The following is a 57,671-nucleotide window of genomic DNA, read 5'->3' on the forward strand; positions in this document are numbered from 1 at the left end:
CCTAAATAATCCTAACCTTTATTATACAATTTAAAATAATTATTTGCTACATAAAAAATAAGAATCAGGAGTATTCCTCCCAATTCTTATTCTTTACAATAATTGCTTATAACTTTCATATAACTCTTCTATACATTTTTCCCAGCTGTAATTCCTTAAAACAAAGTTTTTAAGTTCACTGCTTTTCTTTTTTCTAAGCCCCTCATTTATTGATTCTAATATGCTGTTTTCCTCGTAAGGGTTAATATAAAGTGCCATATCCTTAAAATACTCCTTAGCGCTGCCCTCTTCGGTTGAAATAATACTGCATCCAGAAGCAGCCGCTTCTAAAGAAGAAAGCCCTGGTATTTCCACAAAGCTTGGAAGCACATGCATCTTACAGAATCTATAAGCATTATATATATGATAACTGTCTAAAAATCCAAGATAAAGTACATTTTTGTATTTTATACATTCTTCATAGTAAGCTCTGTCATTTATCCTTCCAATTAAGACAAGACCAATACCTATTTTTTCACAGGCTTTTGCTAAAGCAAGCTGGTTTTTTTGAGGAGTAATACGCGCTACACACAGTACATAGTTATTCAAATTATACCTTAACTTAAAATTGTAAAGAGGAGTTTCCTCATGTTCAATTTCTACTCCGTGGTGAACAATTTTAAAAGGTAAATTAGGACTAAAATCATTAGAAAGAAGCACTCTTTCAATATCACTATTTGGATATATCATTTTACAGCCTTTCAAAATCTCTTCTCTGTACAAGTTGCTTCTTTCTATAAGCTTTATATTTTCTGTTTCACTTTTGAAATAATAATACTTTTTAAGATTCCAATACATAGGAGTTACAACAATATTCTTTTTTTGTCTGTGTGCCTGCCTATAATATTTGTAGGTTTCACCCATCCTTGTTAAATTAAAAAGATGAATTATATCGTAATTTGAATAATCAGTAATATATCCGTCATTAATATCTACATCCACACCTAATTTTCTTAAATACTTTGCAATCATAATAACATTTTTCGAATCTCCTGCAAAGCTTCTCATATAGTCTCCTCTTGTGCAAAGCAATACCTTCATACATTATCCCCCTACAATTATGCGTTTATATAGATTTCAAGGTAAATCCATATAGTTCTCTTTGAAATATAACTATGCACATAATAATTTCAATATAACGATTTTTTATATTTATATAGAAAAAACCACATTTATGTTAATTAAATGTGATTTTTCCTATATAAATATAATTTTATTCTAAAGAAATCAATGGATTCTTCATCTTTTTTTCCTTTGCAAGATCAATCCCTTTTTCAATGAGTTTATTCTGCAAATCCATAGTCTTATATTTATAAGACTGAAGCTGAAACTTTAATTCCTTGTTTTCGGTTCTTAAAGCTTTTGCTTCTGCTAAATATTCTTTCGCACTTTCTTGTGTGAGCTGCAGCTCTTTATCCATTTTTTTAACTTCAATTTCTTTTGCTTTAATTGCATCTATCTCAGTTTCATTATTTAACTTTGTTTGAAGTTCTGAATTATAATCTTCTAAGTACTCTAACTGCTTCCTTAAAGTATTTAACTCTTCCTTTAAACTTTTTTCATTTTCAGATAGTTTATCCATCCTTTCTACAACTTCCTCATATGCTATATCATACTTAAACATTTCATCTGCTACATTAAGAGCTGTAAGGACAGCGGCTGATGCTACACTTAGTTTGGAGTTTCCCTCAATTATTGCTTTTAGCTTTTTATCAACATATCTTGCAACCTTGTGTAAATATTCTTCGCTTTCTTCGCCTCTTAAATTATATTCCATTCCATTTATATTTACATTAATTATATTCATGGGGCCACCCTCTTATTATTTTCATAGAATTTAAATTCATTTTAACATAAATTCACCCTATAGAGAACATTAATTTAACATTTTTTTGTATATTAATTTTATTTGTACCTGTTTAAGTATCACATAAACAAAAAATACTCCTAAAGCAAAGTCTTTGCTCTAGAAGTATTTTAAAATTATCTTAGCTGAGCCCCAAGCTGATGCTCTAAAGAACGTAATATTTTATCATGAACTTTATTAACTTCAACATCAGTTAAAGTTTTATTCTCAAGCCTGTAAGTCAATGAATACGCTATGCTTTTCTTGTCTTCAGGTATTTGACTTCCCTTATATACATCAAACAGTTTTATACTCTCAAGCATATTTGAGCCTTGTTTTCTTATTATATCTTCTATTTGCTGAACAAGTATACTTTCATCAACTAAAACAGCTAAATCCCTAGTCACAGCAGGATATTTAGGAAGAGCTTTATACCTTTTATCCATGCTGGTGAGTTTTACAAGCAAGTCTAAATCTAAAACTGCTACATAGCATCTTTCTTCAATTCCATAGTTATCATTAACATCAGGATGAATTTCTCCTAGAATCCCAATGTATTCCTTTTTGCTGTATATAGCAGCAGTTTTTCCTGGATGGAAAGTAGCATTATTACTTTCTCTTTGGAAAGATATATTGCTTATTCCTAAGATGCCGATTATATTTTCAACAATGCCCTTCAATTCATAATAATCAACTTTTCCGTACATTCCTAAAGTTATTATATTAGTTTCCTTTGGAAGCTTATTAGGATCTTCATTTGGAATATATACTTTTCCTATTTCAAAAAGCCTTGCTTCCTCATTGCTTCTTGAGTAATTTCTGCTTAAAGATTCCATCATTGATGGTATGGAAGTAGTTCTCATTATACTAAAATCTTCACCAAGAGGGTTTTTAATAGTAACAGTTTTTCTAAGCTCTGAATCTTGTGGTACAAGTATTTTATCAAACACTTTAGGACTTACAAAGGAATAACTTATGGACTGATTTAATCCGCTGCCTATTAATACTTCGATTATTTTGTCCTCAAGCTTTTGTTTCTTAGTTTTGCCGCCATTTAAAGAAACACCATTCATTACTGTAGTAGGTATATTATTATATCCGTATATTCTTGCAACCTCTTCTGCAACATCTTCCTTAATATTAATATCGCTTCTGAAAGTAGGCACTTTTACTACAAGAGTATCTCCATTTATGGTTGCACTCAGTTCTAATCTATCAAGGTATTCTTTCATTTTTTCTACTCTAATATCTGTACCTAAAAACTTATTCATCCATGAAGCACTTACTTCAAGAGTCTTCATCTCAATACGCTCAGGATAAATGTCTATAGTTCCCTGCATGACCTCTCCGGCACCTAATTGCTCTACAAGGCTGCAAGCTCTATTTATAGCTATTTCAGCTAAATTTGGATCGATATCTTTTTCGAATTTCGAGGAAGCTTCTGTTCTAATTCCTAAAGCCTTAGAAGAAACTCTTATATTAGTTCCATCAAAATTTGCACACTCAAATATTATTTCTTTAGTGTCTTCCTTAACCTCTGAATTAAGTCCTCCCATAATTCCAGCAAGACCTATTGTTCTGTTTCCATCTTTTATATTTAAAACTTCTGAATTAAGAGTTCTTTCAACTTCATCAAGGGTAGTAAATTTTTCGTTATTTTCTGCTCTTTCAACTACAATAGTATTAGAGGTTATTTCCCTTTTATCAAAAGCATGCATTGGCTGTCCTAGCTCAATCATAACAAAGTTAGTTATATCAACTATATTGTTTATAGGTCTAACTCCAGCCTGTATCAATCTTTCCTGCATCCATGCTGGTGACTGTTCTATCTTTATATTTTTTACTCCTCTTGCCATGTATCTTCTGCAAAGCTTACTATCTTTAACCTCAACCTTTAAAATATCAGTAATATTATCATTGTTTACCGCTTTATAGCTGGTTTCAGGCATAGTATATTTCACTCCCAGTGTAGCAGCAGTTTCTCTTGCTATACCGACTACGCTTAAGCAGTCAGGTCTGTTTGAAGTGATTTCAAAATCTATAACGGAATTATCTAAACCTAAAACATCCTTAATATCTTTTCCAACTGGAGTGTCGCTTGGGAGAATCATAAGTCCGTGAACTTCTTCTTCTCCTGCAATTCCAAGTTCTTCTTCAGAACACATCATTCCGTTAGATACGATACCTCTTAGCTTGCCCTTTTTTATTTTTAACCCGTTTGGCAGTGATGAACCATGAAGTGCAACAGGTACCACATCTCCAACCTTCATATTATTAGCACCTGTTACTATTTGAAGCTCTTCGCCTTGAGCCACATCCAACTGACAAATAACTAATTTTTCAGCATCTGGATGAGGTTCTATTTTAAGAAGCTTTCCTGTCACAACGTTTTGAATTTCATCTCCTGAAGTTATAACCTCTTCTACCTTTGAGCCTGAAAGAGTAAGTCTGTCAGCAAGCTCCTTAGGTGATATATCTATATTTACATAGTCTTTTAGCCATTTATAAGGTACTTTCATTATTTATTTCTCTCCTTCCTTTTTAAAACGCAATCTAGAACTGATTTAAGAATCTTACATCACTTTCATATAACTGTCTTATATCATCAATTCCATAATTCAGCATAACCATTCTATCTATTCCAAATCCAAAAGCAAAACCGCTGTAAACCTCAGGGTCAATACCACAGTTTCTTAGAACCTGTGGGTGAACCATTCCGCAGCCTAAAATTTCTATCCATCCGCTTCCTTTGCAAAGCTTGCAGCCTTCACCTTCACATACAAAACAGGTAGCATCCATTTCTGCTGAAGGCTCTGTGAATGGGAAATGATGTGGTCTGAATTTTGTTTTTAAGTTCTCTCCAAACATTTTTCTAGCAAACAAATCTAAAGTTCCTTTTAAGTCCGCAAATGTTATTCCCTTATCTATAACTAAGCCTTCCATCTGATAGAAAATTGGCGAATGAGAAGCATCTACTGCATCAGAACGATAAACCTTTCCTGGAGCTATTACCTTTATTGGAGGCTTTTGCTTTTCCATTGTTCTAATTTGAAGAGGTGAAGTCTGAGTTCTAAGAACGATATTGTCATTTATATAAAAAGTATCCTGTTCTCCTCTTGCAGGGTGGTTTTTAGGTATATTTAAAGCTTCAAAATTATAGTAGTCAAGCTCAACCTCTGGTCCTTCAACAATTGAAAATCCCATGGACAAAAATATATCCTGCATAGTTTCAAGAGTTTGTGCAAGAGGGTGTCTCTTACCTAAAACCTTTTTGTTTCCTGGCATTGATATGTCTATAACTTCCTTCTTTAATCTTAATTCTTTTTCTTTAGTTTTTATATTGCTTGATGCATCTTCAATAAAATTTTCCAATGCTTCTCTAACTTCATTAGCAACCTTTCCCACTATAGGTCTTTCGTCTGCTGTAAGAGCTCCCATACCCCTTAATATTTGAGTAAGTTCACCTTTTTTCCCTAGATACTTTACTCTTATATTTTCTAAATCGACCTTGCTGGCAGCTTCTTTTAATTCCTTTAAAGCGCTTTCTTTTATTGCTTCCAACTTTTCCTTCATACACATTTTCTCCCTTCATTGGCAATCTGCCTTCTAAAATTCTTTAACATGTTAACCTTATTTCAAATTTTAATGCATAAAAAAATCCGTCCCTATAGAAGGGACGGATGTATTCCGCGGTGCCACCCTAATTGACATAAAATGTCCTCTTAGATAAAGTTAATGGTTTTACCCACTGACGACTACTTAATTTCACCGTCAAAACTCCGAAGTGAACTTCAATATAATAATTAATAAAAAGGCTTTCAGTCAGCGGCCCTTTCTCCCTGAAAAAATCTTATATCTACTCTCTTCATCACAGTTTCTTATTTATTTTATAATATATTATAGTTTACCCTTATTCTATTGTCAACCTCTGTCTTACTGCTTCAAAAATCATAATTGAAGCTGCTGCTGCTGCATTTAATGATTCAGCATTACCCGGCATTGGTATCTTAACCTTCAAATCAGCCTTGGAATAGATTTCATCACTTATTCCGTTTCCTTCATTTCCAACAGCAATAATGAAATTTCCTGTTAAATCTGTCTCATAAAAGCACTTTGAATCTTCTAGTGAACTTACAACAAGCTTAAAACCTTTATTTCTTAATCTATCTAATACCATTAAATCTTCATCTTCTATAATAGCTATGTTGAAAATGGATCCCATTGTTGATCTTAATGTCTTATCATTATATACATCCACTGTACCCTTAGTCATGATAACTCCGCTTGCTCCTGCTGCGTGAGCACTTCTTATTATGGTACCTAGATTCCCAGGATCCTGTAATCTGTCCACAAGAATATAAAAACCTTTATCAGCTTCCATATTTATAGACTTCTTATTTACAACTGCTAAAATCCCCTGTGGTGTTTCGGTATTACATAAAGTATTAAATATGCTTTCCTTGACGATATATAATTTAAGTTTATCATTAAGCCTATTTTTATTCTGAAAATCTTGCAATTTTTCTTCAGCTTTCTCACTAATGAGAACTAAAGGCACATCAAATTGGGACTTTAAAGCTTCCTCTACAAATCTAAAGCCTTCAACTAAAAACTGTCCTTTTTCATTTCTGTACTTTTTTTCTTTAAGCTTTCTGACTTCTTTTACAATTGCGTTATCCTTGCTTTGAATTAATTCCAAATATTTTCACCTTATCTTCCAAACAAATTTTCAAATTTATTCAACTCTTTATTATCCCCAATTGCAATTACAACATCTTGTTCTCTTATAATATCATCAGCTTTGGGAGCAATATTTACATCATGATTTTTCTTTATAGCTATAACACTTAAGCCATAATTTAATCTAACATCAATCTCTTTTAAAGTTTTCCCATACCATTCTTCCGGCGCTGCAATCTCAGCAATATTATAATCAGGTGATAATTCTATATAATCTAATATATTAGATGCAAAAATATTATGTGCAACTCTTACACCCATATCTCTTTCTACAAAAACAACTCTATCAGCACCGATTTTATATAAAAGCTTGGCATGCCTTTCGTCATGAGCTTTACTTATTATATATTTAACACCGAGTTCCTTTACTATAAGCGTAGCCATTATACTCGCTTGAATATCCGATCCGATACCTATTACAGCTACATCAAAATTGCTTATACCTAATTCTTTAAGGCTTTTCTCATCAGAAGTATCTACCTGTGCTGCATGAGTAACATAGTCTGCTATTTCTCTGACAGCTGCTTCCTCTGAATCTACAGCTAAAACTTCATTTCCCAGTGAGTAAAGTGTTCTGGCTACAGAAGAACCAAAGTTTCCAAGTCCTATAACTACAAATTGCTTCTTTCTCATATAAAACCCTCCATCTTAACAATACTGTTATTATCCAACCAGTATTTTATCTTCTGGATATTTTATAGTATTGCTCTTTCCAGTACCCGAAATTGCTAAAGCTATTGTTAAAGGGCCTACTCTTCCGCAGTACATAGTGAAAATAATAATTCCTTTCCCTATAGCTGTTAGTTTGGTGGTGAGCCCTAAAGTAAGTCCAACTGTTCCAAAGGCAGAAGTTGCTTCATAAATGATATATTCCAATGAAGCACCAACCTCAGTAATTGATAGAACCATACTTACAACTACTACAAGAGTAATGCTTATTACTGAAATGGTAAGTGCCTTATATACTGTATCTCTTCCAATTCTCTTTTTAAAAATTTCGGTATCTTCCCTGCCCTTTATAACTGACACTATAGTCATAACTAAAAGTCCTGCTGTGGCAGTCTTTATTCCTCCTGCTGTAGAACCTGGCGATCCTCCAATAAACATAAGGATAATTGTTAGAAACCTTCCTGCAGGCGTCATATCTGCAGTAGAAATAGAATTAAAGCCTGCAGTTCTTGGAGTAATAGATGCAAAAATAGAAGATAGAAGCTTTCCTTTTAAGCTCATAGGCTGTATGGTAGAAGGATTATTAAATTCAAATAACATCATTAATAATGCACCGCCAAAAACTAAAATACCAGTAACTGTTAAAACCAGCTTAGCATGCAAAGATAACCTTCTCTTTATCTTATAATTAAACAATTCGTACCATACTGTAAAGCCTAAACCTCCAAAAACTATTAATGCTCCTATAGTTAATATTATTATTGAATTTTCAGCATAGAGCGTAAGACTTCTAAAATCTCCAATCAAATCAATTCCTGCATTACAAAAGGCTGATATTGAGTGAAATATACTATAATAAATCCCCTTGCCTAATCCAAATTCAGGAATAAATACAGTAGATAATAAAGCTGCCCCCAAGCCTTCTACTGTAAAGGTAAATATCAAAACATACTTTGCAAGCTTAACAAGTCCCTGTAAAGTAAAAGCATTCATAGCCTCCTGCATAACAAGCCTCTCTTGAAGAGTAATTCTCTTACCTATAACAAGAGAAATCAGTGTAGCAAAAGACATAAACCCTAAACCTCCTATTTGTATCAAGCACAAAATAACATTCTTACCAAAGTAGCTCCAATATGTACCTGTATCAACAGTTACTAATCCAGTAACACAGACGGAAGTTGTAGCTGTAAATAAACAGTCTATAAAAGGAGTACTTATTCCTTCACTAGATGCGATGGGCAGCTTCAATAAAAGAGCACCTGCTAAAATAACCGCCGCAAATCCAATAACTAAAATTTGCACCGGCTTAAACTTATAGTCTTTATATAAACTAAATTGCATATGTTCACCCCATGTAAAAATAATGCAATAAAATTCTTATATTAATGATGACACAAAACATCCAATCTTCAAGTATTTATGAAACATCATTAATGTATTAGAACTTTTGCATTGTATATATTAATATAACTATATTTATATGTATTAGCCATAATAATATTCTTATAAATAAGCTTTAAGGACCATACAAAATATGTATAAATCTATAATATAATTATACACAAATAGTACAATTTAACAATTGCTATAAAAAATAAAAAATGCAGCTTTAAACTGCATTTTTTATATTAAGCATTTAATTGCTTCTTAGCTACTTCAACTAAATCAGAAAATGCTTTTGGATCATTAATAGCTATTTCTGAAAGCATTTTTCTGTTTATATCTATACCAGCAAGCTTAATTCCATTCATAAATCTGGAATATGATAATCCGTTCATTCTTGTAGCTGCATTTATTCTTGCTATCCAAAGACTTCTAAAGTCTCTCTTCTTTAACTTTCTTCCAACATAAGCATTTCTTAATGCTCTAATAACTGTTTCATTAGCAGTTTTAAATAACTTGCTCTTTCCACCATAGTAGCCCTTCGCAAGCTTTAACACTTTTTTATGATATTTACGAGCATTCATAGCTCTTTTAACTCTTGCCATTTAAAAAACCTCCTTCTGTAACCTCAATATTATAGATATGGTAATAATTTCTTCATTGCTTTTTCTTGAGCAACTGACACATAACCAGTCTTTCTAAGGTTTCTCTTTCTCTTAGAGCTCTTCTTTGTTAGTATATGGCTCTTGAAAGCCTTAGCTCTCTTTAATTTTCCTGATCCTGTTTTCTTAAATCTTTTAGCTGCACCTCTATGTGTTTTCATTTTAGGCATAGTAAAATCCTCCTCTCAATTATGCTCTTTTAGGAGCCAGTATCAAAATCATGTTTCTTCCTTCTAATTTTGCTGGTTTTTCTATTACACATACATCTTCTAATCTGCTTGAAAATGAATTTAGTATTCCATGACCTACATGTGAATAGTCAGCTTCTCTACCTCTAAATCTTACTGTTACTTTTACCTTGTCGCCATCAATCAAGAATTTTCTAGCATTGTTTGCTTTAATTGTAACATCATGTTCCTCTATAGTAGGACTAAGTCTTACTTCCTTGATAGTTACAATCTTTTGATTCTTCCTAGCTTCTTTTTCTTTTTTTGACTGCTCATATAAGAACTTTCCATAGTCCATTATTTTGCAAACAGGTGGATTAGCAGTAGGAGCTATAAGAACTAAATCTAGTTCCTTTTCTTCAGCTATTCTTAGAGCTTCCTTGGTCAGAATTACGCCTAGTTGTTCATTTTCGCTGCCTATAACTCTGACTTCCTTTTCTCTTATTTCCTCATTTAAAAGAAAATCTTTACTAATAATTTTCACCTCCATACATCTTTTAAATGTATATAAAAAAGGACGGCAATGCCGTCCTTTAATAGTCAAATTAATAGTTGACCTATTGTAACCTCACTAGCAATGCTGTAAGGTGAGAAACGGCTGTTTCTTCTTAACAATAAGTATTCTACACGTTATTCTTTATTTTGTCAAATACTTTTTTAATTTTAAGTAAAAATCAATTATACTTTTACCCCTGTTCTAATCTTTTCACATAACTCACAACTGTTACAGAAGCTCACTCTGTCTCCAAAAACATTTTTTATAGTGTCTAATAGTTCTTTATTGCTGCAATTTTCAACTCCATGAATAGCTACAATGTTTGGAGCATTTGTAATCAAACCGCTTATAAGCATATCATCTATACTTACTGCACCGCTGTATTTTGCTTCTGACAGATCACTGAAGAGCACATCCATTATATCATTTCCATGCTCATCCTTAATATCATAGCTGCTGTCTGGTCTAATGATTATGTTCACCTTTTCCATTTTACTTTCCTGAATTTCAACAAAATATTTTAAAAGCTTTATAAATTCGCTGTACTCTTTTTCTACCATATAGCTTTCAACAACTTTATCTATTATGCTTTCCATATCATCAATGAGCTCTTTCATTCTAAAGGTAATAAAGCCTTTTATATTTATTTCTTTATTTTCCTCAATACATTCAATTATTTTCTGTATAATTGAATTTTTTCTATTCCGAAAATAAACCATATACTCATTAAGTATAGCTCCTTCACTTTTAAGAGCATCTAAACTTAATTTTTTAATCTCCTTTATTTCATCATACTTTAAGAAAAAATAAGTATCTGTCAAGAAACTCTGCATTTCTTTTTTATAAAATTCATCTATTACTATATCATAAAGTATATTAGCCGTATAAAGATTAAAAATATTATTGAATCTAGTATTAAAAGCATTGTCATCACAAAATATTTTTAAGAAGTGAGTATTGCTCTCAATGCTTTCCGAAAAGCCTACTATTATGTCTCTATCATGGAAATACTTTTTCATCTTGCTGAAGCTGTCAACTATGTCTTCCTTGCTGTTATCATATACTACGGTTAAAAGCAGCATATCTCACACTCCCTTCTAAAAATAGTATGTGTCTTAAGAAAATGTATATGCAAATTAAAATAAGCAATTATCGACAAATAAGTAACTTGAATTTATTATATTATTCCTGTATCATAGAAATATTATTTATGAAGGCTGGTGGAAATATGAAAGGAGTTATTGTTGATTATAGAATTGACACTGTTGAAAAGTTCAATTTAGAAAAACTTGGCTATGAAGTTATTATTGTTCCTCCGTCAAGAGTTTTATATGAAGCTGTAAGCGGACATCCTGATATGCTTTTACATATAGTAAATAAAGATACAATCATCATTCACAAGGATATGGAAGCTGTTTTTATAAAAAAGTTAGAAGCTTATAATTACTCTGTTCTAGTTTCAGATAATAAGCTTCAAAATAATTATCCTTTTGACATAATTTTAAATGCAGTAAACTTACCAAAAATTTTTATACATAATATAAAGTATACTGATAGTAAACTCCTGCACTTTTTAAAAGAAAAAAATCTTAAAAATGTAAAACAAGGCTATTCAAAATGTTCTACTGCTATTATAAGCAATGCTGCTATTATTACTAGCGATATCGGTATAGCCGAGAGTGCTGAGGAAGAAAATATTGATGTATTATTACTTCCACCAGGAGACATTTTGCTTCCTGGACTTAATTATGGGTTTATTGGAGGATGCTGTGGGCTTTTAGAAGATGATTTATTAGCCTTTTATGGTAGTTTAGATTATTATGCTTATGGTAAAGAAGTACTGGGTTTTTTAAAAAAACATAATGTTAAACCAGTATTTTTAAGAAATGGAAAACTTATAGACAGAGGAAGCATATTTAGAATATATAACTTATAACAATTTAAATAAAAAATAAAAAGCTGTACTTTTGTACAGCTTTTTATTTATGGAGGCGCCACCCAGATTTGAACTGGGGATAAAGGTTTTGCAGACCTCTGCCTTACCACTTGGCTATAGCGCCATATGGAGCGGAAAACGAGATTCGAACTCGCAACCTTCACCTTGGCAAGGTGACACTCTACCATTGAGTCATTTCCGCATATATTATGGTGGCCAGACCAGGAATCGAACCAGGGACACGAGGATTTTCAGTCCTCTGCTCTACCGACTGAGCTATCTGGCCATATTGAAAAGTGGCGACTCAGAAGGGGCTCGAACCCTCGACCTCCGGCGTGACAGGCCGGCACTCTAACCAACTGAGCTACTGAGCCATTTTGTGGTGGGCACAACAGGGATCGAACCTGTGACCCTCTGCTTGTAAGGCAGATGCTCTCCCAGCTGAGCTATGCGCCCACAAAAACTTCTCAACACATTTATGATTATATAATGATAAGTCATAATTGTCAATAACTTTTTACACAATTTATCCACTTTTATTTAAGAGTCTATTTGTCACTATTACAATTTTTCTAATAATTCTCCTATATCCTTATTGCTAAAAATATAAGATGTATTGCAAAAATGGCACTTTATTTCTTCTTCCTTGCCTTCTGAGTATATCTCTTCTAAGTCTTTTCTTCCTATGCTTATAAGTGCTTTTTCTACTCTTTCTCTAGAGCAGTCACATTCAAACTCCGGAACCAGGCTGTCTAGTATATTTAAATCCATATCTTCAAAAATGAATTCAAGTATTTCTTCAATAGACATTCCTTTCTCTATAAGCTCAGTAATAGAAGGTATTTCCTCTAATCTGTAGGTTATTAAATCAGCTGCAAGCTCACTTGCACCTGGCATGATTTGTATAATAAAGCCTCCTGCTGCACTAATGCTTAAATCCTTATCTACAAGAACTCCAAGACCTACTGCAGACGGAGTTTGTTCTGAAGTTGTGAAATAGTAAGCCAAATCATCCCCTATTTCTCCGGTATAAATAGGCACTTGGCCTACATAAGGCTCCTTAAGCCCCATATCTCTTATAACTAATAAGTTTCCATTTAAACCTACAGCGCCACCAACATCAAGCTTTCCTTTGTCGTTAGCAGGCAGATCAACCTCTGGGTTGCCTATGTAGCCTTTAACTTTTGCATTCGGGTAAGCTGTGACTACAATTCCTTTTGCCTCTCCCCCGCCTAATATTTGAAGGGTTAATGTATCCTTTTCAGCTTTAAGCATTGCTCCCATAAGACTTCCTGCTGTAAGCATCCTTCCTAGTGCTGCTGCTGCAGTAGCTGCACAATTATGTATCTTTACAGCTTCTCCTACAAGTTCGGTAGTTATAGCTCCGAATATTCTTACCATTCCATTTTGAGCGGTTGCTCTTATTAATTTATCCGACATTGTTTTCTCCTTTTCCCAAAACATAAACTAATCTCTCACAGTCTTTATCAATCAAAATACTTTCATAGTTGTTTAATTTTTCTATAACCCTAAAACCTGTTTCCTTAATAATTTTGTCTAAATACTCTTCCTTATATGCTTTCTCAGAGTGCTCTTCATCAAATCGTCTATAATTATTTTCTTCCTTAACAAAGAAGGTAAGATTCATGCTCACAATATCATCTTCTAAGAAGTTTTCCCATATATAAACTACTTCCTCATTATCAAAAGTAAAAGTATTATTGCCAAGCACTTCAGTCAGCTTATTGTAGGAATTAATATCAAATATAAATAATCCATTGTCCTTTAAGTGATCATATACACCTTTAAAATATAATTTAATATCTTCATCCTCTGTAATATAGTTTGTAGAGTCTAGGCAGCAAGTTATTAAATCAAACTTGCTATTAAGTTTTAGACTGCATATATCCTGGCAAATAAGCTTTGCTTTTATACCTGCTGCTCTTAGTTTTCCTTCAGCTTCTGTAAGCATCTGCTCCGATAAATCCACAGCCCAAGCTCTTTTGAAATTTTTTGCAATTTTAAGAGTAAGGTTTCCTGTGCCGCAGGCCAAATCAAGATAATCTGCTTCCTCAATATTATATTTATTACATATGTCCATAATTTTATCAGCCCAGGTATTATAATCTATATCCGAATTAATCAGTTCATCGTATATAACTGCGAACTCCTTATATTGACTCATTTAAGAACCCTCTTTCATAAGATTTTCCATACCCAAACTAATATTATATATTTTCATCGCATAAGTCAATATTTTAATTCTCTTTATCTTCTAATTCTATATAACCATTATTCATTATAATCTCTTTGTTTCTCGGAAGATTTAATTCTTTTTTTCTTTTAGTCATTATCCCACCTATTCTTCCGGTTTCTTCTGCGGTTAAGCCACTCCACCCATGTTTATCCACCTTATCTCTTAAACCGAGTTCCTCTGCTATTTCATATTTTATTTTTTCTCTAAGCTTTTCAATTTCTGTCAGTTCTCTGTTGGATTTTAATTTTGCTTTAATTACTTTTTTTAATGGTGTTTTTCCCATGAAAATCCCCTCCCTGTTTTGCTACTTATTAGTTTAACCTAGGAGATTTTCTTTATTCACTTTGCAAATGAAATTATTTGAAGATGTAAGAAAAAAGTTCAGAGGATAAATCCCCTGAACCTTAATTCAATAATTATTATTTAGCTGCAGCCTTTCCTTCTACATAAGCTCTGTCAAAATACATCATTCCAACAGGAGTCTTACGAACACCTTTAACATAAGGCTTACAAGCTACATTAGATACATAGAAAGCTACTGGAATCATTGCTGAATCTTCATCTATAAGTATCTTTTCAGCATCGTGAAGCATCTGCATTGACTTAATTGGATCCTTTTCTTTCTTAGCCCCTAAGATTAATGCATCGTACTTAGGATTGCTGTACTGAGGATGATTATTTCCGTCTTTAGTAACAAATATATCAAGCATTGTCATTGGGTGCATGTAGTCTCCTATCCATCCATCTCTAGCTATAAAGTAGTTACCTGCTCTTCTTTGTGGGGTAAATACCTTCCACTCAACTTCATTTAGTTTAACTTCGATTCCTAAATTCTTTTTCCACATATCTTGAACTGCTTGAGCAATCTTTTTATGAGTTTCATCATTATTATAAGCATATTCCACTTGCGGGAAGCCCTTTCCATCTGGGAATCCAGCTTCAGCTAAAAGTTGTTTAGCTTTTTCTACATCGCCCTTTGCAGGAAGCATATCTCCCCCAACATCTCTAAACTGCTTTGAGGAATCACTGTCTGGGAAACCATATGGCACAAATGATGTAGCTGGCTTACGTGGGTCCTGCCAAACCTTATCTATAAGCACTTGTCTGTCTATAGCTAAGGATAAAGCTTTTCTAACCTTTGGATTATCAAGTCCTGGTTTCTTATTATTTAAGCTTATATAATAAGTTCCTATATAAGGCAGACTAACAACCTTGCCTTCCTTAGTTAATCTAGGAACATCATTACTAGGTATTGAGTCAAGATAATCAACTTCACCTGTTTCAAAAGCTGATAATGCTGAAGACTGCTGAACTATCATAACAAACTTCATTTTATCCAATTTAACTTGAGCTTTATTCCAATAGTTGTCGTTCTTAACAAACTGCATTTCCTTATCAGGTGTATAAGCAGTTACTTTAAACGGTCCATTTCCTACATAAGTTTCAGGCTTTGTTGCCCACTTGTCTTTATCTTTTTCAACTATATCTTGTCTAACAGGCATAAGTGTTGCTAGAGTACATAGCTGTAAGAAGTATGGTGTTGGATTTTCAAGTTCAACTTCGAGAGTATTATCGTCCTTTGCCTTTACACCAACATCATCAATTTTAGCCTGCTTTCCATTAAAAGCCGCTCCATTTTTCAAATAATAAAGCTGAGTTGCATAGCCTGATGCTACAGCTGGGTCTAATACTCTTTTCCATGCATATTCATAATCTTTAGCTTTAACAGGCTGGCCATCTGACCACTTTGCATCTTTTCTAATATGAAATACATATTTAGTTGGATTATTAGAATCAAAATCCACTTTTTCTGCAGCTGCAAGTTCCGGCTGGTTTTTATCATTAAGTCTCATGAGTCCCTCAAACACCTGATTTACAACTGTAGCAGATCCAACTGTAGTTGCAAGACCCGGATCGTAGGTATCATTTTCTGCTCCAAGATTGTAAACAACTGATTGTTCATCTTTTGCAGCACTTGTACCCGGATTAGTATTAGCAGGAGCTGGCTTGCTGCAGCCTGCAAATATGGAAGTGGTCATAACTATAGTAGTCACGAGTATAAACAATTTTGAAAGCTTTTTCTTTACCATTAAATTTTCCCCCTTTATTTTTTCAATATTTATCTTAACAACCATAAATATTTTGAGGTTGTTAATTTACAAATTATTCAACTAGATGGCACGCTACTTGATGTCCGCCTCCAATATCTTTTAAAGATGGTGTTACTTCTTTGCATACTTCTTTTACAAATCTGCATCTTCCTCTAAACCTGCAGCCTGGAGGAGGGTCAATCGGACTTGGAACATCTCCCTCTAACACTATTCTTTTCCTTTGGGCAGCTTCATCTGGATCGGGTATTGGTATAGCAGACAATAACGCCGTTGTATACGGATGCACAGGATGAGTATAGAGTTCATTACTTTCCGCTATCTCAACTAAATTCCCCAAATACATAACACCTATTCTATTTGATATGTGCTTAACCATTGATAGGTCGTGAGCTATAAATAGATATGTTAATCCTAAAGAATCCTGCAAATCCTCCAGCATGTTAACTACTTGGGCTTGGATGGATACATCTAAAGCAGATATAGGTTCATCGCAGATTATAAATTCTGGTTCAACGGCTAGGGATCTTGCTATCCCGATTCTCTGTCTTTGTCCCCCTGAAAACTCATGAGGATATCTGTTCATATGTTCCGTATTTAATCCAACCATGTTAAGCAAATAATCTATTCTTTCTTTTCTTTCTTTGCCTTTCATAAGCTTATGTATATCAATAGATTCTCCAACAATATCTCCAACAGTCATTCTTGAGTCTAGAGAAGCGTAGGGATCCTGAAAAATAATCTGCATTTTTCTTCTATAGATAAGCATTTCTTTCTCTGATAATTTTTCAATATGCTGTCCATTATATATTATTTCACCACTGGTAGGCTCATAAAGCTTTATGAGAGTTCTTCCACAGGTAGTTTTTCCACATCCTGACTCACCAACAAGACCTAATGTCTCTCCTTTTTTTATATCAAAGGATACATCATCAACTGCCTTAACATTGCTCACAGATTTATTAAACAATCCTTTATTAATAGGAAAGTACTTTTTTAAATTTTTAACAGAAACCAAATACTCTTCATTCATTTCTATACCCCTCTCTTAGTTGACCTTTCTACTTTAGGAGCTAAAGGATGGTTTAACCAGCAGGCTGATCTTTGAGTATCACTTATTTTAAATTCCTCTGGCATCTTTTGAAGACATACTTCCATTGCAAACTTACAGCGTGGTGCAAAAGGACATCCTTTAGGAGGATTCAACAAATCCGGCGGCTGACCCTCTATAGGCTTAAGTCTCTCTTTCGTCAAGGTCTTTGGATTTGGCACACTGTCTAAAAGTCCCCATGTATATGGATGCTTAGAATTATTAAAAATATCTCTTGTAGTCCCTTTTTCAACTATGCAGCCTCCGTACATAACATTTACCTTGTCACAAATATCGGCTACTATTCCTAGGTCATGAGTAATCAAAATGATAGATGTATTTAATTTTTCTCTTAAATCATTTAAAATTTCAAGTATTTGCGCCTGAATAGTAACATCTAGAGCTGTTGTAGGTTCATCCGCTATTAAGAGCTTTGGCTGACAAGAAAGCGCCATAGCAATCATAACTCTTTGTCTCATACCGCCTGAGAATTCATGAGGATACTGTTTCATTCTTTTTTCAGGGCTTGGTATTCCAACAAGTCTAAGCATATCAACGGATACTTTTCTTGCTTCTTCCTTTCCAAGTCCTTTATGCAGTCTTAAAGCTTCAACCATTTGTGTTTCAATCCTTAGGACTGGATTTAATGAAGTCATAGGATCTTGAAATATCATACTAATATTATTTCCTCTGATTTCTTTCATCTCTTTTTCTTTTAAGGTAACTATATCTCTTCCATCAAAAACTACACTTCCATTTACTATTTTCCCTGTTTCGACTAAAAGTCTCATGACCGAAAACATAGTAACAGACTTACCGCTTCCAGACTCCCCTACTATTCCTATCGCCTCACCGCGTTTTAAGTCAAAGGATATATTTCTTACTGCTTTAACTTCACCCACATGAGTAAAGAAAGAGGTACTTAAATCTTTTATTTCAAGCAAATTATCCATAAAATACACCTACTTTCTCATCTTAGGGTCAAGAGCATCTCTTAGCCCATCACCGAATAAATTGAAGCCAATCATAGTTATACAAATTGCAATTGCTGGAATAAACAACTGATAAGGATGAGTTTTAAAAATTGAAAGAGCATCGTTGCAAAGTGTTCCCCAACTTGACATAGGAGCGGAAACTCCAAGTCCTATAAAGCTTAAAAAAGCTTCTGTAAATATTGCCCCGGGAATAGATAAAGTTAAAGTTACAATAATCTGTCCCATGCAGTTAGGTATAAGATGTCTTAAAATTATTCTGCTTTTTTTAGCTCCGGCTGCTTTAGCCGCCAATATAAATTCCTGTTCCTTTAGGGAAAGCACCTGACCTCTAACTATACGGGCCATATTTCCCCAATATACAATACCAAGGGTTATAAATACATTAGTCAGTCCTTTTCCTAGTACAACCATCAGCAAAATTACATAAAGCATCATTGGGATACTATAAATAACATCAACGATTCTCATCATTAGGTTATCTACTCTTCCGCCAAGATATCCGGAAATTCCACCATACAGTATGCCTATAGTTAAGTTTATAAAAGCTGCAACAAACCCAACAGACAAAGAAATTCTCGCCCCATACATAACTCTTACAAATAAATCTCTTCCAAGCTCATCGGTACCAAACCAATGAACTTTATCAGGATATTGATTAGAATTAATAAGATCATTACTTGAATAATCAAATTTACTAATGTAAGGTCCCACAATAGCTAAAATTACTATAACAAATATAGTCACCATAGAAATCATAGCTACTTTATTTTCCTTAAGCCTTCTCCAAGCATCCTGCCAGTAGCTTACACTTGGTCTTATAGATTCTTGTGCAGCCTTTTTTTCTTTATCAACAAATTCAAAATTAAGCTTCTCGTAAGAACTTTCCATACTGCTCACTACCCTTCCAGTTTAATTCTTGGATCAATAAAGGCATAAACTAAGTCAACAAACAGATTACATAATACTAAGAACAAGCTATAAAACACCGTTACACCTAATATAGCTGTATAGTCACGATTTCCTATACTATCAACAAAAGATCTGCCAAGACCTGGTATTGTAAAAATCTTTTCTATAACAAAGCTTCCTGTCAAAACACCTGCCACAAGGGGTCCCAGATAAGTTACAACTGGAAGCATAGCATTTTTAAGTGCATGCTTAATAATTATAGAAGTTTCAGATAAACCTTTTGCCTTCGCTGTTCTAATGTAATCCTGCCTTATTACATCTAAAAGACTTGATCTAACAAGCCTTGAGATAAACGCCATTGAGTATCCGCCTAATGCTATTGCAGGCAATACATAATGTCTTGGGGTATCTAATCCATATACCGGAAACCATCTCAATTTTTCAGCGAAGAAATATATAAACAGTGTTGCAATAACAAAGGCTGGTATGGTTACTCCAAGAGTGCTTATAAACATAGTCACCCTATCAGGCCATCTCCCCTGCTTAAGAGCAGCTATTATACCTAATATCAATCCAAATATAACCGCTAAACTGACAGCTGCAACACCCAACTTTGCAGAAACAGGAAATCCTCTGCTTATAATTTCATTTATAGAAACTCCTTTTTGCTTAAACGACGGCCCTAAATCCAGTTTAACCAAATTCTTTAAATAATCCACGTATTGAATATACACAGGCTCATTTAATTTATACCTCTCCTCAAGGTTTTTTCTTACTTCTATTGGTGTATCCTTCTCTGAATCAAACGGTCCACCCGGTATTACCCTTGATAAGGTAAAGGTTAGGGTTACTACAACCCATAAGGTTATAATGCTTGAGAATATTCTTTTTAGTACATATCTGCCCACAACAACTCCCCCTAATTAAATTTATTAATATTTTCTTTGGTTTTAAATATATAAAATACAATAAAGTTTCTACATTAATGATGTCATATAATATCTAATCTTTAAGGATATTTAGTAGATCATTAATGTATTGAAGCTTTTGCTTTGTATATAAATATTTCGATGATATAAATATATATTCAGTCATTTAATTAAATATTCTTGAAATTCAAACTTTAGTAATACCTTTTTAATAAATAATTAATAAATAACTATGCATAAAATACTTGTTATGTGAATACTCATGAAGAATTCAAGCAGAAATTATAATGAAAAAATTTATGAAATGTACAGAGTTGTTTTTAAGAAAAAATATTTATAATGAAATGATTAGGTTAATAATACTAATAAGTAATAATATGGAAGTATGTATTTAAAAATGATGAGGGAGATTGCTCCCCCTCATCTTAAAAGAGATGACAAGCCACAAAATGATCCTTTTCAATTTCTTTAAACTCAGGCTGTGCCTCACTGCAGATTGGTTTTGCATATCTGCATCTAGCCGCAAATCTGCAACCTGGTTTTGGGTTGATAGGGCTTGGCACTTCGCCTTCAAGCATAATTCTTTGTCTATTCCTTTCGGTTTCTGGGTCAGGAATAGGAATTGCTGAAAGCAGCGCCTGAGTGTAAGGGTGTAAAGGTTTTTCATATAAAGTGTGGCTGCTTGCTAACTCAACCATAGTGCCCAAATACATAACACCTACTCTGTCGGATATATGCTTAACCATTGATAGGTCATGGGCAATGAATAAATAAGTAAGACCTAGCTCTTTTTGAAGTTTAATAAGCAGGTTTACTATTTGCGCCTGTATAGAAACGTCAAGCGCTGAAATAGGTTCGTCACAAACTATAAAATCTGGTTCTATAGCAAGTGCTCTTGCAATACCTATTCTTTGTCTTTGTCCTCCTGAAAACTCATGAGGAAATCTTGAAGCATGCTCTTTATTTAATCCTACAAGCTCTAAGAGTTTATAAATTCTATTTGTTCTCTCTTGTCCTGTATGAAGATTATGAATATCAATACCTTCTCCAATAATATCCCCTACTGTCATTCTTGGGTTCAAGGATGCATAAGGGTCTTGGAATATTATCTGTGCTCTTCTACTAAATTCCTTTTTATCTTTTTTATTTAAACCTTGGATATTTACACCATCAAATAAAACTTCTCCAGCTGTAGCTGAATATAAACCCATAACAGTTCTTCCGCAGGTAGTCTTGCCGCAGCCGGACTCTCCTACTAGTCCTAAGGTTTCACCTTTTTTAATAACAAAGCTTACATCATCTACCGCTTTTAGTGTAGCATCCTTGCCTACTTTAAAATATTTTTTAAGATTTTTAACTTCGATTAAATTTTCTGCTGCCATTATTTTGCACCTCCTGCTAAGCTTTTTTCTACTTTTGGTGCTAAAGGATGCTTAAGCCAGCAAGATACTTCGTGGTTCTCTGTCATCTTAGTAATCTCAGGCATAGCCTCTTTACATATAGGCATAGCATACTCGCATCTTGATGCAAAAGGACATCCTACTGGAGGCTTTAAAAGATCCGGAGGTGTTCCTTTTATGGAGTATAAGCTGTCCTTATGTCCAGTATCTAATCTTGGAACAGATTGTAAAAGCGCCCAAGTATATGGATGCTGAGGATTATAGAATATTTCATCTGTAGTTCCTCTTTCAATTATCTTTCCTGCATACATAACCTGTATTCTGTGAGCAGAGTCAGCTACTACACCAAGGTCGTGAGTTATAAGTATAACTGCTGTTCCAAGCTTGTTTTGAAGATCTCCTATAAGATCCATTATCTGAGCTTGAATTGTAACGTCAAGAGCAGTAGTAGGCTCGTCAGCTATAAGAATTTTAGGATTGCAGGCAAGCGCTATAGCAATCATAGCTCTTTGTCTCATACCGCCTGAAAATTCATGCGGATACTGCTTAACTCTTTTTTCTGCATTTGGAATATTAACAAGCTTCAACATTTTTGCAGCCTCAGCTAAAGCCTCATGCTTGCTCATACCTCTATGAATAATTAAACTTTCAGCAATTTGCTTTCCAATCGTCATTGTAGGATTTAATGAAGTCATTGGGTCCTGGAAAATCATGCTTATCTCGGAACCTCTAATTTCTCTTAATTCCTTTTCTGAAAGCTTAGCTAAATCTTTCCCATCAAATAATATTTCTGAATCCTGTTTTATTTCACCAGGTGTTTGAATAAGCCTCATTATAGACTTTGCTGTAACAGACTTACCGCAGCCTGATTCACCAACAACAGCTAAGGTTTCACCTTTATTTAAATAGAAATCAACACCTCTTACTGATTGAACTTCACCAGCATAGGTATGATAAGATACTTTTAAGTTTTTAACATCTAATATTCTTTCCATCGCTATTTCTCCCCCTATTGACGTAATCTTGGATCCAGAGCATCTCTTAATCCATCACCGAGTAAATTAAATGAAAGCATCGTTAAACTGATAAATAACGATGGGAAAAATAACTGTGTAGGATAGAACATCAAGTTCTGCTGTCCTGATGATGCTAATGCACCCCAGCTTGTATTAGGTGATTTTATTCCTAATCCTATAAAACTTAGAAAAGCTTCAGCAAATATAAAGCTAGGTATATCAAAAGTTATAGAAACTATCATAACACCAACAGTGTTAGGAATTAAGTGTCTTAATATTATTCTGTTTGCATTAGCTCCAAGGGCCTGCGCTGCAAGAACATATTCCTGCTCTTTTATCTGCAAAATTTGTCCTCTTACAAGCCTGGCCATACCAACCCAACCCGTAAAGCATAAAGCAACTATTATAGGAAGAATTCCACCCTCTGTTAATACAAGAGAAATAAGTATAACAACTATTAAATAAGGAATACTCCCTAATATTTCGATAATTCTCATCATTATATCATCAACAATACCGCCGAAATATCCAGCAACACCACCATATAGCACACCAACAACAGTATCAATAATCGCTCCAACAAGAGCTATAATCATAGATACTCTTCCGCCTATTGAAACTCTTGCAAATAAATCTCTTCCTAGAACATCTGTACCAAATAAGTGAACAAGATTAGGTCTTTGATTTATTATATCTGTATTAGTTTCTTCAAATTTAAAATGAGTCATCATAGGACCAAATATTGTAAATAAAGATATTAATAACAAAACAATCAAAGAAACTATAGCTACTTTATTTTGCTTAAGTCTTCTCCAAGCGTCTTGAAAGTATGTCATATTAGGTCTTAATATTTCGTCAGCATCGGCATTCTCACAACCAACTATTCGAAACTTATCTTTGCTTAATTCAGCCATGTTTTGCCCTCCTATCTCTTTTCACCTGTTATTCTTATTCTTGGATCTACAAGTCCATATACTATATCAACTGCAACTAGAGATACAATATAAAGTGCAGCTACGAAAATAGTTTGACCCATAATCATAGTAAAGTCCTTGTCTGTTATACTTGAAACGAAGTAATTACCAAGACCAGGGATGGAGAACATAGTTTCGATAACAAAAGTACCAGTAATCATTCCAGCTATTTCAGGTCCAAGTATTGTTATTGCAGGAAGTATTGCATTTCTAACTACGTGCTTCCAAACTAATGCAAACTTGGATACTCCTTTTGCTCTAGCTGTTAATATATAGTCTTGTCCAATAACGTCAAGAGCATTAGCTCTCATATATCTTGCATAAACTGCTATAGCACCAAAACTTAATGCTATTGAAGGCAACACTGTATGCTTAAAGCTTCCCCATCCTGTTGTCGGGAACCACATAAGCTTAACAGTAAATGCATACTGCAATAACGCACCTATTACAAAGCTTGGTACGGAAATACCTAATAGTGCAATAAATATAACCAAATAATCTGGCCATTTTCCTCTATTGAAGGCTGCTACAAGTCCTAAAGCACATCCAATGGTAAATCCTAAAAATATTGACTGAACCGCAAGTCTTGCTGATCTTGGGGTTTGTTCTTTAATAATCTGTTTTACATCTCTTCCAGGATAAACAAGAGATTCTCCCAAATCACCCTTAACTATATTTTTAATATATGCAAAGTACTGCTCAGGAACTGATTTATCCAAACCATATTTTGCTCTAAAATTAGCCTGAACTGCTGCAGGCAATTTCTTTGCTCCTGTTGACAATGGATCACCAGGCATAAGATGCATAAGCATAAAGGTAATTGTTGTAATAATCCATAAGGTGACTATCATATAACCTAAACGCTTTGCTATAAATTTTAGCATTTGTCATCCCTCCATTAAATAAAATTGGTTGCTGCAGGTAACCACTCTGCAGCAACTTTATATATCTTTTATGCCTTTAAAGAACTATTTATTATTTTCCTCTTCCTTGAGTATATGCATACTTAAGTTCTGGTTCTCCAAAGTTTACAAGCATTAAATTCTGAACATACTTAGCTCTGAATGTTTGATATTTTCTGTAAGTAACAGGAGCTGCAGTAGCTTCATCAACTACAAGCATTTGCTCAGCTTGTTTGAATAAGTCTAATCTTTCTTTACTGTCTTTAGCTGTTCTTGTCTTGTTAACTAAATCATCGTACTTAGCATTTTTCCAGCCAGTTTGAACTTGGTTAGCATTGCTTAACCACATATCCATAAATGTCATTGGGTCATTGTAGTCTTCGCCCCATGCCATACCAGCTAAATCATATTCAAATGCATCTAATTTCTTTTGGAAAGTATCCCATTCCATGTATTGAATGTCGATCTTTACGCCAAGAGCTTTTTGATAAGCTTGTTGATAGTACTCAGCAAATTCCTTTGATTGTGCATCTGTACCAGATTCTAACATCTTAATTGTAACTTTGCTTGGATCTTCGCCAAGACCTAATTCTTTCATACCTTCAATAAATAAAGCTTTAGGATCTTTATTCTTTTCAGCAGCAGCCTTTAAAGGCTCAACTCCAACAGCTTTTCTGTATTCTTCAGTTCCAATTTGAATTCCATATGGTATCCATCCATAAGCAGGAGTTCCAAGACCTTTGTAAAGTGTCTTAACTATATCTTCTCTGTTTAGAGCAAGGTTCATAGCAAGTCTAGTTTTAGCATTGCTGAATATTTTAGATTTTTGATTGTAAAATTGGTAAACTATAGATCCATCATATCCGCCTATCTGGTTATACTTTCCTGCTTGAGTAAATTTATCTACCCATTCTTGCTTTCTAACGCCTGATGAATCTAATGAACCATTAAGAAGTTCATTCATTCTAGCATTTTCATCTTTTATTATTTTATAGTTAACTTTGCTTAATTTAACTTTGTCTTTATCCCAGTATTTATCGTTCTTTTCAAGAGTAACTTTGTTTTGGTGTACCCATTCAGTTATTTTGAAAGGACCGCTTACTGGTAATGTTTCAAGTTCAGTACCGTACTTGTCGCCGTACTTCTTAACAAAGTCTTCTCTTTGAGGTAAGAAAGTTTTGTAGTTAGTTAATAATAGGAAGTATGGTGTTGGTTGGTTCAATGTAAATTCAAGAGTCTTGTCATCTACAGCTTTAACTCCAACATCTTCTTTCTTTCCTTTACCAGCATTGTAAGCTTCTGCTCCCTTTATTGGGAATAAGAAGTAAGCATATTGTGATGCTGTGTTTGCATCAAGAGTTCTAAGTAAGCTGTATACATAATCTGAAGCTTTAACCTTTTGACCATCAGCCCAGCTGTAATCTCTTAATGTGAATGTCCACTTTAATCCGTCTGGAGATGTAACCCATTTTTCTGCTCCTGCTGGTGCAGCAAACTCTTTTCCATCCTTGTCAGTTTCCATTCTGGTTAAGCCTTCTGTAATTTCCTTAAGTACTTGAGTTGAATAAAGGTCTGTAGCTTTTGATATGTCCATTGTCTTAGGTTCAGCTGCAAGAACTAGATTTAAATACTGATCCTTGTCAATGTCTGCAGTATTTCCTCCTGTTGGAGTTGGCGCTGGTTTTGATGAACATCCAGCTAACACTGAAGTTAAAACTGTGGTAGCCATTACAACTGCCGCTAATTTTTTACTTTTCAATTGAATTCCCCCTTTTTATTTATATATAATAAGTATTGCTACTTATCACAAACAATTTATTGTATTTATATATATTCAACTAAAAATTTAAATTTCCTTCTTAAATTTACTGAAAATATAAAATTTTTTATTTAATCTGCCACTTTATTCTTATTCCGCAAAAATATAGACAAAATAGTTGTAAATTTGAATGAAGGTTATTTGAATTTTTCATTTTCAATATCGTAGCATACAATTTTAGGCTTGTCAACCTGATATAATTCTATTTTTCATCATATAATTTAAGGAAATATGTTTATAATTTTCAGTCTTATGAATTGCTTCCTTCTTTTTTGGATTATTTTGATGTTGATGAATTAACTGCCTTATAATTTAGTTTTTTCCTCCATATTACATTTTTATTTTAATATTGAAATAATATTCCTATTTCAAAGGCATTATTACCTTTAAAATTTTTATTTTATTATAGTAAACTATATGATTTTTTCTTTATATTTTATATAATATAGTATACTGTTTTTAGGAGGTTTTATCATGAATTATAACGTAGCAATTGTAGGAGCCACTGGTATGGTTGGAAGAAAGTTTCTTCAAGTACTAGAGGAAAGGAACTTCCCCGTAGAAAAACTTTACTTATTTGCTTCTAAAAAATCAGCAGGTTCACTAGTTATCTTCAAAGGAAAAGAACTATTAGTAGAAGAACTTAGTGAGGAAAACATAAAAGGCAAATCTATAGACTTTGCTCTGTTTTCAGCAGGCGGTGATGTGAGCCTAAAATTTGCTCCAATCTTTGCAAAATATAACGCTACTGTCATTGATAACAGCAGCGCCTGGAGAATGAATCCTGAGGTTCCTTTGGTAGTACCTGAGGTTAATCCGGAAGACATCAAATGGAACAAAGGAATTATAGCAAATCCTAATTGTTCTACAATTCAAGCTGTGGTAGCTTTAAAGCCGCTTTACAATAGATATGGAATCAAAAGAATAGTTTATTCTACTTATCAAGCTGTATCAGGCGCAGGAATGGGTGGTTTTTCTGACTTAGAAGAAGGTCTTAAAGGAAAAACACCTGAAAAATTCTCATACCCGATAGCAAATAATATACTTCCTCATATAGATGTATTTACTGAAAATGGATATACAAAAGAAGAAATTAAAATGATTAACGAGACACAAAAAATACTGCATGATTCATCTTTAAAGATTACTGCAACTACAGTAAGAGTTCCTGTGTACTATGGTCACAGTGAAAGTATAAATGTAGAGCTGAAAAACGAATTTAATCTTGAAGATATATTTGAGCTTTATAAAACATCAGAAGGTATTATATTAAAAGATGATGTGAAGAATTTAGTTTATCCAATGCCAATTGATGCTGAAGGCCATGATGAAGTATATGTTGGAAGAATCAGAAGAGACTTTAGCCTGGAAAACGGACTTAATCTCTGGGTTGTAGCAGACAATATAAGAAAAGGCGCTGCATCAAATGCAGTACAAATTGCAGAATGCATAATAAGTGAAGGCAAATAAATAAAATTACTACAATTTAGTTAATTTGAATCTTGAAGTCCTAAATGGACTTCAACGGGCAGCCTGTGAGCGGAAGCTAACAAGCTCAGGCTGCCCAGTGTTTCGAGTAAAAGGAGGAATTTAATAATGAGTATTTTTAAAGGCTCTGCTGTAGCAATTGTAACACCTTTTAATGAATCTGGTGTAGACTTTGAAAAACTAAAAGAACTTTTAGAATGGCATATTGAAAACGGAACTGATGCTATTGTAGCATGCGGAACCACAGGTGAAGCTTCTACTATGAGTGAAGCTGAAAGAAAAGAAACTATAAAATTCACTGTAGATACTGTAAATAAAAGAATACCTGTTATTGCAGGTACAGGAACAAACAATACAGAAGCTTCTATTAAAATGAGTCAGTGGGCTGAAAGTATTGGTGTTGACGGACTGTTAGTTATAACACCTTATTACAATAAAACTACACAAAAAGGCCTTATTGCACACTTTGGAGCTATTTCAAAAAGTGTCAATAAACCTATAATTTTATATAATGTACCATCAAGAACCGGAATGAATATAGAACCAAAAACTCTTCTTGCACTTTGTGAATTTAAAAACATTGTTGCTATAAAAGAGGCCAGCGGTAATATAAGTCAAATTGCAAAAATGAAGGCTCTGTGCAAAGACAGAATTGACATATACTCCGGAAATGACGACCAGACTATTGCTATTATGTCAGTTGGAGGCATTGGTGTTATATCAGTTCTTGCTAATATAATACCAAGTGATATGCACAATATGTGCAAGTTATATTTTGAAGGAAAGCATGAAGAAGCCTTAAAGCTCCAGTTAAATGCTTTGGCATTAAATGATGCTGTATTTATTGAAACCAATCCAATACCTGTAAAAACAGCAATGAATCTTATGAACATGAATGTAGGTCACCTCAGACTACCTTTATGTGATATGAATGACGGAAATCTTGAAGTTTTAAAAAGAGAACTTAAAGCCTACGGTTTAATATAACAGGGTGGTGTTAATTAAATGATAAATATTTTATTAAATGGATGCTCTGGGAAAATGGGAACAACAATTTCTTCCCTTTGCAAGAATTATCCGAATTTAAAAATTGCAGCAGGTGTTGATAAATTTATATCAAAGTCTGATTATCCTGTTTATTCTAATATTTTTGATTGTAAAGAAGTTATTGATGTTATACTTGATTTTTCCAGACCTGATTCCTTAGATAGTATTTTAGAATATTCAAAAGAAAAAAATCTTCCTATAGTATTATGCACAACGGGTTATACCTCGGAGCAGCTTTCAAAGATCGAACAATACAGTAAGGTGATACCAGTATTTCGATCAGCAAATATGTCTTTAGGTGTAAATATAGTTAATAATATACTTAAGAAAGTAAGTGCTCTTTTATATAAAGATTATGATATAGAAATAGTTGAAAAACATCACAATCAAAAGGTAGATTCTCCTAGCGGAACAGCACTTCTTCTCGCAAACACTATTAAAGCTGCTATTCCTGAGAAAACAGATTATGTTTATGGAAGAGAAGGCTCAGGCAAAAGACAGCATAGTGATATAGGGATACATGCCGTACGAGGAGGAAGCATAGTTGGTGAACATGATATTATTTTTGCCGGACAGGGAGAAACCATAGAAATAAAACACTCAGCAATGTCAAGAGATGTATTTGCGGTTGGAGCTTTAAAAGCATGCGAGTACATGGGAGGAAAACCTATTGGTTTTTACTCAATGGACAATGTGCTTGAAAATTCAATATAGATAAAGATGGGACACTCTATTTTAGAGTGTCCCATCTTTATCTATATATCTTCTTATCTATATATCTTCTTATCTATTTATCTTCTTATCTATATATCTTCTTAAAAATCTTCATTAACCCATTTCTCCATTCTGTCCAAAGCCTCTTTTAGGGTTTTTATATCATAGGAATAAGAAATTCTTATATAGCCTTCACCACCTATTCCGAAGGCTGAGCCAGGTACTGCAGCAACTTTTGCTTCACGTAAAAGTCTTTCGCAAAATTTTTCGCTGTCTAAATTAAATTTCTTTATTGAAGGAAATATATAAAAAGCTCCCTTTGGAAGATTACTTTCCATTCCCATACTAATTAACCTATTATAGACATAATCCCTTCTTTCTATAAATTCATTTTTCATTTTTTCTACATCCTCAAGACAGTTTCTGAGACCTTCATGAGCTCCCCACTGCACTATGGATGGAGCGCAAGAAACATTATACTGATGAACCTTTATAATTTGATCTATAATTTTCTTATCCGCACAAACATATCCTAGTCTAAGTCCAGTCATTGAAAACATCTTTGAAAATCCGCTTACTAAGATAATCTTTGATTTTATATCTTTACACTGTGCAATAGAATAATATTTTTCCTCATAACAAAGTGCACTGTATATCTCATCTGATATCACTATTATATTTTTATCTTTTAATAATTCAAAGAGCTTATTCCTATCCTTTTCAGTCAGTACGGCTCCTGTAGGATTTGAGGGATAGGATAGAACCATTAGCTTAGGCTTTTGTTCATCAATAAGATTTTGTAAGTTATTAAAATCAATTGAAAAGTCCTGCTTTAAATCATAGTTTATAACTTGAGCTCCTAAAAGCTTAACACAACTTTCATAAGCCGGATATGCAGGATTGGGTATTAAAACCTTATCTTCAGGGTTTAGAAGCGCTGCAAAGGTTGATAGAAGCGCCTCACTTCCTCCGATAGTTATGCATATCTCATCACTTCCATAACTTATATTAAAACCTTCAAGATATCTTGATATTTCATTTCTTAGTTCCTCTATGCCAGCATTTGAGGTATACCCTGTTTTATTTTTTTCAATAGCTTCAATCATTGCCGACTTTATCTTTTCAGGGACATTAAAATCCGGCTGACCAAGAGTTAATGATACTGCCTCTGGAAATTGTGTTACTTTGTTAAAAAATTTTCTAATACCAGAAATTTCTATACTTTTTACGTTTCTTGAAATCATATTATTTTCACCTTTTCTTTAAACATTTATTTTAAAATTATATACTCTTTTAAATATATTTAAAAGATTTTATTTTAAAATATACAGTACCCCTTTAATTTATGTATATTTTTTTATATAATCTATTGTATATACATATATTTAAAAATCTGGGCAGCTAAAGAAAGGAAGAATATTTATGGAATATAATTTTACGGACCCTTACGAAATTGCAAGATTTATTAAAGAATCCAAAAAAATAACTCCTGTAAAAGCATATATTTCTGGTGATTTAAACAATTGTGATTTTGGAAAAATAGATTATTACGGTACTGGCACTTTCTATGTTTTATTTGGTGAAGCCAGTGAAGTTTCTGATTTTATTGTAAGAAACAAAGAAAACATAGTCAAATTCAAACTGGAGCATGATAGAAGAAATTCAGCAATACCTCTTATGGATATATTAAATGTTGATGCTAGAATTGAACCAGGTGCAATTATTAGAGATAAAGTTGTTATAGGAAAAAATGCTGTGGTTATGATGGGAGCAGTAATAAATATTGGTGCCGAAATTGGAGAAGGTGCCATGATTGATATGAATGCTGTAGTAGGCGCAAGAGGAAAAATAGGAAAAAGAGTTCATTTGGGCGCAGGAGCAGTAGTTGCAGGTGTTCTTGAACCGCCTAGCAAATCCCCTTGTGAAATAGAGGATGACGTACTGATAGGTGCAAATGCCGTTATTCTAGAAGGCGTAAAAGTAGGGAAAGGCTCTGTTGTTGCTGCAGGTTCAGTCGTTGTTGAAGATGTACCTGAAGGTGTAGTTGTTGCTGGCACTCCTGCTAAAATTATCAAAACAGTTGATGATAAAACTAAAGAAAAAACTAAAATACTTGAAGATTTAAGAAAATAAAAAATTAGCAGAGGGAAACCTCTGCTAATTTTTATAAAATAATATTATTCCTCATTTTTTTCCATTATAACTTCTTCTGTAGTTTCTTCATTATTAGAATCCTTAGTAACTCTTTCCATCTTAGAAATGGATACTTCATATGCAACTTTTTTAATGCTTTCAGTATCAGAAATCTTCTTTTCATATTCTCTGCTTTGAAGTCTTCCCCAAACTCTTATATTATCTCCTACTTCAAGACCCTGACAGAATCTTGAGTTTCTTCCCCAAGCTATTGTAGGTATATAATCTGATTTGTTGTATGAACGGTTTACTGCCAAAAGCATATCAGCAATCTCTCTTCCAAAAGGAGTTGTCCTGTATACTGGCATTTTGCATATATATCCATCAAGGAATATTTGATTAGGGTTCTTACTTTTTTCTATGCAGAACTCAACATTCCTTGCAAAAACCGAAAGTATAAGTCTATTTGAGCCATCCACAAACTTATTATAAGACCTGAGTTGTCCTTCTACGATTACATCACTGCCTTCTTTTAGTTCCATTCCTCCTATAAGTCTTTCTGAAACAGTAACGCTCAAAATATCCTTAGCGTCACTCAATCTTGGTACTTCAAGATTAAAGGTATAAAAACCTTCTCCGTACATTTCGTGGCTAAATTGGAGTTCTGATACTATCCTGCCCTCCAAATAAATTTTATTGTTCAACATTAAATTGTCCATCGTAACCCCTCTTTCCCTTAGTTTTGAATTACCTACACAAAATATAAATATTCAAAACGTATATAAAATATAACCATTTTTATTTTAAAACTAAAATTTTTTCACTTAATTTTTTCTCTATAAAACTTGCTGAAAGTCCCTCTAAAAGACCTATAGTAATAGCTGCCATTATAGCATAAAGTTCATTATCATTTTTATAATTTGAATACACAGGAAGTTCCTGCGGCTCTATAACTTTAGAATTATTTAAGCCTATATATCTTTGAAGGCAATAGACAAAACTTGCTCCATCAATACTTGAAACAGTTACCGTATTTTTGCCGCTTAGTCCAAAAGTTATCATATTTCCAAATAAATTAATACTGCTTTCCAAGCTGTTGTCTGTATTAACCAAACAGTAAGCAGCTTTAAAATCTCCCTTTATATAACTGTTGAGACCATTTATTATTGTATAATCTGTTTCATAAGTACCAACGCAATTCACAGCTTGCAAACTATATTCAATACCTAGCACATTAAGATTATGAATTAAACTTGTTCTAAAACTCTCATCCTTTATACTTTCAATAATGAGTATATCTACCATAAAATCATCTCCTTGTTTATGAATAACTTTAACTTATTTTAAACAGGAGCCATTATTTTATACTTTTCCGATATACTTTTCCATTATAATACATTTTTATTATATGTTTCAATAACATTATTTCTTGATTTGTTTTCCTGAGGCATCAATATAGTAATTATCCTTATAAATCAAATCAGATACCTTAACAAAGTTATATCCATCCTTCTTAAGTTTTTCGATTATTCTAGGCAGGGTTTCCGTAGTATACTTTGCATTATTGTGAAACAGCAAAATGGATCCCGGCTTGGTATTTTTAATTACTCTGTTATATTCAATTTCTGGACCATTTTCCTTCCAATCAATGCTGTCCACATCCCACTGGATTGCATAGCGCCCGCTTTGTTCAACGGTTTTCACTACCATATCATTGTATGAACCTTCTGGAAATCTAAATAATTTTGTTCCCTGTCCAGTAAGAGAAATTATTTTAGAATCACAAGTCATTATTTCTTGAATTAACTTTTCTTTAGATATAGTACTCATATTTGGATGCTTGTTAGTATGATTTCCAAGCTCATGTCCTCTTTTAACAATTTCTTTCACTGTTGCTTCATTACCATCAATCCAGCCTCCCACTAAAAAGAAAGTGCATTTAATATTATATTTATCTAGTATGTCCAAGAGCTTTATAGTATTGTCTTCCCCCCAACTTACATCAAATGTAATTGCAGCATTTTTCTCCTTTGTATCTACTGAATATATTGGAAGACTTTTATGTACTAATCTAAAAACACCTAAGCTTTTATAATTTACCCCTATTGATGCTATAGCACTTATAAACAGTAATCCAAAGGCTAAAACAGCTTTCCTTGTTATAGAATTTTTTTTATACCAATTTTTCATACATCTCCCTCTTCAAATTTACTTTCCCTATAATTTTATTCCTAATAAAAAATTATATTACTCTGTTTTTAGGTGGAAAGTGAAGGAATAAATCCCTGTAATCACACAGTATATAGACCACCTTATGGCATAAACTATTATTAACATTAAATTGAAAGGAGATTTTCTTATGGCACTTGGTCAGTCTGGAGGTAAAAGAAATCAATTAGTACCAGAAGCACATAAAATTTTAGACAGCATGAAGTATGAAATAGCTGAAGAACTTGACCTTGGAGTACATCAAGGTTCAGAAGATTATTGGGGTTCAGTAAGCTCTAAAAACTGCGGGCATGTAGGCGGTGAAATGGTTAAGAGACTTATAAGTTTAGCAGAAAAGGAACTCTTGAATGGAAACAAATAATAAAATACATATAATAAAATATAAAAGCACCGATTTATTTCGGTGCTTTTTATGTTATAATATACTTGAAAATCACGATAAGGGGGTAGACTATGTTTGGAGATACTTCAGATTTAGCAGAAAATAAATTATTGCTGCTTTATATATTTGATAAACTAAAGCTTCCAATTTCAAATATACAAATAACTCAAATAGTTTTAGAAAATAATTTTATAAATTACTTTACTCTTCACCAATACATATCAGAGTTAATATCCTCTGGGTTTTTGGAGTATACAGCTGAAGAGTCTAAACATAGATTAGTTATAGCAAATAAAGGCTCCAGAGTTTTATCCATGTTTGCAGAGAGGTTACCAAAGGACAAGATTGAAACACTTGATAATTATTTAAAAAAGCATATGGATAAAATTAAGAAGGAAGTTAGTATTACTGCAGACTATACTATAGAAAAAGACAACAACTATATCGTTAATTTGAAAGCAACTGAAAACGACATAATTCTTATAGATTTAAAAATAAGCGTCCCTTCAAACAAGCAGGCAAGAGAGCTTTGCAGCAAATGGAAAAATAATTCAGCTGAAATTTACAGCAGTATTCTTAAGACACTAATAGATTAGCATAAGGTCATTCCTGTAGGTTCACCGCCTATAGTTATGACTTTTTTACTTTCTTTTATAAGATCTACTTGTACTAAAACATTATTATAATTATCCCCTGCATATATATATTTACCACTTTTAACTATTCCTCTAGGCATGCCACCTATTTTTATTCTTTTTTCTTCTTTTCTATTATTAATATCTATAATGCTTAATGTACCATCAGCGAAATTTGATACATAGCAGTATTCTTCATCCAGAAAAATATCTACTGGAGAGCTGCCAGCTTCGATTCTTTTTAAACTTTCAAGAGTTTTTAAATCTATTATGTTTAACGTTCCTTTTTTATTTAATCCCATCTTGCTTTCGCATACCAATATATACCTTCCATCTTCTGAAAAGATTGCTTTTGTTGGGTACGATTGTACTTTTATATTCTTTATACATTCCTTGCTACTTAAATCAATTAAAGTTATACTTTCACTGTGCATATTTGCTACTACTGCCAAATTGTTTTTTTCACATATGCTTATGCTATGCGGAAAAATTCCACAAGGTATTTCCTCAATTATTTTCTTCTTAGCCATACTAAAAAGAAAAAGACTATTTGTTTCTCCACATATAACGTAAGCATTATCCTGCCATATTTTAACCCCATTGCAGTGCATTCCTATGAAATAATTCTCAGTTTCTTTATCTTCATTAAGACTAATAAAAGATAAACTGCTGCTGTACATGTTTGCAGACAAAAGCATATCGTTATAAACGCACAAATCGTGCGGACCAATTTTGTTTATCTTGTCCATTCCTAAGGGTATCTTGATTTCTTCTTTAAATGAGGCTAGATTAATTTTTGAAATGTTATCACTTGAAGTATTGCATACATACAAAAAGCTCACTATAATCACCCCCGTTATACTATTATATAATATGTAGATGGGCCTAAACTGTTAATAAATATAATAAAAAAGACAGGTAAAACCTGCCTTTTCTATTTATATTTATTAATTATCTTTCTCATATCTCCAATCATATAAAGCGAGCCAGATATAAGAAGCATATCTTCTTTATTGCAATAACTTAAGGCCTTATTGTATGCTTCTTTATAATCTTCAATTACCTCTACATTTGGATTTACTTTTTTTACTTCCTTTGAAAGCTCTTCGGCTAGTTCAGCTCTCTCAGAATTAGGCGTTACTGCAATAACTTTTTTTGCTTTAGGTGCTATAATGTTGATCATTGCCTCTACCTGCTTGTCTGCTAGTATGCCTAAAATTAAAATAATGTTATTGTAATTAAAACAAGTATCAATACTTTCTGAAAGCTTTTTTATTCCATCTATATTGTGTGCACCATCTAATATCACTAAAGGATTATTTCTCATAACCTCTAATCTGCCGGGCCACTTGACTTTTCTTAAGCCATTAATTATATCAGTTTCACTTATAGAAGCTCCAAGCCTCTTTAATTCCTCTACCGCATGTAAAACTACTGCACAATTTAAAAGCTGATGCTTCCCTAAGAGAGATAACTCCACTTCATAATTTTTTTCATCAGTATTGATTTCTATCTTTTGAAGAAATTTTTGATTATCATTAATTACATCAACAAACCTAGCACAATGTTCTTTAACCTCTATGAGCCATGAATTTCTTTCTTCGCATATCTTTTCTATAACTTTATAACTTTCCTCCACTTGCGGATACAACACTAAAGGAATTCCTTCCTTAATTATACCTGCCTTTTCGTAAGCAATTTCGGCTAAAGTATCACCAAGAATTTTCATATGGTCATAGCTTACTGAAGTTATAATACTTAAAATAGGCGTAATAACATTTGTTGAATCTAGCCTTCCTCCAAGTCCAACTTCAACAACAGCATAATCCACCTTTTGATTATAAAAATATAAAAACATAGCACAAGTTATAATTTCAAACTCAGTTGGGTGCTCGTAGCCAAGCTGCATAACCCTATCAACTGCTGCTGATACAGCTGTTACAACATCACTCAAATGATCTTTAGGTATATTAACTCCATTAATTTGAATTCTCTCTTCAAATTCTTCAAGAAATGGTGATGTGTACATTCCAACCTTGTAGCCAGCTTCCTTTAGAATTTCAGAAAGCATTGCAGTTGTAGAACCTTTGCCATTTGTGCCGGCTATATGTATACATTTTAACTTTTTATGAGGATTTCCCAAAGATTCAAGTATCTTTTCAGTTCTTTCAAGACCATAATTACTGCCAAACTTTGCAGTGTTTTGAATGTATTGCATAGCTTCAGTGTAATTCAAAGTATCACCTCCAACACAATATCGCTAACAAAAGCTAATGTAGAATTTAAAATTTAGAATGTAGAATCAAAAATTCTACATTCTTCATTCTTCATTTACATAAGGCTTTCTATTCTCTGCAATACTGCTTCAAGCATTTCCTTATACTTTTCACCTTTTGCTCTCTCTTCTTCTACAACCTCTGCTGGAGCTTTACTTACAAATCTTTCATTAGAAAGCTTCTTTTCAACTCTGTCAATTTCTCCTAAAAGCTTTGTTTTTTCCTTATTAAGTCTTTCGAGCTCTTTTTCTCTATCAACAAGATCAAGAAGAGGTATATATATTTCCGCTCCTGTAGTTACAACTGAAACTGAATTTTCAGGTATTCCTTCCTTTGAAGCAAGTATATTAAGTTCTGAAGCTGAAGCAAGCTTTTCAAAGTAAATATCTCCAGCTTTGAAAGCATTTAAAGCTTCGCTGCTTACATAAGCCATAAGCTTTGCCTTTCTTGAAGGAGGTACGTTCATTTCTGCCCTTACATTTCTAATGCTTCTTATTGCATCAATTACAAAATTCATATCTTCTTCTGCTTCTTTGTTGCTTAGTTTTTCATCATACTCAGGCCACTTTGAAATGGTTATTGATTCATATTCAGGTTCTAAATGAGTATAAATTTCTTCAGTTATAAATGGCATAATTGGATGAAGAAGCTGCAGACTTGTAGTTAATACCTTATAAAGTACATTAAAGGCAATACCCTTTTGTCTTTCATCATTTCCGTAGAAAACTGGTTTAACAAGCTCTATATACCAATCGCAAAGTTCTGTCCAAATAAAGTCGTATATCTTTTGTGAGGCTATTCCAAACTCAAACTTTTCTATATTATCAGTAACTTCAGATACTACTGTATTTAATCTCGATAATATCCATTTGTCTGCTAGAGTATATTCTTTTTCATTTTTATACTTTTCCATTACACCTTTATCAAGATTCATCATAACAAATCTTGAAGCATTCCAAATCTTATTTGCAAAGTTTCTAGCAGCTTCAACCTTCTCCATCTGGAATCTGATATCGCTTCCCATTGAGTTTCCTGTTATAAGCATGAATCTAAGTGCATCTGCTCCGTATTCATCTATAACATCAAGGGGATCAATTCCGTTGCCTAAGGACTTAGACATTTTTTTGCCTTCAGCATCTCTAATTATTCCATGCATTAATACAGTGTCAAAAGGAATTTCCTTCATATTATGAATTCCTGAGAAAATCATTCTTGCAACCCAGAAAAATATTATATCATAGCCTGTTACAAGAGTATTTGTTGGGTAGAAATACTTTAGATCCTCACTTTCATTCGGCCAGCCTAAAGTTGAGAACGGCCATAAAGCTGAACTGAACCAAGTATCTAGAACATCAGTATCCTGCTCTAGGTTACTGCTGCTGCATTTGCTGCAGGAAGTTGGAGTGTCCATGGAAACTATCATTTCACCACAGTCCTTGCAGTACCAAACAGGAATTCTATGTCCCCACCAAAGCTGTCTTGATATACACCAATCCTGAATATTTTCCATCCAGTTATAATATATTTTTTCAAATCTTTCAGGAACAAATTTGATTTTCTTTTCTCTTACTACTTCTATAGCTGGCTTTGCAAGAGTTTCCATCTTAACATACCACTGCTTTGAAATCATCGGTTCAACAGTAGTCCTGCATCTATCATGGCAGCCTACATTGTGAGTATGCTCTTTTACCTTTACTAGATACCCTTGCTCTTCAAGGTCTTTTACTATAGCCTTTCTAGCTTCGTATCTATCCATACCGGCATACTTTCCGCCAACATAATTTATTGTTCCATCATCATTCATCATTTTTATTTCAGGAAGATTATGTCTCTTTCCTACCTGATAATCATTAGGATCATGAGCTGGTGTTATTTTTACCGCCCCTGTTCCGAACTCTAAATCAACATAATCATCAGCTATTATAGGAATTTCTCTATCCACTAAAGGAAGATTTAAAGTTTTGCCTACAAGATGAGAATACCTTTCATCCTTTGGATTTACAGCTACTGCTGTATCTCCCAGCATTGTTTCAGGACGAGTTGTTGCAATTTCTAAAAACTCGCTGCTGCCTACTACAGGATATTTAATATGCCAAAAGTGTCCAGCCTGTTCGCTGTATTCTATTTCTGCATCAGACAATGCAGTTTTACATTTAGGACACCAATTAGTTATTCTATTACCTTGATAGATAAGTCCTTCGTTATACAGCTTAACAAAAACTGTTCTAACCGCTTTGTTTAAATTTTCATCCATAGTAAAAGCTTCTCTTGTAAAATCTGCAGAAGCTCCAAGCTTTTTAAGCTGCTGTCTTATTCTTTCTCTATATTCATCAGTCCATTCCCAAACCTTGTCAAGGAATGCTTCTCTTCCCATTTCCTTTTTCTTTAATCCCTGCTTTAAAAGCTCATTTTCTACTTTTACTTCTGTTGCTATACTTGCATGATCTTCTCCTGGAAGCCAAAGAGCACTATAACCCTGCATTCTTTTAACTCTGATTAAAAAGTCTTGCAAAGTATTGTCTAAAGCATGACCTAAATGAAGCTTTCCTGTTATATTTGGAGGAGGCATAATAATTGTATAAGGCTTTTTATTTTTATCCACCTTTGGAGTAAAGTACTTCTTATCTTCCCAATTCTTATAAATTCTTTCTTCAAATTCTTTTGGATTGTACGTTGTAGCTAAGTTTTTTGATTCTTCCATTTATCTCATCTCCTAAATATTATTTTTTACAAATAAAAAAGTCTTCATCCATAAAAGGACGAAGACATAATACTCGCGGTACCACCTTTTTTCCTACAGGCCATAGCCTTATAGGCTCTTAATACTTTAACGGTTCAGAAAAACCGTCTTTGCCTACTAAATTCAGCAAAGAAGCTCCAAAGCTACCTTCAAGATCACTTGTATAGAAGGTCTTACAGCCGCTGAACCTTCCTCTCTTAATACTCCTTAACCTTTACTCCTCTTTATCAAAGCTTATTTTGTAATTATTATGCTTTTATTACTAATTATTATACTATTATTTTACATACTGTCAACTATATATTAAAAATTAATTATAAACCTGCTTCTTTAAACTTATGCTCCATAAATTCAGTTATCTTATGGAAAGGCTTTTTAAATATAACCATAATTAAGAATATAAAAGCAAAAATGAGCAGGGCATTTATATTTGCATATACATTTTTCCAGATAGGGCCTGCAATCGCTTCTCTAAATCCATTTATGGCATAAGTAAAGGGCCATAAAGGCTGCAGTACTCCAAATATTTCCGGATTAGTCTGTATAGGATAGATTCCACCAGAACCGGCAATTTGAAACACCATTATAATAACTGCTATTGCTTTGCCTACATTTCCAAAAATGGACACCAAGGTGAAAATTATAGTCGTAAAAACAATTCCTGTCAGTAATCCGAATAAAAGCATTAACTTAAAGTTCTCTGGATTTACACCTAAAATATATTTATCACCAAAGATTATAATGGTTGACTGAATAAGAGACAGTGATAAAAATAAAAGCATTTTCCCAAAGTGCTGCTGCTTAAGCGTAAGCTTTTCTCCATCATCAAAATTCTTACATTCTACAGACAATAAAGCACAAGCTAATAATGAACCTACCCATATAGCAAGTACTGAATAGAAAGGCGTAAGACCTACACCAAATATTCCAGATCCATATATATCTGTTTCATTTACATCTATTGGAGATGATAGAAAGCTTGCTATATCGTTCGGATTCATTTCCAATAATTTTATAATTTGATTTAAATTCTTTTCATTTAAATCTTTCATCTTGCTGCTTAATTCATTTAATTGCTGTTGTATTGAAGAAAGTTTTGAGCTAAGTTCATTTGCCTGTTCTACAGAGAGTTTACTGCTGGCTATTCCAAAATTAGCAAGAGCATCTAACTGCGGCACAATTACCTTAGTGCTTTCCAAAATCAAATTAAGATTATCAAGGCTAACTACCAGTCCATCAGAAATACTGTTTAGAACTGGAAGTGCACCAGTATAAAAAATATTTGATGCTGTACTAGCTTGACTAGTAAGCTGATTATTAGTTGCAGAAAGAGAATCTAATGATGAATCAACATTATCCTTTGAAGAATTAGCTGTATACATTTTTTTTGTTTCATTTATTTTTCCAGCTTGGGCATCTGTTACCTTCTTCAAATCTGTCAATGAATTTATCAGATTCTTTAAATTATTGTTAGGTTTTACAGAGTCAATAGAATTAAGATAGTTTATATCATTAATAGCAATTTTGCTTAAAGACTCATTTAAATTAGTTAACTGATTTAATAAACTAGTTATTGTATTACTATCTGAACTGCTGCTTCCTGACCTTAAACTATCAACTACATTTTGAAACTGCTGAGTTGTTGATTGTATCTGTATTAAGTCACTGCTAAGATTGCTTGCGGTGTTATTAACAGTCTGTTTAGTTGATAGCACTAATTCCTTGCTGGCTTCAGTTGATTTTTGAAGACTGTTTATCTGCTCAGTCAATTTAGGAAGACTAGTCTTAAATTTGTTTAAATAATTCTGCAGATTTTCAGAGTTTGAGTTCGCATCACTAATGACCTTTTTAATGCTGTCAATATTATTATTAGCCTCCGCTGCCGTATCTCTTAGCTGAAGTATTTTTGATTTATCTACATTTAATTTCCCGCCAATATCGTTTAGTGTTTTAAAAGCTTCATTATTTACAGTAGCAATAAAATTACTTTTAACGTTATCTGCCAACTGATTTTTAGCTGCATTTGTTATCTTAGCTGCAATGGCATTTAATTTTTGATTAACTCTGTAGGTTATATAAGGCTTAGTTGGACTAACGCTGGTTAGGCTTGTAAGTTCCTTTGAAAAACTATTTGGGATTTCTATTAGAGCATAATATTTTCCTTCATTTAACCCATAATTAGCCTGCCATTCATCCACAAACTGCCAACCGATATTTTTATTGTTTTTTAATTGTTTAATAATTTCATTACCAACATTTATATTCTTACCATTAAAAACAGAACCCTCATCTTTATTTATAACAGCTACTGGGAGATTTCCAGTATTTGCATACGGATCCCAGCAGGCCGCGATATTTATCCATGCGTATAGTGAAGGCAATATGCTAAGTCCTATCATAATTACAATAGCTGCTGGATTTCTAGCAATAGTTTTTAAATCCCTAATATAAATTTTAAAGATTTTTCTCATATAGTACCTCCTTTAGCAACATACCTCTTATTCCCCTATTCCTGATTCTTTAAATTTAGTTTCAAATCTATGAACTAATTTATGAAGAGGTTCTTTAAAGTAATAACCCACTAAGATGAATACTGCCGCGAATAAGATTAATGCTGCAAAATCCCATACAACTTTTGATATTATAGGCCCTGCTACAGCTTCCCTAAAGCCTCCTATACTATAGGTAAAAGGAAACAAAGGCTGAAGTATTCTAAATATAAGAGGATCAACCTGTATTGGGTAGGTTCCCCCGCTACCAGCCAGCTGAATAATCATATAAACAATATTTAAAGCTTTGCCGAAGTTTCCAAGAATAGATACCATAGTAAATGTTATTATAGAAAAAGTAAATGATGAAACCATTGCAAAGATAATCATAAGTACTGTATATTGGCTATATACTCCTAAGAGCAGCTTATCACCTACCGAAACAATAAAAGCTTGTATTACAGCAAGTGTAATAAATGTAAGCATTTTGCCAAAATGCTGTTCTCTAAGGCTTATATTTTCAATTCCATCAAAATAAGAAACCTCTGTTTTAAGTATAGAAGTTAAAATAAGGCATCCAACCCAGAGAGCCAAAACTGTATATACTGGAGACATTGCAGATCCATAGTTTGGTATACCATATATAGATTCTTCTCTTAATTCAAATGGAGAAGATATAAAATTACCCATAAATTGCGGATTGCTTTGAAGTATCGTTATTATTTGAATTAAATCATTATTATTAACCTGTTGAAATTTATCGCTTAACTGACTAATAATATCCTTAAATTGATAAAGTCTGCGGTTTAAATCTCCAGAAACCTTATAGGAAACATTTGTACCTTCAATGGAGGTATTTATAATATTATCAATTTGTGAAGACATCCCTGAAGCAGATTTTAAAAGATCAGAAGCATCATTGGTTGCCGTAATTAAGCTATTAAATATTTTGTTAAGTGATGCTTTTGTACTGCTGTTATATTGCTTAGAGGAATTTATCAGATTTGTATTCGCCTTTAAAATACTATCATTTAAAGAATTCAAAAGATTTTTATTTAACTCATTTGATTTATTAAATTGCTGCTGCAAATTAGTGCCTTTATCTTTAGCATCATTTAATGAAGTCTGTGTGCATTTTAAAGAAGCAATAAGATTTGCTGTTTCTGCATTTGGACTGGCAGCATTCAATGTTTCAAGATATTTAATAATTGGGGTAATTCCATTTATCATTGCATCAATTTGAGCATTAATAGTATAAATTGTTGAGTTTACAGCTGAGCTATTTGTCGCTGCAATTCCATTGTTAAGACTTTGAATCAAATCATGAGTTTTATTTACTGAAGCCTCTGCACTGTTTAGACTCAGCTGAATATTGTCTAAAGAAGCATTTAATGTTTTTTGAGTTGAATTAATTAAATCCTTTTTACTTTGATTATTTTGCTGTAAAGTATTAATGCCGCCGCTTACTGAAGGCATAGTTGTCTTTAGTTCTAATAATAATGTATTTAAATTTTTAGAATTACCATTAATATTTTCAAGAACACTTGTTATAGCATCCATGTTTTTATCTATTTGTATAATATTATCTTTTAAATTTATCAAATTCTGTTTATTCTTTTCTGCGTTTTCTCCAACCTCATTTAATTTTGAAAATGCAGTTTCATTAACTGTAGCAATAAAACTTGAAGTTATTTGCCCTACTAACGCACTTTTTGCTGATCCTGTTATTTTTGTAGCAATTGGATTTGATTTTGTATCTACCTTATAATTTATTCTTGGCTTCTTAGCATTGTCTGTAAGTATGCTTGTAAATCTTGCTGAAAAGTCTTCAGGGATTTCAATTACTGCATAATATGTACCATCCATTACCCCTAATTCAGCCTCTTTGTCACCAACAAATTTCCAACCGATATTATGGTTCTTTTTAAGATTCTCTACAACTTCATTTCCAACATTAATATCCTTTTCTTTAAAGGATGTACCTTTATCCTTATTAACAACAGCTATAGGAATATTATTTGTCTTTTCATAAGGATCCCAGCAGGCCTTAATATTTACCCAGGCGTATAATGAAGGTATAACGCAAACACCAATTATGATAATCAGAGCCACAGGATTCTTTATAACATTTTTCAAATCTCTTTTATATATTTTTAAAATACTCTTCATTATTTCACCTCTTGAGAATATCATCTTTCAAAACGATATTATTCGACATGCATTTGGATTATAAGACATTTTGATCCAAATTACAAGCTTAATTCCAGCTTAAGTCTTAATAGTATTATTCACATTGGTTTTTAAAAATATAAATCTAATTTTATATTTATAATTTCACATATTTATGAGTTTATGGTAAAATGGTTGAAAAATAAATGTATACTTTCTATAAATTAATTAATATAATAGCGTACATCAAGGAGGTAAAAATGAAAGTAATAATAGACAGATTTGAAGAAAATTTTGCAGTTTGCGAAAAAGAAAGCGGAGAAATGATTAATATAGAAGTGATTAAACTACCCATTCATGCCAAAGAAGGAGATATTCTTATAATTGAAGGCAATGCAATTTCAATTGACGAAAAGTGCACAAAAGCCAGGAAAGAAAAGATTAAGAAATTAGCTGAGGATTTATGGGAGTAAGAATACCTATATAGCTAAAAAGCTATTGAAATCTCATTCCTACCCCTATATTCCCCATATGGTATATTCATAATAGATAAATTCAAATCAATTTCTTAGTAAATAATCTTTTACTTCTGATAAATTACTGTATATTTTATCAGAAAGTCTTCTCATTTCCTCATCAGGTTCTTTTAAATCAGTAACATTAATACTTATCATTTCACCATTACATGCAGCCTTTATTCCTGCAGGTGAATCTTCTATAACAACGCAATTTTGAGGAGCTGCTTTCATACCTTCCGCAGCCTTCAGAAATATTTCAGGATCAGGCTTTGAATTTACTACATCATCACCACAAATTATAACTGAGAATCTATCTTTTATTCCCACCATCTTCAGCAGACTAATTGCCCTTTCTCTGCTTGTGGATGTTGCTAAAGCTATTTTATACCTGTTTTCCACTAGGAAATCTAACAGTTCAAATGCCCCTTCTTTTACAGGAACACCTTTTTCCTCTATAAATTTATGCATGTCCACTTCTTTTTCATCACGAATTTTTTCTACCGGAAAATCTTCTCCATATAATTTAAAAAGAATTTTATTAACATCACTTCGTTTTCTGCCCATTAAAGATACGTATGCTTCTTTACTCATACTATACCCATGTTTTTTCATAACCTCTTGCCAAATTTTAAAGGATACTCTTTCTGTATCAAGTAATGTTCCATCCATATCAAAAATAATACCTTCTATTTTTTTCATAAGTCCCTCCATCTATATCCTAATATATATCTATTTTACACAAAAACATGTTAAAAGTAAAAAATCATAATGCCTCGCATTTTCAATTTTAATGCGAAACATTATGATTTAGTATACTTTATTGTTTTAAAGCCTGCTTACAAATTCCTTTCCATATTCACGACATCTTTTAAGTCCTTCTTCATCAGGTCTCCACTTCTCTTTTATTCCATCGTTTATTATTTCAAAACCGCCTTCTTTTAATTCTTCAGTAATCATTTTTACACTTTCACCGCCCCATCCAAAGCTTCCAAAAGCGGCTGCCTTTTTATCTTTAAATCTAAGCCCTCTCATCATCTCTAAAATAGCCGCTGTTGAAGAAAGAATCCCATTATTGATAGTACAAGAACCTACAAGTATAGCTTTTGACTTAAATACTTCCGTTATAATATCATTTTTATCTGATTTTCCTGAATTATATATCTTAACAACAACATCTTTATTCGATTCTTTGATACCTTCAGCAATAGCTTCAGCCATTCTTCTTGTGCTGTTCCACATACTGTCATAGATTAAAGTTATCTGATTTTCCTTATAGTTTTGAGCCCACTCCATATATTTATTTATTATTTGACTTGGATTATCTCTCCAAATAATTCCGTGGCTGGTGCATATCATATCCACTGGGAGGTTAAAACTTAATACCTCCTGAATTTTCTTTACTACAAAAGAGCTGTATGGAGTTAATATGTTTGCATAATATTTTATTGCTTCCTGCATAAGTTCATCATAATCCGCCTTATCATTAAACATTAACTCGGAAGCATAATGCTGACCGAATGCATCATTACTAAATAGTATATTTTCACCGTTGTAGTATGTAAACATAGTATCAGGCCAGTGAAGCATTCTAGCTTCTATAAAAGTTAATTTATTTTTTCCAATATCCAAAGTGTCTCCTGTTTTTACAGTTACAAAGTTCCAATCCTCATGGCAATGACCTTTTATTATATCTTTGCCATTTTTAGTACAGTATATTGGAGTATCCGGTATTTCCTTCATAAGATCAATTAAAGCTCCGCTGTGATCAGGTTCAGCATGATTCATTATTATATAGTCTATTTTCTTTAAGTCAATTTCATTTTTTAAATTAGAAACAAACTCCTTTGAAAATGGGACCCATACAGTATCCATTAGAACTGTTTTTTCATCTCTTATTAAATACGAGTTATAAGAGCTTCCCCTATGTGTAGAATATTCTTCTCCATGAAAACTTCTTAATTCCCAATCAATTTTCCCTACCCATGTAACCGTGTTGGTAATTTTAAAACTCATAATACTTCCTCCATTAAATTAATATAAATCATATTATTTTTCATACTAATTATCATTTGTCAAATGCAGCATTTATATTACTCAGAAACAACTACAACTATTAATTTATACTGCAGCCGCGGATTTTACTGACCTTTCCTTCTTTGCTAATGCAAGCAATAGTCCAAGAGCAATTGATAAGAATGCTGATACAAGAACTCTATACTGTGACGGAAGTAAAAATACTATTGTATGAGCAGGTATCCAGAAAAATGGGCATGTTTTTAGCCATGTAAATTCGACTAAGGAGTTCCAGTCGTTTTTATCAATAAGCGCTTTTAATGATACACTGCCGCCGTTTTTTTCATACCTTGTATCAACATACATATCCGTAAATCTATGAAATACCATCATCATAGGCCCAAATGTAACATTCATAACAGCACTGCCAAAGAATGCCTGAGCTATAGCTGAACCCTTAAACGGAAGCTTTCCTGACACTTGTGCAGCTGCTGTTCCTCCCATATATATAGTAAACATAAGAGTTACCATTATTCCTATAATTCCCCATACAGCTGCCTTATAAAAAAGTCCCTTAGGAATAGTCCACTCGCCTTTCAAGATTCTAATTCCAAGTAAATCACCCATACTTGCTAATATTGCAAACTTTATGAAACCTCCCTGGTATGGATACACCTCTGTAAACCTAATAAACATAACTCGAGAAGCCGGCACTACTAAAATAAGTATCCATAAAAGCAAAGCCGCTCCCCATAATAAATCCCCCTTTTTCATCCTTACACCCCTTTATTTAACTTAATTTGCTTAACATCTTATAGCAATAAATTACTACAACAAATTGTACATTAACGATAATTAATTATATCATATATTTTACTTTTTTGATTATCATAACCAAATGTATCCAAAATATGTTACTAAACCCATTATATTTTCTTTAGTCCCTACTAATTTATGACTTTAGTCCCTAGAAAAATATTATGAAATCATTTAAAATATATTTTATATGACATTTTGAAGAATTATTTTTATCAGGAGAAAAATGAGATGAATGACGTGCTTACAAAAGATATAATATCATTGAGAATCACAATTATTAAAGAAAAAAAAGACTATTACATTGGAAAAGATTTTAACGGTAGTAAGTATAAGTTACTAAAAAATGAAGACTGTAAACACCTAAAGGTTGGAGATGATAGATATCATTATGTAGAAAAGTTAGGGAGCACCATATTTTTTAAAGATGTATTACGTCTACTTAGTAAGGATGAGGAATACGAATTGTCAAAAAGCAATAGAATTTCTTCACTATCTGAACTTGGTATAAGTATGAGTAATTTATAGCAAGCGGCATCAAACACCGCTTGTTTCTATTTCTCTTCATTTAAAATCCGCTTCATCCTACTTTATCTATATTCCCTGTTTTCAAATTCAATAAATTTATCTTCAAGATAGGGATCAAAATAGCTGCACGTTCCTTTTACACATCAAAATATCTATCTTTTAGTTTATTAGACAAAGTTTCTACTATATTATTAGCTTCCTCCTCAGATAAATTTTCTATTAAAATAACAAATTCACCACCTCCGAGTCTCCCTGCTATACCATTATATTTACTTAAAAGTTCTTTTAAAGTATTTGATATTTGGACTAAAATCTGGTTTCCTGTTAAATTATCAGTAACACCAATATGCTTGTACACATCTCCTTGAAAACTTATCTTCTTACAAATTTTCTGTATCTTTTTTCTTAAATTATAGTATGAAAGTAGGCATCCTTAAATTAGCTAAGGATGCCTACTTTATTTAATAATTATATTCACTCAGGTTTAAGATAAATTATTTTAGATTACTTTCGTAAGCTTCAACCATTTTCTTAACCATTTGTCCGCCTACTGATCCAGCTTCTCTTGAAGTTAAATCTCCGTTGTAACCTTCCTTAAGACTAACCCCAACTTCACTAGCTGCTTCCATTTTAAATCTATTTAAACCTTCCTTAGCTTGTGGTACTAAAACTCTGTTGCTTCTGTTTGACATATTGAATTCCTCCTTCATAATAATTATTATTTAAATATAATTATGTGCAATTACACTCTTTTTACACTATAAAACTACTGCCATAGCTCCCACATTAAACCACTACAAGATTTATACAATATATAATTTAATTAAAAAATAAACTATTAACACAATATCTTAATAAATCATACTATGAAGTATATTACAATTTTATACGGAGGTATATGTATGAAGAGAAAATACTTAACTTTATTTTAATTGGTGAAACCTTTATCGGTTGCAAGAATGTAATGAAAAAAACAGGAATAAATACCTTGTTTTTTATATAAATAGGCCTTCTGGAGAAAAACTATTGCTTTTACACTTAATGATAATATAGAAAATGTTCTTTACTCATCCAATTAAAACATAAGTAATACAATTATTAATAAAGCTGAAATGCAATCTGCTATAAAAATATTGAATTCAGCATTCAATATTTTCTATCCTATACTGCTAAAATTTAAAAAGCTGCAGATTGATTTAAATATACTTAAATCAATCTACAGCTTTCAACTCTTTACCATATATTTGTTCAACTGTACCCTAAACTTATTAATATATAACTATTAATTCTAATATTCAATTAAACACTAAATTCTTAACCTATTTTTCAGGGAATACTTTTATTAATCCTTTTATTAAAAGGTATATCATAATAAGTACTACAAATATACCTCCCATTCCGAAAACTAACACCTTTAAAGATTCATTGAAAGTTGCAATTGCTAAACTATCCATCTATATCACCCGCCTAAAATTTGATAAGGTTTAATATTAATCCACCAGCTATAACAGAAGCTATCTGACCTGCTACGTTAGCTCCTACAGCATGCATTAATAAAAAGTTTTGATTATCTTCCTTTTGAGCCATCTTTTGAATTACTCTCGCAGACATAGGAAAGGCAGAAATTCCAGCAGCTCCAACCATTGGATTTACCTTATTCTTTAGGAATAGGTTTAGGAATTTAGCAAATAGTACTCCGCCTATAGTATCAAAAATAAATGCTACTAGTCCAAGCCCAATTACCATAGCAGTTCTTAAGCTAACAAAATCTTCTGCTCTCATAGAAGAAGCAATTGTAATTCCAAGAAGTAAGGTTATTATATTTACAAGTTCGTTCTGTGCAGTTTTTGATAGTCTTTCAAGCACTCCACATTCTCTTATGAGGTTACCAAACATTAAGAAGCCTATTAATGAAACTGAAGTTGGCGCTATAAGTCCTGCAACAACAGTAACTAATATAGGAAATAGTATTTTTGTTTTCTTTGATATGTTAGAAGCCTTATAAGGCATTCTAATCATTCTTTCCTTCTTCGTAGTAACTAGCCTTATAGCAGCCGGCTGTATAACTGGTACAAGTGACATATAAGAATAAGCCGCCACTGTAATTGGTGCTATAAGACTGCTCTTGAAGTAATTAGCAACAAATATTGAAGTTGGACCGTCTGCAGCTCCAATTATACCTATTGAAGCCGCATCCTTTAAGCTAAATCCTAGTAGTGCTGCTGCACAGATAGTAAAGAATATACCAAACTGAGCTGCTGCTCCAAATAATAACATGAAAGGGTTTGAAAGAAGTGGTCCGAAGTCTATCATTGCTCCTATGCCTATAAATAATAATAGAGGGAACATTTCTGTGGAAATTCCGCCATTGAAAAGAAAATCTAGTATTCCATCCACCTTAGTTCCGTTAATCATCTGATTTATGGCTCCGGAGAAAGGTATATTAACTAATATAGCTCCAAAGCCCATTGGTAAAAGTAGTGCTGGTTCAAAATCTTTTGCAATAGCTAAGTAAATCAAAAGACCTCCTATACACCACATTATGATTTGCTGATAAGTAATAGCTTGTATACCATCAAGTAAAAATCCCATTGTATGTTATCCTCCTATATTCCTTTGAATCACATAAGGATTATTAAACCTTATTTCTCCTATTTATGAATTAATTATCCAATTTGAACAAGTAAATCTCCAGGATTTACTGCATCTCCTTTTGCAACTCCAACCGAAAGTATCTTACCATCTACTGGAGAAACTATTTCATTTTCCATTTTCATAGCTTCTAACACTAGAAGTAGTTGTCCCTTTTTTATCGTATCTCCAACAGCGACTGATACACTTACAATGCTTCCTGGCATAGGAGCTTCAATTTTTTGTCCTCCTGATACTGGTACAGTGCTTGGAGCCGAAGTCTTAGGCGCAGCTTTAGCCGCTTCAGTAGCAGCAGCATAGCTTTCTGCAGTTACTTCCTCCATTTCAACTTCATACACCTTGTCATTTAGCTTTATAACATACTTTTTCATATTTTAAATCCTCCCGTACTCTTAAACTATTTAATTCTTTTTATACTGGAAATATGGAAGTAGGAATCTGGCTTATCCTTTCCAGCCATAATTGAGGCTGCAAGCGCAACTACCAATTTATCCTCTTCATCTACTTGAAGGCTTGTCTGTGCATCTTGTCTATTTTCAATTTGAGCCTCAACAGTTTCTTCTTGTGTACTATTAAACAGTCTTTTTAGTGAATCTAATAGTCCCATTCTAATCCCTCCTGGCATCTGCACTTTTGCTACATAGTTACATAAATGTAATGTACCTTTTCTTCGCTATTCTCAGACTCTGCTGCTTCTTTTCCAGTAATCCTGTAATCAAAGAACTTTTTAGCAACCTGTGGGAATAAAGCATAGGAAAGTACATCTTCCATTGAGGAAGCTAAATCGCCAATTTCGACTTTATATTTCTCAAGCTCCGGCTGCAGCAGATCAGCTGGTCTAACAGTTACAACCTCTTCATCACCAATAATTCTCTTTCTTATTTCATCACTGATTGGTGCAGGTGAAGCTCCGTAAAGTCCTTTTACATATTCTTTTATTTCTTTTGGAACCATTTTGTATCTTTCTCCGGTTAGTACATTGAACACAGCTTGTGTTCCTACCATCTGACTAAGCGGTGTTACAAGTGGAGGAAAACCTAAATCCTCTCTTACTCTTGGTACTTCTCTTAAAACTTCTTCGTATTTATCTTCAGCTCGTTGTGCTTTTAGCTGTGATAAAAGATTTGAAAGCATCCCTCCTGGAACCTTGTAGGATAAAGTCTTCGGATCAACATCCATAACCTTAGGGTCAAGTATGCCTTCTTTTCTGTACTTCTCTTTAATAGGCTTGAAATAGTCAGCTATCTCTCCTAATAAATCCACATTAATCTCTGGGGCACGATTACCCTCTTTAAGCGTAATTACCATTGACTCTGTTGATGGCTGGGAAGTTCCTTCTCCAAATGGAGAGATTGCTGTATCAATTATATCTACACCTGCTTCTACAGCCATTAAATAAGTCATGGATGCAATTCCGCTTGTACTGTGTGTGTGAAGCTCAATTGGAATCTTAACTGCTTCCTTTAACTTATTAACTAGTTCGTAAGCTGAGTGAGGAGTTAGTATACCTGCCATATCCTTTATACAGATAGAGTCTGCACCCAGAGCTTCCATTTTCTTTGAAAGTTCAACAAAATATTCAGTAGTATGAACTCTGCTTGTAGTGTAGCTTATTGCACACTGACAATGAGCTCCTGCTTTCTTAATTGCTTTAATAGAAGTTTCTAAATTTCTTAAATCATTTAAAGCATCGAAAACTCTGATTATATCTATTCCGTTTTCTACGGATTTCTTTATAAACTCTTCTACAACATCATCCGGGTAATGCTTGTAGCCTAATAGGTTCTGCCCTCTTAAAAGCATTTGAAGCTTAGTATTTTTAACTCTTTTACGAATTTCTCTTAGTCTTTCCCATGGGTCCTCATTAAGAAAACGAAGGCAGGCATCGAAAGTTGCCCCTCCCCAAACTTCTAGTGAGTAGTATCCGACTTTGTCCATCTTCTCTAGAATAGGAAGTATTTCTTCTGTTTTAAGTCTTGTAGCAATAAGGGATTGATGTCCGTCTCTTAGTGCTGTTTCTGTTATTTTAATTGAATTCACTATATAACCTCCTCGTACAATCGGAAATAATTAAATGCCATTGCCCTTATATGAGTTATTAAAGTGTCGACATCGTGCCTTCTTGACCTGCCGCACTCAAAAGCACCTTTTTTGCACAACAAACATTTTCTTTGCCCAATTCCAAGCTTCTCTCTAGAAACTTGGCTTCCATCTGAATTTATTATGTCAAAATCAAACAATCTTCCTAAAGGATGTTTTTCCTCTATTGAAGTACTGAGCTTCTTTATTGGGATTGCAGCTACGTCAACAACAGCAAAATACTCTGGTCCGCTTTTTTTGTACCATACCTTTTCATGAACTATGTCTACGAAAGCTTGATCCAGCTTCCGATTAAGTTCTGAAAGCCCTACATCAAAAATTTGCTTTATAAGTGGGCTGTACTTTACAGGACCGGGTATATTCAGTTTATAAGAGATAACTGTCCTTTTGTAGCCTCTTAATAAATAGTCATGATACCTTACTCTTACATCTCTTGCTTCCATAATATCTTGCACACTTTGTTCTTGACCACAAAAGTGCTTACCCACTTATAATCACCATCCTATTTTACTTTTCTAACTACATCTATTACAGTTCCATCTCTATATTCGATTATTGCAACAACTTGATTATCAAACTCTATTTTGTCTGGAACCCCCACTATACGGAAGGCTTTTTCCTTAAGTTCTTCAATTGTAACAAGTGGAAGGCCTGCCGCTTTGTAAGATTCAATAAGGTCAGTTCTTTTTGGATTTACAGCTACACCAGCCTCTGTAACAACTACATCTATACTTTCACCTGGTGTTATAACTGTTGTCACTTCTTCAACAACACAAGGAATTCTCCCACGAATTAATGGACTAACTATTACAGATAATTTTGCTGAAGCAGCTGTATCACAATGTCCGCCCGAAGCTCCTCTTAAAACTCCTTCAGAACCGGTTATAACATTTACGTTAAAATCTGTATCTATCTCTAGTGCTGATAATACAACTACGTCAAGCTTGCTTGCTATGCATCCTTTATTGTGAGGATTTGCGTAGAAGGACGCATCTATCTCATGATGATTTGGATTCTTAGCAATTGAATCTACACCTACTAAATCAAAATCTTGTACATCGTAAATGTGCTTTATCAGGCCTTCTTCGTGCATTTCAACTATAGGCTTAGTTATTCCGCCTAATGCAAAGCTTGCCTTAATATTATTTTCCATCATTTCATCCTTTAAGAATCTGCTTACAGCTAAAGCTGATCCGCCTGTCCCTGTTTGGAAAGAGAAGCCATCCTTAAAGTATGGGGATTTTGTTATAACCTGTCTTGCATATTCAGCAATTAAAAGTTCCTTTGGATTCTTTGTGTATCTTGTAGCACCAGAAGCTATCCCCTTAGGATCTCCTATAGAATCAATTTTAACTACATAATCAACATAGGTTTGATTTATACTTGCTGGCATATTGGGGAATTCTACTATTGTATCAGTTAAAATTATTACTTTATCTGCATACTGAGCATCTACCATTGCATAGCCTAAGGAACCACAATTAGCTGTACCCCTTGAACCGCTTGCGTTACCGAATTCATCTGCAGCCGGGGCTCCTAAGAATGCAACATCCACTTTAATATCTCCTGCTTCTACAGCTCTTGCTCTTCCGCCGTGAGATCTGATTATAACAGGCTCTTTTAATATTCCATTAGAGATTGCTTCAGCTAAAGCCCCTCTTAACCCGCTTGCTGTAATCTTTGTGATTACTCCATTTTTAATGTGTTCTATAAGCGGCTTGTGTACGCTTCCTAAGGAACTTGAAGCAAGTGTCAAATTCTTTATTCCCAGTTTAGCAATTGCATCTACTACAGAATTAAGTATATAGTCTCCCTCTCTAAAGTGATGGTGGAAGGATATTGTCATTCCATCTTTTAATCCACTCTTTACAATAGCCTCTTCAATGCTATTTAAAAGCTTTTTATCATCTGGTTTTATCGGTTTTATTTTTGGAGTTGTTTTTACGACTTCATCCATATTTTCAAATTGACCTTGGAAAAGCTTTCTGCCTTTTAAAATTTCATCTGGAATTTCTCTTCCGATAATATTCTTCATGTTACTTCCTCCTCATTTTATTTGTCGGCACGTGGCAGCCTTAACCCGCCGACTGCCGTCGGCTAGTTTGCCCGTTTAAGTCCATTTAGGACTTAAACCTCCTTATATACCCCTGCTGCAGCAGCTAGCTGAAGTACCCTTTCAGCTCTGTCTACAATAGGTTTATCAATCATCTTGCCATTTAAGGAGATTACACCCAAGCCTTTTTCTTCTGCATCTTTTGCGGCATTAACAACTGCAATTGATTTGCTTATTTCTTGAGAAGTTGGTGTATATATTTCGTGAACAGGCTTAATTTGTCTTGGATTAATAACTGATTTACCATCAAAACCAAGCTGTTTTATAAGTTCAACCTCTCTTCTAAAACCTTCCTCATTGTCAACTTCAGTGTATACAGTATCTATAGCATAGATCCCGGCGGCTCTTGCAGCAATAATTATCTGAGATCTTGCTCCTAGAAGCTCCATTCCGTCCGGATATCTTTTTGTTTTCATATTTGTGACATAGTCTTCTGCTCCAAGCGCTACAGCAATAAGTCTCTTGCTTGCAGTTGCAATCTCATAAGCATTTATTACTCCTATTGGACTTTCTATAGCTGCCATCATCTTAGTGCTACCAACTTCTCTTCCACACTTTCTCTCTACTTCTTCTATAACAGCTTCAACTGCGTGAATATCTTCTTTTTTTTCAGTCTTTGGAAGTCTTACAACATCCACTCCTGCCCTAACAACAGCTTCTATGTCATCTCTTCCAAAAGGTGTATCAAGAGCATTTACTCTTACAACTAACTCTGTCTTACCGTAATCGATTGTTTTTAGTGCATTATAAACTAGAAATCTTGCGGAATCCTTCTCAGTTATAGCAACGGCATCTTCAAGGTCAAACATAATGGAGTCAGCTCCATATATATATGCATCCTTCACCATACCTGGGTTGCTTGCTGGAAGGAACATCATGGTTCTTCTTAAACGATCCATTATTCAATTACCTCCCAATCAAACTTTTCTTTGATTCCTGCTGCTCTGTAAGCTGCAGCTTGTACTCTTGCTTTTATAGTACAATCTAAGGCGCCCTTATCATTTGCTGTAACTTTAGCGCCTTCTACTCTTAAACTTTCCAGAGTTTCCTTTATAACTTTTCTTATTTGTCTTCCAAATTGTTTTTCCACATTGCTTTTCAGTTCAATTTCTATTCCTGCTTCTTCCTTTGGTTCAATAAATATTTGAATATCACTTGATTCCAAAGTTCCTGCTATAGCATTATTTAAAAGTTTCATCCTAACCCCTCCTATTACTATAGGTTTTACTTTCTAATTCAAATGCAATCATATATTGGTGTAAATGTACTGCATCATTTTCACTTTTCAATGTTATTATAAAATACTAAAGCTGCTTACCCAAGTTTTTTTGATGTTCTTGCTTGTATTTTTCGTGTTTTTTTGACAAGGCTAAAAGGCTGCCCGGATATATACTAATATCTTTTGGCAGCCTAGTCTTAATTACATAACTATTTTTAATTTATTTAATAAACAACTTAATCATTATATTTATATTTCATAAAGTTTTGGTTTTCTTATAACATCCAGTATTGAACCATCTCTGCTCTCCAGTATCGCCACCACCTTGTCCTCAAATTCCAGTTGTTCCGGTTTTCCACACATTTCATATGCCATGTCTCTTAATTCTTCTATTGTATATATAGGAAGTTTGGAATCCTTCAGTGCCTCAATTAAGTCTTTTCTTAAAGGATTAATTGCAATACCGTAATCAGTAACTATTACATCAACAACTTCACCTGGAGTAGTTACTGTTACTACTCTGTCACAGATTGTAGGTATCCTGCTTCTTACCAGTGGAGCTACAATAATGGAACATTTTGAACCTGATGCAGTATCCGGATGTCCTCCCGGTGCTCCTCTTAATATACCATCAGAACCTGTAACCACATTTACGTTAAAGTTTACATCCACCTCTAATGCTCCTAAAATAACAAAATCAAGCTTGTTAACAAGGGCACCGTTATTTCTGGGATTAGCATACTGAGAGGTAGAGATTTCAAAATGATTAGGATTATTTTTAATGGATTCAATTGACCCCGCATCAAAGGCCTGAGCATTCACTACGCATTTTACAAAACCGTCATCCAAAAGGTCGCACATTGGCTTTGTTATACCTCCAAGAGCGAAACTCATTATAATTCCTGCCTTCTCAAGATATGGACGAAGAAGCAAATTTACCGCTAATGCTGCACCTCCCCCTCCTGTCTGAAAGGAAAAGCCGTCCTTGAAAAATGGTGAATTAACCATTATGC

The 57,671-nt window shown here is 33.3% G+C and carries 57 protein-coding genes, 5 tRNA genes and 3 other annotated features (1 of these 65 running past the window's edge); of the genes, 9 read left to right on the forward strand and 53 right to left on the reverse strand.

Annotation, left to right across the window (positions count from 1 at the left end; genetic code table 11):
- Positions 1–93 precede the first annotated feature (93 nt).
- The 11 genes from JK636_RS20725 to ytxC form a co-directional block, all read right to left on the reverse strand.
- The gene (locus JK636_RS20725) at positions 94–1,080 is read right to left on the reverse strand and encodes a glycosyltransferase family 4 protein (RefSeq protein ID WP_202750886.1); all 987 of its coding nucleotides are present in this window, start codon (positions 1,078–1,080) and stop codon (positions 94–96) included.
- A 172-nt stretch (positions 1,081–1,252) separates the two neighbouring features.
- Positions 1,253–1,846 carry a cell division protein ZapA gene (locus tag JK636_RS20730; RefSeq protein WP_202750887.1) on the reverse strand — a complete coding sequence of 198 codons (594 nt, stop codon included), beginning with the start codon at positions 1,844–1,846 and terminating at the stop codon, positions 1,253–1,255.
- A gap of 176 nt (positions 1,847–2,022) precedes the next feature.
- On the reverse strand, positions 2,023–4,404 hold the full coding sequence (pheT, locus tag JK636_RS20735; protein ID WP_202750888.1) for a phenylalanine--tRNA ligase subunit beta: 2,382 nt from the start codon (positions 4,402–4,404) through the stop codon (positions 2,023–2,025).
- A 34-nt stretch (positions 4,405–4,438) separates the two neighbouring features.
- Positions 4,439–5,458 carry a phenylalanine--tRNA ligase subunit alpha gene (pheS, locus tag JK636_RS20740; RefSeq protein WP_202750889.1) on the reverse strand — a complete coding sequence of 340 codons (1,020 nt, stop codon included), beginning with the start codon at positions 5,456–5,458 and terminating at the stop codon, positions 4,439–4,441.
- A gap of 96 nt (positions 5,459–5,554) precedes the next feature.
- Positions 5,555–5,766 (reverse strand) — a binding site (T-box leader).
- A 29-nt stretch (positions 5,767–5,795) separates the two neighbouring features.
- The gene (locus tag JK636_RS20745) at positions 5,796–6,584 is read right to left on the reverse strand and encodes a TrmH family RNA methyltransferase (protein ID WP_202750890.1); all 789 of its coding nucleotides are present in this window, start codon (positions 6,582–6,584) and stop codon (positions 5,796–5,798) included.
- Positions 6,585–6,595: 11 nt separating this feature from the next.
- Entirely contained in the window at positions 6,596–7,258 is a 663-nt protein-coding gene (locus JK636_RS20750) for a potassium channel family protein (RefSeq protein WP_202750891.1), read from the reverse strand.
- A gap of 30 nt (positions 7,259–7,288) precedes the next feature.
- Positions 7,289–8,656 carry a TrkH family potassium uptake protein gene (locus tag JK636_RS20755; protein WP_338025813.1) on the reverse strand — a complete coding sequence of 456 codons (1,368 nt, stop codon included), beginning with the start codon at positions 8,654–8,656 and terminating at the stop codon, positions 7,289–7,291.
- 266 nt (positions 8,657–8,922) lie between these two features.
- Positions 8,923–9,282: a 50S ribosomal protein L20 gene (gene rplT / locus JK636_RS20760; RefSeq protein ID WP_021656916.1), complete on the reverse strand. Its 360-nt coding sequence runs from the start codon at positions 9,280–9,282 to the stop codon at positions 8,923–8,925.
- A gap of 29 nt (positions 9,283–9,311) precedes the next feature.
- On the reverse strand, positions 9,312–9,509 hold the full coding sequence (gene rpmI, locus JK636_RS20765; protein WP_021656917.1) for a 50S ribosomal protein L35: 198 nt from the start codon (positions 9,507–9,509) through the stop codon (positions 9,312–9,314).
- 19 nt (positions 9,510–9,528) lie between these two features.
- Positions 9,529–10,056: a translation initiation factor IF-3 gene (gene infC, locus JK636_RS20770; RefSeq protein ID WP_202750893.1), complete on the reverse strand. Its 528-nt coding sequence runs from the start codon at positions 10,054–10,056 to the stop codon at positions 9,529–9,531.
- A 13-nt stretch (positions 10,057–10,069) separates the two neighbouring features.
- Positions 10,070–10,182, reverse strand: a sequence feature (ribosomal protein L20 leader region).
- Between the two features lie 62 nt (positions 10,183–10,244).
- The gene (gene ytxC / locus JK636_RS20775) at positions 10,245–11,144 is read right to left on the reverse strand and encodes a putative sporulation protein YtxC (protein ID WP_202750894.1); all 900 of its coding nucleotides are present in this window, start codon (positions 11,142–11,144) and stop codon (positions 10,245–10,247) included.
- Positions 11,145–11,290: 146 nt separating this feature from the next.
- Between ytxC and JK636_RS20780 the strand changes: the two genes are divergently transcribed.
- Positions 11,291–11,998, forward strand: a complete 708-nt coding sequence (locus JK636_RS20780) for a DUF6873 family GME fold protein (protein WP_202750895.1) — start codon at positions 11,291–11,293, stop codon at positions 11,996–11,998.
- A 50-nt stretch (positions 11,999–12,048) separates the two neighbouring features.
- Here JK636_RS20780 and JK636_RS20785 read toward each other — a convergent pair.
- The 18 genes from JK636_RS20785 to JK636_RS20870 form a co-directional block, all read right to left on the reverse strand.
- Positions 12,049–12,122: transfer RNA gene (locus JK636_RS20785), tRNA-Cys, on the reverse strand.
- Between the two features lie 3 nt (positions 12,123–12,125).
- Positions 12,126–12,200, reverse strand: a tRNA-Gly gene (locus JK636_RS20790).
- Between the two features lie 8 nt (positions 12,201–12,208).
- Positions 12,209–12,284: transfer RNA gene (locus JK636_RS20795), tRNA-Phe, on the reverse strand.
- A gap of 11 nt (positions 12,285–12,295) precedes the next feature.
- A tRNA-Asp gene (locus JK636_RS20800) sits at positions 12,296–12,372 on the reverse strand.
- 6 nt (positions 12,373–12,378) lie between these two features.
- Positions 12,379–12,454: transfer RNA gene (locus JK636_RS20805), tRNA-Val, on the reverse strand.
- A 105-nt stretch (positions 12,455–12,559) separates the two neighbouring features.
- On the reverse strand, positions 12,560–13,438 hold the full coding sequence (gene hslO, locus JK636_RS20810) for an Hsp33 family molecular chaperone HslO (RefSeq protein ID WP_202750896.1): 879 nt from the start codon (positions 13,436–13,438) through the stop codon (positions 12,560–12,562).
- Positions 13,428–14,183 (reverse strand): class I SAM-dependent DNA methyltransferase, encoded by a 756-nt coding sequence (locus JK636_RS20815; RefSeq protein ID WP_202750897.1) that lies wholly within the window; start codon positions 14,181–14,183, stop codon positions 13,428–13,430. Before JK636_RS20815 ends, hslO begins: the two co-directional genes overlap by 11 nt.
- Before the next feature lie 73 nt (positions 14,184–14,256).
- Complete coding sequence (locus JK636_RS20820; protein WP_202750898.1) at positions 14,257–14,538, reverse strand: alpha/beta-type small acid-soluble spore protein; 282 nt, start codon at positions 14,536–14,538, stop codon at positions 14,257–14,259.
- Between the two features lie 136 nt (positions 14,539–14,674).
- Positions 14,675–16,345 (reverse strand): peptide ABC transporter substrate-binding protein, encoded by a 1,671-nt coding sequence (locus JK636_RS20825; RefSeq protein WP_202750899.1) that lies wholly within the window; start codon positions 16,343–16,345, stop codon positions 14,675–14,677.
- 73 nt (positions 16,346–16,418) lie between these two features.
- On the reverse strand, positions 16,419–17,396 hold the full coding sequence (locus tag JK636_RS20830) for an ABC transporter ATP-binding protein (protein WP_202750900.1): 978 nt from the start codon (positions 17,394–17,396) through the stop codon (positions 16,419–16,421).
- A 2-nt stretch (positions 17,397–17,398) separates the two neighbouring features.
- Positions 17,399–18,406, reverse strand: coding sequence for an ABC transporter ATP-binding protein (locus JK636_RS20835; protein ID WP_202750901.1), 1,008 nt, complete (start codon positions 18,404–18,406; stop codon positions 17,399–17,401).
- 9 nt (positions 18,407–18,415) lie between these two features.
- A complete protein-coding gene (locus JK636_RS20840) occupies positions 18,416–19,336 on the reverse strand; it encodes an ABC transporter permease (RefSeq protein ID WP_202750902.1) in 921 nt (306 codons plus the stop codon).
- Between the two features lie 8 nt (positions 19,337–19,344).
- Positions 19,345–20,265, reverse strand: a complete 921-nt coding sequence (locus JK636_RS20845; RefSeq protein ID WP_202750903.1) for an ABC transporter permease subunit — start codon at positions 20,263–20,265, stop codon at positions 19,345–19,347.
- Between the two features lie 446 nt (positions 20,266–20,711).
- Positions 20,712–21,668 carry an ABC transporter ATP-binding protein gene (locus tag JK636_RS20850; protein WP_202750904.1) on the reverse strand — a complete coding sequence of 319 codons (957 nt, stop codon included), beginning with the start codon at positions 21,666–21,668 and terminating at the stop codon, positions 20,712–20,714.
- Positions 21,668–22,681, reverse strand: a complete 1,014-nt coding sequence (locus tag JK636_RS20855; protein WP_202750905.1) for an ABC transporter ATP-binding protein — start codon at positions 22,679–22,681, stop codon at positions 21,668–21,670. The genes JK636_RS20850 and JK636_RS20855 overlap by 1 nt, the downstream gene beginning before the upstream one ends.
- 14 nt (positions 22,682–22,695) lie before the next feature.
- The gene (locus JK636_RS20860) at positions 22,696–23,616 is read right to left on the reverse strand and encodes an ABC transporter permease (RefSeq protein ID WP_202750906.1); all 921 of its coding nucleotides are present in this window, start codon (positions 23,614–23,616) and stop codon (positions 22,696–22,698) included.
- A gap of 11 nt (positions 23,617–23,627) precedes the next feature.
- Positions 23,628–24,560, reverse strand: coding sequence for an ABC transporter permease (locus tag JK636_RS20865; protein ID WP_202750907.1), 933 nt, complete (start codon positions 24,558–24,560; stop codon positions 23,628–23,630).
- Positions 24,561–24,651: 91 nt separating this feature from the next.
- Positions 24,652–26,337 carry a peptide ABC transporter substrate-binding protein gene (locus JK636_RS20870; RefSeq protein ID WP_202750908.1) on the reverse strand — a complete coding sequence of 562 codons (1,686 nt, stop codon included), beginning with the start codon at positions 26,335–26,337 and terminating at the stop codon, positions 24,652–24,654.
- Positions 26,338–26,871: 534 nt separating this feature from the next.
- Here JK636_RS20870 and JK636_RS20875 point away from each other — a divergent pair.
- The 3 genes from JK636_RS20875 to dapB all read left to right on the forward strand — a co-directional run bounded on the left by JK636_RS20875 (position 26,872) and on the right by dapB (position 29,646).
- Positions 26,872–27,867 carry an aspartate-semialdehyde dehydrogenase gene (locus JK636_RS20875; protein WP_202750909.1) on the forward strand — a complete coding sequence of 332 codons (996 nt, stop codon included), beginning with the start codon at positions 26,872–26,874 and terminating at the stop codon, positions 27,865–27,867.
- A gap of 126 nt (positions 27,868–27,993) precedes the next feature.
- Positions 27,994–28,872 carry a 4-hydroxy-tetrahydrodipicolinate synthase gene (gene dapA / locus JK636_RS20880; protein ID WP_202750910.1) on the forward strand — a complete coding sequence of 293 codons (879 nt, stop codon included), beginning with the start codon at positions 27,994–27,996 and terminating at the stop codon, positions 28,870–28,872.
- Between the two features lie 18 nt (positions 28,873–28,890).
- Positions 28,891–29,646, forward strand: a complete 756-nt coding sequence (dapB, locus tag JK636_RS20885) for a 4-hydroxy-tetrahydrodipicolinate reductase (RefSeq protein ID WP_202750911.1) — start codon at positions 28,891–28,893, stop codon at positions 29,644–29,646.
- A 101-nt stretch (positions 29,647–29,747) separates the two neighbouring features.
- Here the strand turns inward: dapB and JK636_RS20890 are convergent, their stop codons facing one another.
- Positions 29,748–30,890: a pyridoxal phosphate-dependent aminotransferase gene (locus JK636_RS20890; protein WP_202750912.1), complete on the reverse strand. Its 1,143-nt coding sequence runs from the start codon at positions 30,888–30,890 to the stop codon at positions 29,748–29,750.
- A 178-nt stretch (positions 30,891–31,068) separates the two neighbouring features.
- Here JK636_RS20890 and dapD point away from each other — a divergent pair, with 178 nt between their 5' ends.
- Positions 31,069–31,779 (forward strand): 2,3,4,5-tetrahydropyridine-2,6-dicarboxylate N-acetyltransferase, encoded by a 711-nt coding sequence (gene dapD, locus JK636_RS20895; protein WP_202750913.1) that lies wholly within the window; start codon positions 31,069–31,071, stop codon positions 31,777–31,779.
- A gap of 44 nt (positions 31,780–31,823) precedes the next feature.
- Here the strand turns inward: dapD and JK636_RS20900 are convergent, their stop codons facing one another.
- The 3 genes from JK636_RS20900 to pdaB all read right to left on the reverse strand — a co-directional run bounded on the left by JK636_RS20900 (position 31,824) and on the right by pdaB (position 33,969).
- The gene (locus tag JK636_RS20900; RefSeq protein WP_202750914.1) at positions 31,824–32,498 is read right to left on the reverse strand and encodes a single-stranded DNA-binding protein; all 675 of its coding nucleotides are present in this window, start codon (positions 32,496–32,498) and stop codon (positions 31,824–31,826) included.
- A gap of 79 nt (positions 32,499–32,577) precedes the next feature.
- Positions 32,578–33,084 carry a hypothetical protein gene (locus JK636_RS20905; RefSeq protein ID WP_202750915.1) on the reverse strand — a complete coding sequence of 169 codons (507 nt, stop codon included), beginning with the start codon at positions 33,082–33,084 and terminating at the stop codon, positions 32,578–32,580.
- A 117-nt stretch (positions 33,085–33,201) separates the two neighbouring features.
- On the reverse strand, positions 33,202–33,969 hold the full coding sequence (gene pdaB / locus JK636_RS20910; RefSeq protein ID WP_202750916.1) for a polysaccharide deacetylase family sporulation protein PdaB: 768 nt from the start codon (positions 33,967–33,969) through the stop codon (positions 33,202–33,204).
- Positions 33,970–34,138: 169 nt separating this feature from the next.
- Here pdaB and JK636_RS20915 point away from each other — a divergent pair, with 169 nt between their 5' ends.
- Together JK636_RS20915 and JK636_RS20920 are read left to right on the forward strand one after the other, a co-directional pair.
- Complete coding sequence (locus JK636_RS20915) at positions 34,139–34,369, forward strand: alpha/beta-type small acid-soluble spore protein (protein ID WP_202750917.1); 231 nt, start codon at positions 34,139–34,141, stop codon at positions 34,367–34,369.
- Positions 34,370–34,461: 92 nt separating this feature from the next.
- The gene (locus tag JK636_RS20920; protein ID WP_202750918.1) at positions 34,462–34,986 is read left to right on the forward strand and encodes a DUF4364 family protein; all 525 of its coding nucleotides are present in this window, start codon (positions 34,462–34,464) and stop codon (positions 34,984–34,986) included.
- Here the strand turns inward: JK636_RS20920 and JK636_RS20925 are convergent.
- The 5 genes from JK636_RS20925 to JK636_RS20945 all read right to left on the reverse strand — a co-directional run bounded on the left by JK636_RS20925 (position 34,983) and on the right by JK636_RS20945 (position 44,699).
- Positions 34,983–35,867 carry a cytochrome D1 domain-containing protein gene (locus JK636_RS20925; RefSeq protein WP_202750919.1) on the reverse strand — a complete coding sequence of 295 codons (885 nt, stop codon included), beginning with the start codon at positions 35,865–35,867 and terminating at the stop codon, positions 34,983–34,985. The two genes, JK636_RS20920 and JK636_RS20925, sit on opposite strands and share 4 nt — an antisense overlap.
- Positions 35,868–35,959: 92 nt before the next feature.
- Positions 35,960–37,261 carry a bifunctional folylpolyglutamate synthase/dihydrofolate synthase gene (locus tag JK636_RS20930; RefSeq protein ID WP_202750920.1) on the reverse strand — a complete coding sequence of 434 codons (1,302 nt, stop codon included), beginning with the start codon at positions 37,259–37,261 and terminating at the stop codon, positions 35,960–35,962.
- A gap of 95 nt (positions 37,262–37,356) precedes the next feature.
- Positions 37,357–40,002 carry a valine--tRNA ligase gene (locus JK636_RS20935; protein WP_202750921.1) on the reverse strand — a complete coding sequence of 882 codons (2,646 nt, stop codon included), beginning with the start codon at positions 40,000–40,002 and terminating at the stop codon, positions 37,357–37,359.
- 51 nt (positions 40,003–40,053) lie between these two features.
- Positions 40,054–40,281: a binding site (T-box leader), on the reverse strand.
- Positions 40,282–40,355: 74 nt separating this feature from the next.
- On the reverse strand, positions 40,356–42,512 hold the full coding sequence (locus JK636_RS20940; RefSeq protein ID WP_202750922.1) for a YhgE/Pip domain-containing protein: 2,157 nt from the start codon (positions 42,510–42,512) through the stop codon (positions 40,356–40,358).
- Positions 42,513–42,539: 27 nt separating this feature from the next.
- The gene (locus tag JK636_RS20945; RefSeq protein WP_202750923.1) at positions 42,540–44,699 is read right to left on the reverse strand and encodes a YhgE/Pip domain-containing protein; all 2,160 of its coding nucleotides are present in this window, start codon (positions 44,697–44,699) and stop codon (positions 42,540–42,542) included.
- Between the two features lie 260 nt (positions 44,700–44,959).
- Here JK636_RS20945 and JK636_RS20950 point away from each other — a divergent pair, with 260 nt between their 5' ends.
- A complete protein-coding gene (locus JK636_RS20950) occupies positions 44,960–45,172 on the forward strand; it encodes a DUF3006 domain-containing protein (protein ID WP_202750924.1) in 213 nt (70 codons plus the stop codon).
- Between the two features lie 87 nt (positions 45,173–45,259).
- Here the strand turns inward: JK636_RS20950 and JK636_RS20955 are convergent, their stop codons facing one another.
- The 3 genes from JK636_RS20955 to JK636_RS20965 all read right to left on the reverse strand — a co-directional run bounded on the left by JK636_RS20955 (position 45,260) and on the right by JK636_RS20965 (position 48,004).
- Positions 45,260–45,916 carry an HAD family hydrolase gene (locus JK636_RS20955; protein WP_202750925.1) on the reverse strand — a complete coding sequence of 219 codons (657 nt, stop codon included), beginning with the start codon at positions 45,914–45,916 and terminating at the stop codon, positions 45,260–45,262.
- 126 nt (positions 45,917–46,042) lie between these two features.
- Positions 46,043–47,230 (reverse strand): anaerobic nitric oxide reductase flavorubredoxin, encoded by a 1,188-nt coding sequence (locus tag JK636_RS20960; RefSeq protein ID WP_202750926.1) that lies wholly within the window; start codon positions 47,228–47,230, stop codon positions 46,043–46,045.
- Positions 47,231–47,335: 105 nt separating this feature from the next.
- Positions 47,336–48,004, reverse strand: a complete 669-nt coding sequence (locus tag JK636_RS20965) for a hypothetical protein (protein WP_202750927.1) — start codon at positions 48,002–48,004, stop codon at positions 47,336–47,338.
- A 273-nt stretch (positions 48,005–48,277) separates the two neighbouring features.
- Between JK636_RS20965 and JK636_RS20970 the strand changes: the two genes are divergently transcribed.
- Positions 48,278–48,574 carry a hypothetical protein gene (locus JK636_RS20970; protein WP_202750928.1) on the forward strand — a complete coding sequence of 99 codons (297 nt, stop codon included), beginning with the start codon at positions 48,278–48,280 and terminating at the stop codon, positions 48,572–48,574.
- 136 nt (positions 48,575–48,710) lie between these two features.
- On the opposite strand, the gene JK636_RS23725 is transcribed toward JK636_RS20970, so the two are convergent.
- The 12 genes from JK636_RS23725 to citF (JK636_RS21025) all read right to left on the reverse strand — a co-directional run.
- A complete protein-coding gene (locus JK636_RS23725; protein ID WP_202750929.1) occupies positions 48,711–48,932 on the reverse strand; it encodes a diguanylate cyclase domain-containing protein in 222 nt (73 codons plus the stop codon).
- Between the two features lie 136 nt (positions 48,933–49,068).
- Positions 49,069–49,266: an alpha/beta-type small acid-soluble spore protein gene (locus tag JK636_RS20980; protein ID WP_202750930.1), complete on the reverse strand. Its 198-nt coding sequence runs from the start codon at positions 49,264–49,266 to the stop codon at positions 49,069–49,071.
- A 627-nt stretch (positions 49,267–49,893) separates the two neighbouring features.
- Positions 49,894–50,028 carry an OadG-related small transporter subunit gene (locus JK636_RS23955; RefSeq protein WP_274601632.1) on the reverse strand — a complete coding sequence of 45 codons (135 nt, stop codon included), beginning with the start codon at positions 50,026–50,028 and terminating at the stop codon, positions 49,894–49,896.
- A 13-nt stretch (positions 50,029–50,041) separates the two neighbouring features.
- The gene (locus JK636_RS20985) at positions 50,042–51,166 is read right to left on the reverse strand and encodes a sodium ion-translocating decarboxylase subunit beta (RefSeq protein ID WP_202750931.1); all 1,125 of its coding nucleotides are present in this window, start codon (positions 51,164–51,166) and stop codon (positions 50,042–50,044) included.
- A gap of 74 nt (positions 51,167–51,240) precedes the next feature.
- Entirely contained in the window at positions 51,241–51,597 is a 357-nt protein-coding gene (locus tag JK636_RS20990) for a biotin/lipoyl-containing protein (protein ID WP_202750932.1), read from the reverse strand.
- A gap of 26 nt (positions 51,598–51,623) precedes the next feature.
- Entirely contained in the window at positions 51,624–51,833 is a 210-nt protein-coding gene (locus JK636_RS20995; RefSeq protein ID WP_202750933.1) for a hypothetical protein, read from the reverse strand.
- Between the two features lie 29 nt (positions 51,834–51,862).
- Positions 51,863–53,266 (reverse strand): oxaloacetate decarboxylase subunit alpha, encoded by a 1,404-nt coding sequence (locus JK636_RS21000; RefSeq protein ID WP_202750934.1) that lies wholly within the window; start codon positions 53,264–53,266, stop codon positions 51,863–51,865.
- On the reverse strand, positions 53,266–53,814 hold the full coding sequence (citX, locus tag JK636_RS21005) for a citrate lyase holo-[acyl-carrier protein] synthase (protein ID WP_202750935.1): 549 nt from the start codon (positions 53,812–53,814) through the stop codon (positions 53,266–53,268). Before citX ends, JK636_RS21000 begins: the two co-directional genes overlap by 1 nt.
- 14 nt (positions 53,815–53,828) lie before the next feature.
- Positions 53,829–55,361: a citrate lyase subunit alpha gene (gene citF / locus JK636_RS21010; protein ID WP_202750936.1), complete on the reverse strand. Its 1,533-nt coding sequence runs from the start codon at positions 55,359–55,361 to the stop codon at positions 53,829–53,831.
- 92 nt (positions 55,362–55,453) lie between these two features.
- Positions 55,454–56,338 carry a citrate (pro-3S)-lyase subunit beta gene (citE, locus tag JK636_RS21015; protein ID WP_202750937.1) on the reverse strand — a complete coding sequence of 295 codons (885 nt, stop codon included), beginning with the start codon at positions 56,336–56,338 and terminating at the stop codon, positions 55,454–55,456.
- Positions 56,338–56,637, reverse strand: coding sequence for a citrate lyase acyl carrier protein (gene citD, locus JK636_RS21020; RefSeq protein WP_202750938.1), 300 nt, complete (start codon positions 56,635–56,637; stop codon positions 56,338–56,340). Before citD ends, citE begins: the two co-directional genes overlap by 1 nt.
- Before the next feature lie 270 nt (positions 56,638–56,907).
- On the reverse strand, positions 56,908–57,671 hold the 3' portion of the coding sequence (gene citF, locus JK636_RS21025; protein WP_202750939.1) for a citrate lyase subunit alpha. Its footprint extends 733 nt past the window's final position; 764 of the gene's 1,497 nt are visible here — the last part of the coding sequence; the start codon falls outside the window, past its right edge; the stop codon is at positions 56,908–56,910.

The organism is Clostridium rhizosphaerae (assembly GCF_016765585.1).
Classification (GTDB): Bacteria; Bacillota; Clostridia; order Clostridiales; family Clostridiaceae; genus Clostridium_AT; species Clostridium_AT rhizosphaerae.

Bases quoted from the DNA above. Each gene is read 5' to 3' on its own strand.
- JK636_RS20725 (WP_202750886.1), bottom strand. From the start codon at position 1,080: ATGAAGGTATTGCTTTGCACAAGAGGAGACTATATGAGAAGCTTTGCA.
- JK636_RS20730 (WP_202750887.1), bottom strand. From the start codon at position 1,846: ATGAATATAATTAATGTAAATATAAATGGAATGGAATATAATTTAAGA.
- pheT (WP_202750888.1), bottom strand. From the start codon at position 4,404: ATGAAAGTACCTTATAAATGGCTAAAAGACTATGTAAATATAGATATA.
- pheS (WP_202750889.1), bottom strand. From the start codon at position 5,458: ATGAAGGAAAAGTTGGAAGCAATAAAAGAAAGCGCTTTAAAGGAATTA.
- JK636_RS20750 (WP_202750891.1), bottom strand. From the start codon at position 7,258: ATGAGAAAGAAGCAATTTGTAGTTATAGGACTTGGAAACTTTGGTTCT.
- rplT (WP_021656916.1), bottom strand. From the start codon at position 9,282: ATGGCAAGAGTTAAAAGAGCTATGAATGCTCGTAAATATCATAAAAAA.
- rpmI (WP_021656917.1), bottom strand. From the start codon at position 9,509: ATGCCTAAAATGAAAACACATAGAGGTGCAGCTAAAAGATTTAAGAAA.
- infC (WP_202750893.1), bottom strand. From the start codon at position 10,056: ATGGAGGTGAAAATTATTAGTAAAGATTTTCTTTTAAATGAGGAAATA.
- ytxC (WP_202750894.1), bottom strand. From the start codon at position 11,144: ATGCTGCTTTTAACCGTAGTATATGATAACAGCAAGGAAGACATAGTT.
- JK636_RS20780 (WP_202750895.1), top strand. From the start codon at position 11,291: ATGAAAGGAGTTATTGTTGATTATAGAATTGACACTGTTGAAAAGTTC.
- hslO (WP_202750896.1), bottom strand. From the start codon at position 13,438: ATGTCGGATAAATTAATAAGAGCAACCGCTCAAAATGGAATGGTAAGA.
- JK636_RS20815 (WP_202750897.1), bottom strand. From the start codon at position 14,183: ATGAGTCAATATAAGGAGTTCGCAGTTATATACGATGAACTGATTAAT.
- JK636_RS20820 (WP_202750898.1), bottom strand. From the start codon at position 14,538: ATGGGAAAAACACCATTAAAAAAAGTAATTAAAGCAAAATTAAAATCC.
- JK636_RS20825 (WP_202750899.1), bottom strand. From the start codon at position 16,345: ATGGTAAAGAAAAAGCTTTCAAAATTGTTTATACTCGTGACTACTATA.
- JK636_RS20830 (WP_202750900.1), bottom strand. From the start codon at position 17,396: ATGAATGAAGAGTATTTGGTTTCTGTTAAAAATTTAAAAAAGTACTTT.
- JK636_RS20835 (WP_202750901.1), bottom strand. From the start codon at position 18,406: ATGGATAATTTGCTTGAAATAAAAGATTTAAGTACCTCTTTCTTTACT.
- JK636_RS20840 (WP_202750902.1), bottom strand. From the start codon at position 19,336: ATGGAAAGTTCTTACGAGAAGCTTAATTTTGAATTTGTTGATAAAGAA.
- JK636_RS20850 (WP_202750904.1), bottom strand. From the start codon at position 21,668: ATGGCAGCAGAAAATTTAATCGAAGTTAAAAATCTTAAAAAATATTTT.
- JK636_RS20855 (WP_202750905.1), bottom strand. From the start codon at position 22,681: ATGGAAAGAATATTAGATGTTAAAAACTTAAAAGTATCTTATCATACC.
- JK636_RS20860 (WP_202750906.1), bottom strand. From the start codon at position 23,616: ATGGCTGAATTAAGCAAAGATAAGTTTCGAATAGTTGGTTGTGAGAAT.
- JK636_RS20865 (WP_202750907.1), bottom strand. From the start codon at position 24,560: ATGCTAAAATTTATAGCAAAGCGTTTAGGTTATATGATAGTCACCTTA.
- JK636_RS20875 (WP_202750909.1), top strand. From the start codon at position 26,872: ATGAATTATAACGTAGCAATTGTAGGAGCCACTGGTATGGTTGGAAGA.
- dapA (WP_202750910.1), top strand. From the start codon at position 27,994: ATGAGTATTTTTAAAGGCTCTGCTGTAGCAATTGTAACACCTTTTAAT.
- dapB (WP_202750911.1), top strand. From the start codon at position 28,891: ATGATAAATATTTTATTAAATGGATGCTCTGGGAAAATGGGAACAACA.
- JK636_RS20890 (WP_202750912.1), bottom strand. From the start codon at position 30,890: ATGATTTCAAGAAACGTAAAAAGTATAGAAATTTCTGGTATTAGAAAA.
- dapD (WP_202750913.1), top strand. From the start codon at position 31,069: ATGGAATATAATTTTACGGACCCTTACGAAATTGCAAGATTTATTAAA.
- JK636_RS20900 (WP_202750914.1), bottom strand. From the start codon at position 32,498: ATGGACAATTTAATGTTGAACAATAAAATTTATTTGGAGGGCAGGATA.
- JK636_RS20905 (WP_202750915.1), bottom strand. From the start codon at position 33,084: ATGGTAGATATACTCATTATTGAAAGTATAAAGGATGAGAGTTTTAGA.
- pdaB (WP_202750916.1), bottom strand. From the start codon at position 33,969: ATGAAAAATTGGTATAAAAAAAATTCTATAACAAGGAAAGCTGTTTTA.
- JK636_RS20915 (WP_202750917.1), top strand. From the start codon at position 34,139: ATGGCACTTGGTCAGTCTGGAGGTAAAAGAAATCAATTAGTACCAGAA.
- JK636_RS20920 (WP_202750918.1), top strand. From the start codon at position 34,462: ATGTTTGGAGATACTTCAGATTTAGCAGAAAATAAATTATTGCTGCTT.
- JK636_RS20935 (WP_202750921.1), bottom strand. From the start codon at position 40,002: ATGGAAGAATCAAAAAACTTAGCTACAACGTACAATCCAAAAGAATTT.
- JK636_RS20940 (WP_202750922.1), bottom strand. From the start codon at position 42,512: ATGAGAAAAATCTTTAAAATTTATATTAGGGATTTAAAAACTATTGCT.
- JK636_RS20945 (WP_202750923.1), bottom strand. From the start codon at position 44,699: ATGAAGAGTATTTTAAAAATATATAAAAGAGATTTGAAAAATGTTATA.
- JK636_RS20950 (WP_202750924.1), top strand. From the start codon at position 44,960: ATGAAAGTAATAATAGACAGATTTGAAGAAAATTTTGCAGTTTGCGAA.
- JK636_RS20955 (WP_202750925.1), bottom strand. From the start codon at position 45,916: ATGAAAAAAATAGAAGGTATTATTTTTGATATGGATGGAACATTACTT.
- JK636_RS20960 (WP_202750926.1), bottom strand. From the start codon at position 47,230: ATGAGTTTTAAAATTACCAACACGGTTACATGGGTAGGGAAAATTGAT.
- JK636_RS20965 (WP_202750927.1), bottom strand. From the start codon at position 48,004: ATGAAAAAGGGGGATTTATTATGGGGAGCGGCTTTGCTTTTATGGATA.
- JK636_RS20970 (WP_202750928.1), top strand. From the start codon at position 48,278: ATGAATGACGTGCTTACAAAAGATATAATATCATTGAGAATCACAATT.
- JK636_RS20980 (WP_202750930.1), bottom strand. From the start codon at position 49,266: ATGTCAAACAGAAGCAACAGAGTTTTAGTACCACAAGCTAAGGAAGGT.
- JK636_RS23955 (WP_274601632.1), bottom strand. From the start codon at position 50,028: ATGGATAGTTTAGCAATTGCAACTTTCAATGAATCTTTAAAGGTGTTA.
- JK636_RS20985 (WP_202750931.1), bottom strand. From the start codon at position 51,166: ATGGGATTTTTACTTGATGGTATACAAGCTATTACTTATCAGCAAATC.
- JK636_RS20990 (WP_202750932.1), bottom strand. From the start codon at position 51,597: ATGAAAAAGTATGTTATAAAGCTAAATGACAAGGTGTATGAAGTTGAA.
- JK636_RS20995 (WP_202750933.1), bottom strand. From the start codon at position 51,833: ATGGGACTATTAGATTCACTAAAAAGACTGTTTAATAGTACACAAGAA.
- citF (WP_202750936.1), bottom strand. From the start codon at position 55,361: ATGAAGAATATTATCGGAAGAGAAATTCCAGATGAAATTTTAAAAGGC.
- citE (WP_202750937.1), bottom strand. From the start codon at position 56,338: ATGGATCGTTTAAGAAGAACCATGATGTTCCTTCCAGCAAGCAACCCA.
- citD (WP_202750938.1), bottom strand. From the start codon at position 56,637: ATGAAACTTTTAAATAATGCTATAGCAGGAACTTTGGAATCAAGTGAT.